The sequence below is a fragment of the Streptomyces sp. NPDC006012 genome (genome assembly GCF_042871185.1).
Lineage (GTDB): Bacteria > Actinomycetota > Actinomycetes > Streptomycetales > Streptomycetaceae > Streptomyces.
The window spans coordinates 1-57,671 of sequence record NZ_JBIAIE010000035.1 but is presented as its reverse complement, the minus strand read 5'-3'; the positions used below and the strand labels follow the sequence as shown (position 1 = coordinate 57,671).

Genomic DNA, 57,671 nt, shown 5'->3' with positions numbered 1-57,671 from the left:
GCGAGGAACTCCGGGCCTGTGAGAGCGGCGACGCCCCGCACACCGACGAGCACGGCATGTGGGGCGTCCTGCGCTACGTGGCGGCTCCGGCGGGTGACGATCCAGAGCAGTACGCCGCCGGGGAACCGGACCCTGAGGATCCACCGTTCGCGGACCCCGGGCAGTCAGCCGCAGCGTTCGGGGACCCCGCCCCCGTCGAGGCGCTCGCGGACCCCGAGCAGTCAGCCGCAGCGTTCGGGGCCCCGCCCAGCCCATTGGTCCGTTGAGGGACCCCGTCCAGTCGTCCGGAGGGCCTGCCTAGAAGGCCGGGCCCGCCACCACCGACACCGTCTTCGCCAGTGACACGCCCGAGCCGTCGCGGCGCGGGTCCAGCTCCGGCAGGTCGACCGGCCCGCCGTTCTTCTGCGACGCCCGCGCCGGGACCGGGCCCGCCCAGGCCAGGGACAGACAGTCCTCGCCCTTCAGGAACCGCTGGCAGCGTACTCCGCCGGTGGCCCGCCCCTTGCGCGGATACTGGTCGAACGGGGTCAGCTTGGCCGTCGTATGCACTGAGTCGTCCAGCGTGCCCCGCGAGCCCGCCACCGTGAAGACCACCGCCTCCACGGCCGGGTCCACCGCGGTGAAGGAGATCACCTTGGCACCCTCGGTGAGCTTGATACCGGCCATGCCGCCCGCCGGGCGGCCCTGCGGGCGGACCTGGGACGCCTGGTAGCGCAGCAGCTGCGCGTCGTCCGTGATGAACACCAGGTCCTCCTCACCGGTGCGCAGCTCCATCCCGCCGACGATCCGGTCGCCCTCCTTGAGCGCGATGACCTCCAACTCGTCCTTGTTGGACGGGTAGTCGGGCACCACGCGCTTCACCACGCCCTGCGCGGTGCCGAGCGCCAGGCCCGGGGACGACTCGTCGAGCGTGGTCAGGCAGACCACCGTCTCGTCGTCCTCCAGACTCACGAACTCCGCCAGCGGGGCGCCGCCCGCCAGGTTCGGCACCGCCGTGACCTCGGGCAGCTGCGGCAGGTCGACCACGTTGACCCGCAGCAGGCGGCCGGCGGACGTCACCACACCCACCTCGCCGCGTGCCGTCGCCGGGACCGCCGAGATGATCACGTCGTGCTTGACCCGCTTGGTCCCGGTGTCGGCCGGGAAGGGCTCGGCGTCCGCGGTCCGGGCCAGCAGCCCGGTCGAGGACAGCAGCACCCGGCACGGATCGTCGGCCACCTGGAGCGGCACGGGGGCGACCGGTGCGGCCCCCGCCTCCAGCAGCAGCGTACGGCGGGGGGTGGCGAACTTCTTGGCCACCGCGGCGAGTTCGGCGGAGACCAGCTTGCGCAGTTCGGCGTCCGACTCCAGGATCTGGGTCAGCTCCGCGATCTCCTCGTTCAGCCGCTCCTTCTCCGCCTCCAGTTCGATCCGGTCGTACTTGGTCAGGCGGCGCAGGGGGGTGTCCAGGATGTACTGGGTCTGGATCTCCGAGAGGGTGAAGTGCTCCATCAGACGGGCCTTCGCCTGCGCGCTGTTCTCGCTGGAGCGGATGAGCCGGATGACCTCGTCGATGTCGACCAGGGCGGTGAGCAGGCCCTCCACCAGGTGCAGCCGGTCGCGTCGCTTGGTGCGGCGGAACTCCGAGCGGCGGCGCACCACGTTGAAGCGGTGGTCGAGATAGACCTCCAGGAGTTCCTTCAGGCCCAGGGTGAGCGGCTGGCCGTCGACCAGGGCCACGTTGTTGATACCGAAGGACTCCTCCATCGGCGTCAGCTTGTAGAGCTGCTCCAGGACCGCCTCGGGCACGAAGCCGTTCTTGATCTCGATGACCAGGCGCAGGCCGTGCTCCCGGTCCGTGAGGTCCTTGACGTCGGCGATGCCCTGGATCTTCTTCGAGCCGACCAGGTCCTTGATCTTGGAGATCACCTTCTCCGGGCCGACCGCGAACGGCAGTTCCGTGACGATCAGACCCTTGCGGCGGGCCGTCACCGTCTCCACGGACACCGTGGCGCGGATCCGGAACGTGCCCCGGCCCGTCTCGTACGCGTCGCGGATCCCGGAGAGGCCGACGATCCGGCCGCCGGTGGGCAGGTCGGGGCCCGGCACGTGCTTGATCAGGGCGTCCAGATCGGCGTTCGGATGCCGGATCAGGTGGCGCGCGGCCGCGATCACTTCGCCGAGGTTGTGCGGCGGCATGTTGGTGGCCATGCCCACCGCGATGCCCGACGTGCCGTTCACCAGCAGGTTCGGGAAGGCGGCCGGCAGGGCCGACGGCTCCTGCTCCTGGCCGTCGTAGTTGGGCGCGAAGTCGACCGTGTCCTCGTCGATCGACTCGGTCATCAGGCTGGTGGCCTCGGCCATCCGGCACTCGGTGTACCGCATGGCGGCCGGCGGGTCGTCGTTGCCCAACGAGCCGAAGTTGCCGTGGCCGTCCACCAGCGGGACACGCATCGAGAAGGACTGGGCCATACGCACCAGGGCGTCGTAGATGGACGCGTCTCCGTGCGGGTGGAGCTTGCCCATGACGTCGCCGACGACACGCGCGCACTTCACGTAGCCGCGGTCGGGACGCAGGCCCATCTCGTTCATCTGGTAGACGATGCGGCGGTGCACCGGCTTGAGGCCGTCGCGCGCATCCGGCAGCGCGCGGGAGTAGATGACCGAGTACGCGTACTCAAGGTAGGAGCCCTGCATCTCGTCCACGACGTCGATGTCGAGGATTCTCTCCTCGAACGGTTCGTCGGGTGGCGGGGTCTTCGTGCTGCGGCGGGCCATCGCTGCCGGCTCCTCCTGTTTCCGGTCGCTCCCCTGCGGGGCGTTCGTACTGAAGCGTGAACGTGATCTGCTGCGGACCATTGTGGACCGCGACACTGACAACCCGGGCCAGGCCCCGGTGCCGGCGGCCGGCCCCGGCGCCGGAGCCGGCCGCGGGGCCGCCTCGTGGTATGACCCCCGCAGGCTACGCGATCCGCTGTGGGCGTACGTCCCGCGGGAACTTCGCCTGAGGTCCGCACGCTTGCATACAGTGGCAGGACTGGCAGGAAATCCGCGGTTTCGCAACCGCACCCGCGATCGAAGGGACGTACATGCCCATGGGTCACACGGCCACAGCCGAGGCAGGCTCCGGGGGCCTGACAGCGACCGAGCACCGCCTGGCCAACGGTCTGCGCGTGGTGCTCTCCGAGGACCACCTGACCCCGGTCGCCGCGGTCTGCCTCTGGTACGACGTCGGCTCGCGCCACGAAGTCAAGGGGCGCACCGGTCTGGCTCACCTTTTCGAGCACCTGATGTTCCAGGGGTCCGCGCAGGTGACGGGCAACGGGCACTTCGAGCTGGTGCAGGGCGCCGGCGGCTCGCTGAACGGCACCACCAGCTTCGAGCGCACCAATTACTTCGAGACCATGCCCGCCCACCAGCTGGAACTCGCCCTCTGGCTGGAGGCCGACCGCATGGGCTCCCTGCTGGCCGCGCTCGACGACGAGTCCATGGAGAACCAGCGGGACGTCGTCAAGAACGAGCGCCGCCAGCGGTACGACAACGTGCCCTACGGCACCGCGTTCGAGCGGCTGACCGCCCTCGCCTACCCGGAGGGCCACCCGTACCACCACACGCCCATCGGTTCGATGGCGGACCTGGACGCGGCCACGCTGGAGGACGCGCGCCAGTTCTTCCGCACCTACTACGCGCCCAACAACGCCGTACTCTCCGTAGTCGGCGACATCGACCCGGAGCAGACCCTCGCCTGGATCGAGAAGTACTTCGGCTCCATCGCGTCCCACGACGGCAAGCCCGAGCCCCGCGACGGCGCGCTCCCCCTGGTCATGGGCGAGCAACTGCGCGAGGTCGTCGTGGAGGAGGTCCCGGCCCGCGCCCTGATGGCGGCCTACCGGCTGCCGGAGGACGGCACGCGCGCGTCCGACGCGGCCGACCTCGCGCTCACCGTCCTCGGCGGCGGCGAGTCCTCCCGTCTGTACAACCGGCTCGTCCGGCGCGACCGTACGGCGGTGGCGGCCGGATTCGGCCTGCTGCGGCTGGCCGGCGCCCCCTCTCTGGGCTGGCTGGACGTGAAGACCTCCGGTGACGTCGAGGTGCCGGTCATCGAGGCCGCCATCGACGAGGAGCTGGCCCGGTTCGCCGCCGAGGGCCCCACGCCGGAGGAAATGGAGCGCGCGCAGGCGCAGTTGGAGCGCGAGTGGCTGGACCGGCTCGGCACCGTCGCGGGCCGCGCCGACGAACTGTGCCGGTTCGCCGTCCTGTTCGGTGACCCGCAGCTCGCCCTCACCGCCGTGCAGCGTGTCCTGGAGGTGACCGCCCAGGAGGTCCAGGAGGTCGCCCAGGCCAGGCTGCGCCCCGACAACCGCGCGGTGCTCGTCTACGAGCCGCTGTCCGCGGAGTCCGCGGCCCACACCGAGGACGTGGACGTACCCGAGGACCCCGAGTCCGAAGCCACCGTCGAAGCCGGCGACAACGAGGAGGCGGCCAAGTGACCGAGCTCGCCACGATGGAGTTCCATCCCCAGCCCCGCGCCGGCGAGGCGAAGCCGTGGGCCTTCCCGGCCCCCGAGCGCGGCACGCTGGACAACGGCCTGACCGTCCTGCGCTGCCACCGCCCCGGCCAGCGGATCGTCGCCGTGGAGGTGCTGCTGTCCGCACCCCTGGACGCCGAACCGGCCGGCCTGGACGGCGTGGCCACGATCATGGCGCGGGCCTTCTCCGAGGGCACCGACCGGCACTCCGCCGAGGAGTTCGCCGCCGAGCTGGAGCGGGCCGGCGCCACCCTGGACTCGCACGCCGACCACCCGGGCGTCCGGCTGAGCCTGGAGGTCCCGGCCTCCCGCCTGGCCAAGGGCCTCGGGCTGCTGTCCGACGCGCTGCGTGCGCCCGCGTTCGCCGACAGCGAGGTCGAGCGGCTGGTCCGCAACCGCCTCGACGAGATCCCGCACGAGCTGGCCAACCCGGCCCGCCGTGCCGCCAAGGAACTCTCCAAGGAGCTGTTCCCGGCGGCCTCGCGCATGTCGCGCCCGCGCCAGGGCACCGAGGAGACCGTCACCAAGATCGACGCTGCGGCGGTGCGCGGCTTCTACGAGCGGCACGTGCGGCCCGCCACGGCCACCGCCGTGGTCGTCGGCGACCTGACCGGCATCGACCTGGACGCGCTGCTCGACGAGTCCCTGGGCGCCTGGACCGGTGCCACGTCCGAGCCGCGGCCGGTGCCGTCGGTGGGCGCCGACGACCACGGCCGGGTCGTCATCGTGGACCGTCCGGGCGCCGTCCAGACGCAGCTGCTCATCGGCCGCGTCGGCTCCGACCGGCACGACCGGGTCTGGCCCGCCCAGGTGCTCGGCACGTACTGCCTCGGCGGCACCCTCACCTCCCGGCTGGACCGCGTCCTGCGCGAGGAGAAGGGCTACACCTACGGCGTGCGCGCGTTCGGCCAGGTCCTGCGGTCCGCCCCGGACGGCACGGGCGTCTCGCTGCTCGCGATCAGCGGTTCCGTGGACACCCCGAACACCGGTCCCGCGCTGGCGGACCTGTGGACGGTGCTGCGCACGCTGGCGGCGGAGGGGCTCACGGACGCGGAGCGCGATGTCGCCGTGCAGAACCTGGTCGGGGTGGCGCCGCTGAAGTACGAGACGGCCGCGGCGGTGGCGAGCACGCTCGCCGACCAGGTGGAGCAGTACCTGCCCGATGACTACCAGGCGACGCTCTACCAGCAGCTGGCCGCCACCGGCACCGTCGAGGCCACGGCCGCCGTGGTGAACGCCTTCCCGGTGGACGGCCTGGTGACGGTCCTGGTCGGCGACGCGGCACAGATCAAGGAACCGGTCGAGGCCCTTGGCATCGGCGAGGTCCGCGTGGTTCCCGCGGAGTAGCCCACGGCCCCGCGCGCGTGGCGAAGCCCCACGCGCGCGGGCGGCTCCGCCACGGCGCGACCGGTTCCGCGCGGGCCTGACGGGGTGCACCCGGACGGGGCCCACTGGCACCGGAGGCCGATCCGGGCACGTCGGGGAACCCGTCCGCTGGCGGTACGCGCTACGCGGCGGCTACGAGATCCTGATCAGAATGACCGATGGCATGTACACCCAGTAGGGCCGTCTGTCGTCCATCGGCGTCCCGGCGGGCGGGCAGGTCACTCCAGGACAGCAGATCGGGCTGTCCGGCGCGACGGGCTACCCGACCGGGGCGCACCTCCACTTCGAGGCGCCGGACGACGGCGGAGTACGGCTCCGACGTCGACCCCGTCGGACACCTCCGCGGCCACGGCGTGAATGTCTGACGACTGGCGGCGACCCCAACCGTGACCCCGGCCCCCGCGCCCGGGGTTTCGTCGTTTCGGATGTGTCGCTGTCAACGTGTCGCTGTCCAAAAAATATCCATGGATTCCGGCCCGCCATCGGAAATTCCGACTCATTGCAATAGAGTCGCGGAACACGCGTCAATCGTCGACGTTTCACGGGGATTAAGGCGGAGGTCGGGTATGCGTATTCCGGCGCACTCGGTGTGCACGGCGATCCGGGACGACATCGTCGCCGGTGTCTACGAACGCGGCAGCCGGCTCACTGAAGAACTCCTCGCGCGCCGTTACGGCGTTTCCCGCGTCCCCGTCCGCGAGGGCCTGCGGACCCTGGAGGCGGAGGGTTTCGTGGTGACGCGGCGGCACGCGGGCGCGTGCGTGGCCGAACCGACCGAGCAGGAGGCCGCCGACCTCCTGGAGATGCGCCTGCTCCTGGAGCCGCTGGGCGCCTCCCGGGCCGCCCAGCGGCGCACCGAGGCCCACGTCAAGGTGTTGCGCGGCCTGGTCCGGCTGGGCCAGGAGCGGGCCAGACGCGGCAACAGCGAAGAACTGCGTTCCCTGGGCGGCTGGTTCCACGCGACGCTCGCCCAGGCATCCGGGAGCCAGGCCCTGACCTCGACGCTCACCCAGCTCCGGTACAAGATCGCCTGGATGTACGCGGTGGAGGCGCCTGCCAGTCACGTCGAGTCCTGGGCGGAGCACGGCGTCATCGTGGACGCGGTGGTGCGCGGCGACGCGGAGCGCGCGCGGGCGGTGACGGCCCTGCACACCGAGCGCGCGACCGGCGCGCACCGACTGCGCTTCGAGCGCGGCGACCGTCCGGTATCCGTGAGGACTTCGCAACGTCCCGTAAACATGTCGGGTCTGCGAAATTAACAAGGGCGTCGTATACAAAGGAGAGATATTCGACGGCGGTGTATTTCCGCTGCCGTTTTTCCGTGCGCCCGGAATTTCCGTCGGGTGTCGCTCACGTGTGCCCGACGTGAATTCGATGCGGCTCGGTCGAAATCGGTCGGGGGGCGTGCGTATCCGCGCGGGGGCATGCGGATACGGGCGAGGACGCGTGGATACGCGCGGGGAAGCCGGGAGTACGGGCGGGGACGCGTGAATACCGGGGCTCGATACGGTGAAGCCGCGCCGCCCGGAACGGGCCGGCGCGGCTCCGGCCGCCGCCGCTGCGGCGACGCGCGCTCGGACGCGGCCTGCCTCAGGGCGCCAGTTCGTCGGGCCGCGAGGGCGTCAGGGCGCGACGGCGGGTGCTCAGACGGTCTCGGGCAGCTCCTCCAGCCCCTCGGCGACCAGCTTCGCCAGCCGGTCCAGGGCGACGTCGGCGCCCTCGGCGTCGGAGGCGAGGACGATCTCCTCGCCGCCCTGCGCACCCAGCCCGAGCACGGCCAGCATGGAGGCGGCGTTGACCGGGGCGCCCCCGGACTTGGCGATGGTCACCGGGATGCCCGCGGCCGTGGCGGCTCGGACGAAGATGGAGGCGGGACGGGCGTGAAGGCCCTCGGCCCAGCCGACGTTGATGCGGCGCTCAGCCATGTGTTGCTGCCCTTCCGAGTTCAGAGTTGTCTAGGTTGTCTAGACCAGTTTTCCATACGGTGAAGCGTGCCCGGAGCGGCGCCGCGTCCGGCCCCGCTGGGTCGTCGGAACGGGGCCTCGCTCCGGTGTCCGTCCTCCACAGACTGCCTCGCGCCGTTGTCATGGGCGAGCCGTACTCTGGGCCCCATGCGGACCATGGTGGACCGGCACGGCCGACACGAGTACCCCGCCCACTGGGAGGCGGACGTGGTACTGCGCGACGGCGGCACCGCACGCATCCGGCCCATCACCGCCGATGACGCCGACCGCCTGGTCAGCTTCTACGAGCAGGTCTCCGACGAGTCGAAGTACTACCGCTTCTTCGCACCGTACCCGCGCCTGTCCGCCAAGGACGTCCACCGCTTCACTCATCACGACTTCGTGGACCGGGTGGGACTCGCGGCCACCGTCGGCGACGAGTTCATCGCGACCGTACGCTACGACCGCATCGACGCCGACGGCGTGTCCGCACCCGCCGGCCGGCCGCCCGCCCCCACCCCCGCCGGAGGGCGTGCCGGGGCCGCTCCCGCCGTCTCCGACCAGGCCGAGGTCGCCTTCCTGGTGCAGGACGCGCACCAGGGCCGCGGGGTCGCCTCCGCCCTCCTGGAACACATCGCCGCCGTCGCGCGCGAGCGCGGAATCCGCCGCTTCACCGCCGAGGTGCTGCCCGCCAACACCAAGATGATCAAGGTGTTCACGGACGCCGGCTACACCCAGAAACGCAGCTTCGAGGACGGCGTCGTACGCCTGGAGTTCGACCTGGAGCCCACCGCGCGTTCGCTCGCCGTGCAGCGCGCCCGGGAACAGCGCGCCGAGGCGCGCTCCGTGCGCCGGCTGCTCGCGCCCCGCTCCGTCGCGGTCCTCGGCGTGGGCCGCGCGCCCGGCGGCGTGGGCCGCGGCGTGCTCGGCAACCTCCGGGACGCCGGGTTCACCGGGAGCCTGTACGCGGTCAACACGGCCTTCCCCGAGGAGTTGAAGGAGGTCGCCGGGGTGCCCGCCCACCGCTCGGTGCGGGACATCGAGGACCCTGTCGACCTCGCGGTCCTCGCCGTCCCGGCCGAGCAGATGACCGAGGCGGTCACCGACTGCGGCGAACACGGCGTGCAGGGTCTCGTGGTGATCTCCGCCGGATACGCGGAGAGCGGCCCCGAGGGACACGAGCGGCAGCGCGCACTCGTCCGGCACGCGCGCACGTACGGCATGCGGCTCGTCGGACCGAACGCCTTCGGGATCATCAACACCTCCGAGGAGGTGCGGCTCAACGCCTCGCTCGCGCCCGAACTGCCGCGCCCCGGGCGGATCGGCCTGTTCGCCCAGTCCGGGGCGATCGGCATCGCGCTGCTGTCCCGGCTGCACCGGCGCGGGGGAGGGGTCACCGGGGTCACGGGCGTCTCCACCTTCGTGTCGTCCGGCAACCGGGCGGACGTCTCCGGCAACGACCTCATCCAATACTGGTTCGACGACCCCGACACCGACGTCGTCCTCATGTATCTGGAGACTTTGGGCAACCCGCGCAAGTTCACCCGGCTGGCACGCCGGACGGCCGCGGCGAAGCCGCTGGTCGTGGTGCAGGGATCCGGATCCGCGCCACTGGGCCACGCGGTGCGGGCCACCCGGCTGCCGCACGCCACGGTGTCCGCGCTGCTGCGGCAGGCGGGAGTCATCCGGGTCGACACGATCACCGAACTCGTCGACGCGGGACTGCTGCTCGCACGCCAGCCGCTGCCCGCCGGGCCCCGGGTGGCGATCCTCGGCAACTCCGAGTCACTGGGGCTGCTCACCTACGACCGGTGCCTGGCCGAGGGGCTGCGCCCGGGACGCCCGCTGGACCTGACGACGCAGGCCACGGCAGAGGACTTCCACCGGGCGCTGTCCCGGGCGCTCGCGGACGACACCTGCGACGCGGTGGTCGTCACAGCCATCCCGGCGATCGGGGACGGCCCGCCCCGGGACGCGGAACTGGCGCAGGCGCTGCGCTCCGCCGCCGCGGCGGCGCCGGCGAAGCCCGTGCTCGTCGTGCACGTGGAACTGGGCGGGCTCGCGGAGGCGCTGTCCGCGGCGGCCGGCACGGCTCCCCAGGTCGGCACGGCTCCCCAGGTCGGAGCCGGCACAAGTACGTCGGGGGACGACTCCGGGGCCCGGCCTGAGCCGCCCCCGCCCGGCGCACCACGGACGCAGCCGCAGAAGGGCGCCGCACCGGGAGCGGCCCGCGAGGGCACCCGCCTCATCCCCGCCTATCCGGCGGCCGAGCGCGCCGTGCGGGCGCTCGCCGAAGCCGTCAGATACGCGCAGTGGCGGCGCGAGGCGGCCGATCCCGGGAAAGTGCCCGAGTACGGGGACATCGACGAGAAGGGGGCCGCCGACCTGATCGCCGACCTGCTCACCCGCGGGCAGGACCTCACGATCGGGACCGAGGAGACCTGCGAGCTGCTCGGAAAGTACGGCATCCACGTACGCCGCGCACTGCCCGCCCCCGGCCCGGACGCCGCCGCCGAGGCCGCCCGCACCCTCGGCTACCCGGTCGCCCTCAAGGCGACCGCCCCGCACCTGCGACACCGCGCCGACCTGGGCGGAGTGCGGCTCGACCTGGCCGACGAGGAGCAACTGCGCCGCACCTACGCCGAGTTGACCAAACTTTTCGGCAGACCGGAGGAACTGCGGCCGGTGGTGCAGGCGATGGCACCCCGAGGCGTGGACACCGTGGTACGAGCCGTCATCGACCCGGCGGCCGGCGCCGTGCTCTCCTTCGGGCTGGCCGGAGCCGCTTCGCAACTGCTCGGCGACGTCGCGCACCGGCTGATCCCGGTGACCGACCGGGAGGCGGCCTCGCTGGTGCGGTCCATCCGGACGGCACCGGTGCTGTTCGGCTGGCGCGGCTCCGCGCCGGTCGACACGCCCGCCCTTGAGGAGGTGCTGCTGCGGGTGTCCCGGCTGGTCCATGACCACCCCGAGGTGGTGGCCGTCACCCTGGAACCGGTGGTCGTGGCCCCGCACGGCCTGAGCGTGCTCGGCGCCACGGTACGGCTCGCGCCCCCGCCGGCCCGCGACGACCTGGGACCCCGGATGCTTCCGCTGTACTGACGCGGATCCACCGAGCCCGCTCCTGAACTGCCACCCGTTACTGCTACCCGTCGCCGCCACCTGTCCCTGCTGCCCGTCACTGCCACCCGTCCGCCCCGGTACTGCTCTGCCGAGGTCTCGCTTGTCGCCGCACCAGCCGCCGAGGGTTCGGATGCCGCCGTACCGCCGCCGAGGTCTCGCGTGCCGCCGCACCGCCGCCGAGCCGCCCAGCGCACTGACGCGGACCCGACATGCACACCCCGGCCGGGACCCACGTACCGGACCGGCCTTCCCGCGCCGGGACCCACGCCTCGGACCGGCATTGCCGCCCGCCGGGACTGAGCCACCGGACCGGCGTTCCCGCTCTCCCGGACCCGCTCTCCCGGACCCGTCCGCCGGCCCGGCGTTCCCGACTGGCCCGGAGCCCGCGGGCCACGGACTAGGATGGACGCCATGGCCAAGACCAGTACGACGACCCAGGGGCTGCGTGCGGCAATCGAACGCAGCGGCTACTACCCGGCCCTCGTGGCCGAGGCGGTGGAGGCCGCCGTGGGCGGCGAGCCCATGCGGTCGTACCTGGTCCACCAGGAGACGACCTTCGACCAGAACGAGGTGCGGCGGCACGTGACCGTGCTGGTCCTCACCGGCAACCGGTTCATCGTCAGCCACACCGACGAACAGGCCGCCGACAGCGACTCCCCGACGCCGTTCGCCACCACTTCCACGGAGTCCGTGAAGCTCGACCGGATCTCGTCCGTGGTGGTCAGCCGCGTGGTCGCCAACCCGGAGCAGTACAAGCCCGGTACGCCGCCCCGTGAGGTCGTGCTGACCATCGGCTGGGGCGCCGTCTCCCGTATCGACCTGGAACCCGCCGCCTGCGGTGACCCGAACTGCGAGGCCGACCACGGCTACACGGGCAGTTCCACGGCGGACGATCTCAGTCTGCGGGTCAGCGAGGCGGGGGACGGCCCGGAGTCGGTGCGCGAGGCACTCGCCTTCGCGCAGGCGCTCTCCGAGGCGACCGCGGATCTCACGCGCTGATGGCGCAGACCGCAGCCTGGGACTCGCATCCGGAGCCGCTCGCCCTCGGCAGCGCGCCGCTGCCCGAGTACGGCAGCGGCTCGCTGGCCGACCTGCTGCCCACCCTGGCGGCCGGAATGTCCGTCCCCGGTATGACGGCGACGATCCCGGAACTGACCGCAGCCGACCGTAACTGCGTCTTCTTGATCGACGGTCTCGGCTGGGAGCAACTCACCGCCCACCCGGACGAGGCCCCCTTCCTGACCTCGCTGCTCGGCAGCTCGCGCGGCGGTACCGGCCGCCCGATCACCGCCTGCTACCCGGCGACCACCGCGACCTCCCTCGCCTCCGTCGGCACCGGCCTGCCGCCGGGCGCGCACGGCCTGCCGGGGTACACGGTGCGCGACCCCGGGACCGGCGGCCTGATGAACCAGCTGCGCTGGCAGCCGTGGACCGAGCCGCGGGTCTGGCAGCCGTACCCCACCGTCTTCCAGCTGGCCCAGGACGCGGGGGTGCACGCCGCCCAGGTTTCCTCCCCGGCCTTCGCGAACACCCCGCTGACCAAGGTCGCGCTCAGTGGCGGCACGTTCCACGGGCGGCTCAGCGGCGAGGAGCGCATGGACCTCGCGGCCGAGCAACTGGCCGCTGCCGACCGGGCCCTGGTGTACACGTACTACGCCGAACTGGACGGGGCGGGACACCGCTACGGCGTCGCCTCCGACACCTGGCGCGGCCAGCTCATGTACGTCGACCGGCTCGTCCAGCGCCTCGCCGAGCAGTTGCCCCCGCGCAGCGCGCTCTACGTCACCGCCGACCACGGCATGGTCGACGTGCCCTTCGACGAGGTGCACCGCATCGACTTCGACGAGGACTGGGAGCTGCGGGCGGGCGTTGCCCTGCTGGGCGGCGAGGGCCGCGCGCGCCATGTCTACGCGCTGCCGGGCGCCGCGGACGATGTTCTTACCTGCTGGCGCGAGGTGCTGGGCGAGCAGTTCTGGGTTGCCTCGCGCGACGAGGCGATCGCCTCGGGCTGGTTCGGTCCGCGGGTCGACGACCGCGTGTACGCACGCATCGGCGACGTGGTCGCCGCCGCCCACGACGACGTGCTGATCATCGCCTCCGAGCGGGAGCCGAAGGAGTCGGCGATGGTCGGCAACCACGGCTCGATGACCCCCGCCGAGCAATTGGTGCCCCTGCTCGAATCACGTTCCTGAAAGCCGACCCGCTGTCACACTTTCGCCGAAAGGTGCTCAACCTGTCATGCCCGAGCTGGTGTTCTTCTCCGGAACGATGGACTGCGGGAAATCCACCGATTTTCTTGGGTATTCGCTATTCGAATGTTGTGGTGTGGGTGGTGTGGTGGGGGCTGGTGGTGGGGTGGTGTGTGTCGGTGGGGTCTCTTGTCTTCGTTTGGTTGGAAAGGTTCTTCTGGCCTGATGTCCGAATTGGTGTTCTTCTCGGGGACGATGGACTGTGGAAAGTCAACTTTGGCGCTACAAATCGAACATAACCGGACCGCGCGTGGTCTACAGGGGCTGATATTCACACGTGACGACCGTGCGGGTGAGGGCAAGCTGTCGTCGCGTCTGGGATTGGTGACCGATGCGGTGGAGGCTGGGCCGGGGCTGGATCTGTACGGGTATGTGGTGGATCAGTTGTCCCGTGGCGGCCGGGTGGACTATGTGATTGTGGACGAGGCGCAGTTCCTGTTGCCCGGGCAGATCGACCAGTTGGCCCGGATTGTGGATGACTTGGAGCTGGATGTTTTCTCGTTCGGTATCACCACGGATTTCCGGACGAGGCTTTTTCCTGGGTCCCAGCGTTTGATCGAGCTGGCGGATCGTCTGGAGACGTTGCAGGTCGAGGCGATGTGCTGGTGTGGTGCGCGGGCTACGCACAATGCTCGGACTGTGGGTGGAGAGATGGTTGTAGAGGGGGAGCAGGTTGTTGTGGGTGACGTGGCGGGGTCGGTGGCGGAGGTGGGGTATGAGGTGTTGTGCCGGCGTCATCACCGTAAGCGGATGACGAGTGCGGCGGCGCGGGCGGCGGCGCTGTCGCCGGATGTGCTGCCTGTTACCGGCACTTGACCGCCGGTCGGTGAGAAGCGCGTCGACTTGTTTTCCGGCCGCACTGGCCATGGAGTGGCGGAAGGCTCTGGGCGGTGACCGTGGTTGGAGGTTCGAGTTCCAAGCAGGACTCGCGGTCAACGGCTGCTCATGTCCGAATCCGTGTGGCCTGCGGAGATTCGCTTGCAGTGACCGCGTCGGGGCATCTGTAGAAGGTGCGGGTCGGGTGACGTCGTGGAGTTCCGGTTCAATGTATGGGGCATGCAATAGGCGTGGATGCGGCGATTTAGCAAAACGACAGGTCAGGTGGGGTCGGCTCGATTCGGGTCGGCCCCGTTGGCGTGTGCCGTGGCTGGATGGTGGCTGGATGACCTGACGTCTCGTCACCTGTCGTCATCTGTCGTTCTCTGTACGGCGGCTGGATTTTGGCTGGATGGAGCTGGGTGGGGAGTCGGGGTGGGGGCGGCGGGTATGCCGGTGTGGGGCGAGGGTTTCGGGCGGGCCGCCATACGGGCGGGGCGCGGGGTGAATGGCCGTGTCGGGGCCCGCGTGGCCGCTCAGCTGGACGTCATGGTGCCGTCGCCGCGCTTGGTCGCAGGTTCGAGTCGCCGGGGCGGCGCCACGGCGCCAACGCAGCCGGTGTCGCCCGGTCCAGGCTGGTCTTTCGATCGGACTCGACCAGCAGCACACCGCCGGACTGGGAGACCGCGTCCCCAACCTCCTTCATCGACGCGGACTGGAGGGTAGGACCTGCTACACTTCATCACCCGAGAAGTGCTTCTTCCCTCGTGGCGTGCCGGTCTCTCGACAAGCCCTATCGTTGCAGTTCAGGAGCGCTTCCCGCGTTTCTGATCAGCTTTCTGGCGGACCACTCCGCGAAGGCGCGAGGCTAGCGGTCAGGGCTGTCGGCCAAGTGCCCGATGCAGTGGCGCGAAGATCACGGGGCAATTCTAGGGAAGCGCCGACTCTGCCCACCTGGACGTTGTGTATCGTCGGCTAGCTGCCGAACGGAACCTCGGCAGGGGTGTGGCCACGGAGGGGAAGCTCACAGGCTCTACTCGCCTGGGGCTGTCGGCGCATGGTGCCTCCGCTCGTGGGACACACTCCGACAAGCACGCCCTAGGCAAGGAACGAGTTGACCACTTTCACGGACGACCAGAAGGTCTACACGACACCCCACGGCACCCAGTTGCATGGGGACTCCCTGAGGCTGCTCCAGGGCCTCGACGACGAGAGTGTGGACCTGATCGTCACGAGCCCGCCCTTCGCCCTGCAGCGGAAGAAGGCATACGGCAACGAAGGTCAGGAGGCGTATGTCGACTGGCTCGTCCAGTTCGGTGAGGCCGCAAAGCGCGTCCTGAAGTCAACCGGGAGCTTCGTCGTCGACATCGGCAACGCTTACCGCAAAGGCAGTCCGACTCGATCCCTCTACCCTTATCGTGTCCTGCTGAAGTTCGTTGACGATGTGAAGTATCACCTTGCGGAGGAGTTCTTCTGGTACAATCCGGCCAAGCTTCCCAGCCCGCTGGAATGGGTAAATAAGCGCCGGATCCGGGTCAAAGATGCCGTAAATACGGTCTGGTGGTTCTCGAAGACTGAATGGCCACAGGCGGACGTCAATCAGGTACTGCTGCCGTACTCGGAGAACATGAAGCGTCTCCTCAAAGACCCGGAAAAATACTACAAGGTGACCCTCCGTCCCAGCGAGCATTCGATCTCAAAGCATTTCGGCAATGATAACGGTGGTTCCATCCCATCAAACCTGCTGCAGATTTCCAACACGGAGTCGAACTCGAACTACCTGCGGCTATGTCGGGCGCTTGATATCAAATCGCATCCTGCCCGGTTCCCGAGCGAGCTGCCGCGATTTTTCATCGAATTCCTCACCAAACCTGGTGACGTCGTTGTCGACATCTTCTCGGGCTCGAACACCACGGGGATGGTCGCGGAACAACTTGGCCGCAAGTGGTACTCGTTCGAACTGAGCCGGGATTACGCGGCACTCTCCATCATGCGGTTCTTGCCGGGGATGAGCCCTCAGGACGCCGAGGCCCTCTATGAGAAGGCACGGACAGGGTCTGTGTCCTTGCCGGACGATGGCCAGCCGCTCCTTACCGCTGCCTCGCAGTCCGCGGTCGCAGAGGCAGCACTTTCCAAAGAGGCTGCGGAAGCGGCTCTGGATGCCACCGAGGCAGATTTCCTGCGTGCGAGCGAGAACCTTGCGGAAGCCAGGTCGGCAGCTGAGAGGGGCCTTGCTGTGACTCTCGATGCGGACGCTGAGAAGGCTGTGGCTGCTGCGCTGGAGCGTGCCCAAGCGTGGGTCGACGACGCTGCCACAGCACGCCGTGCCGCGAAGCGCCGGCTCAACAATGCGAGGAAGCTCGCGGATCAGGCCCACTCCGCGCTCACAGAGTTCGAGGCGTTCTACAGAACGACCTTTGCGGCAGAAGACGTCACGGCGGAGTAGGCCGTGACAGCGCACCCTGAGGATGACTTCACTCTGTTCCCCGAGTCGTTTGGCACACTGGTGCCCATGGTGAGGCGGTCCAGAGCTGGTGCGAGCACTCGCCTCGCAAACCGGCTTTTCGCTGCTTCCCTCGCAAACTGCTGCAGCCCTGACGACACCCTGGATCTTGACAAGAAGCCGTTCGACCTACACACAGCAGCTCCGTTGCCTCCTCTCATGCGCGTCTACTTGTACACGATGACGACCCATCCGTCGGAGCGGCAAGAGGGTGCTTACCGCATCCAGATCATCCTGCCTAACAAGGGTCGGCACTTTGACACCACCGACGACGCGTACCTAGTCCTCGCAGGTTACGAACCGAACTTGGAGGTCTTTGCACTGTGGGACGCGGACGCCCACGACGTTGGGAAAGGCATCCCTCATTCAAAGGGGGTCCAAATTCTCGAGGACACTTTGTTCGAGGCGATGTCTGCGGGAGTGGCTCGTCAGGCAAGGAAGCTCCGCGGCACTGACGAGTCAGAGACTGTAATCGCGTCGCGTCCAGACACCCTGCCGGAGGCGTTAGAGCTGCGTTGGCAACTGTCAATCGAGAGGCTCATCTCGTGAGTGATGACGGCTGGGGTAAGTCAGGATGGACTCCCGAACCGGAGTATGCGAGCGATAGGGAGGATATCCTCAGCGAGTTCTACCTGCGCGCTCTCAGAGAAGCCGTCACCTACGACCGGATTACCGGCTTCTTCGCCAGCAGCGCTCTGGCGCTGTACTGGGAAGCACTACCTGACTTCGTGGACCGCGGCGGAAGGATGCGCATTCTCTGCTCGCCCCGCGTCACCGAGAAGGACGCACAGGGCATCGAACGCGGCTATGAAGCTCGAGACGACGGCTCTCTCGCTGCCGTGCTGCAAGCCGAGTTCAATGCGCTGCTTGCGACCGACCAGCTTCGCAAGCCAGCGCTCGCTCTCGCCGCATTGATCTCCGAAAGACTCCTTGACATCCGCCTCGCTCGGGTCGCCAACGCCTCACTCGACGATCGGCGTATGTTTCACGACAAGGTGGGACTTTTCGCTGATGCGGATGGGCAGCGCATCGGCTTCCGTGGATCTTTGAACGAGACCCACTTCGGCATCGCCTCGGACGGTAACGTCGAGTCGTTCGACGCGTGGACGAGCTGGACGGGCCGCAACGACAGCATCAGGGTCCAGCGATCCACCGAACGTTTTGAGGAGCTCTGGGTCGGCAAGAGTGAAGGGGTTGAAGTCCTTGCCCTCCCCGCGCCCTTTCGGCACTGGCTACAGACTCAGGCAGACGGCGTTGATTGGCGTGAGTTCGCGACTGAGATCACTGTGGGGATCGAGCCGGACCTTGTCATCCGTACTACGCCAGACGGGCGGCCCCTCCGAGAGCAGCAGATTGCAGGACTCGACGAGTGGGAGCGCCACGGTAAGCGAGGGATCCTCGCCCACGCGACTGGGTCAGGCAAGACGGTTACGGGCATCACCGCGATCGTCGGCCACGAAGGGCCCGCACTCGTAGTTGCCCCTTCGCGGTTGGTCGCACGCCAGTGGAAGGAACAGATCGAGGACACGGGTCGCCGGGTGCATCTGTGCGGCGACGGTGAATTCGCCTGGAAGACGAGACTTCATACCTGGCTGACACAGCCTGCCTCGGAGCGCGTGGTGGTCGCCCTCGCTCCCACAGCAGCTCAAAAGCCTTTCGTGAACCAGGCTTCGCGCGCCAAGGGCCTCCTGCTCGTTGGCGATGAGGTTCATCGCCTGGGTGCTGTGTCGTACCGGAACGTTCTGGAGATTAATGCCGCAGCACGCCTAGGGCTATCGGCGACGCCAGAGCGTGCGGGAGATCAGCAAGGTACCTCGGCAATCCTCGACTACTTCGGTGGGGTCATCCACCGCTACACGCTCAGGGACGCCTTGAAGGCCGGCTCCCTCTGTAACTACCTTTACTATCCGCAGCTTGTCCGGCTCAGCCCGCAGGAGCAGGATGACTGGGACGAATTGAGCAAGAAGATCGGACGGCTCGTCGCCCAATCCCACAACTCGTTTGGTGGTGCCACCAATAGCCAGTTGGAACGCATCAGAACACTGACGATGCAGCGAGCTCGGATCGCTAAGAAAGCTTCGGGCAAGACGCCCCTAGCTCGCTCGGTCGTGACCAACAATTATAAGCTCGGGCAGCGTTGGCTCATCTACTGCGACGATAAAGACCAGATGCAGGACATCGCTGACACCCTGCGTTCTGCAGGGATCGACGCATACGAATACTACTCGGACATGCCGGGAGACAAGGCTGCAACGCTGCGGCACTTTGATGAAAACGGTGGCGTGATCGTCTCGATCAAGTGCTTGGACGAAGGCGTCGATATCCCCAACGCGGACCACGCTTTGATCCTGGCATCGTCCAGGAACCCCCGAGAGTTCATCCAGCGCCGAGGGCGCGTGTTGCGCAAGGTCGAAGGGAAGAGCCTCGCCACCATCTACGACGCGATCCTGCAGCCCGAGACCCTCGATGAAACGTCAGGGATGTCGCTGCTGCGGGGTGAGCTAGCCCGTGCGGGCAACTTCGCCCGAGATGCCCTGAATAGTGATGCTCGTGACCCGCTAGAACGGCTAGTTGTGGGGCTCGGCGGGGATCTTGAGACACTATATGAGTATCTCGGTTCCGGCGAGGAGGCGGACAACTAACCTGTGGCTTCACCTACTTCGTTCGGCACTGTGAACGCAAGCACCCCTGTAGTAGGAGTAGAGCTCATGCGAGACAACCTTGCCCAAGTGGTCGAGTCGGTGCGTTCACGGTTCTTTGACGACAGGGTCGATCCAGCGCTGGTTCAACAAATCGTGGAAATCGAGAAGCAGTACGTTGATGATCGGCCCCGCGCGCAGGAAGCCGTGGCCCGCGCCATCCAGGAGCACCTGGACAGGAGTATTGAGGTTTGAGGTACCAGAAGCTCACCGTCGAGAACTTCCTCGTCTTCAAGGGCGAGCAGGTGATCAACATCCCTGACAAGGACGGCGTGGTCGTCCTCTACGGTCGGAACGGAAAGGGCAAGACGTCCCTGCTCAACGCCTTCCGTTGGGCCTGGACCGGTGAAGTTCGCAAGCGGAGCACCCGCCCGCTGCCGCCCGAGGACATCACCAACAAAGTCGCCCTCGGGGAGGCGTCCGGCGTGTCAGTCCGCTGCCGTGTCCGCCTCGAGTTCGAAGCGGAGGGCGCGCAGTGGGATCTTACTCGTTCCCTCACCCGCAAGGGGGAGGAGTACTCCACTGAGCTCACGCTGCGCCGTGATGCGGTCGCCCTGAGCACCGCCGATGCTGGACGCAAGGTGACTGAGCTGATGCCCAGGGAGATTGAGCAGTTCTTCCTGTTCGACGGAGAGCTCCTCGACCAGTACGAAATGCTCCTCGATGACGACAGCACCGCGGGCACCACGCTCCGCGATGCCATTGAACGCATCCTCGGGCTTCCAATTCTGGAGAACGCGGCACGAGACAGTGCTCGGGTGGCTGAGCGCGCCGGCGAGCTGGTCGCTGCTGCTGCGAAGCGGGACTCGAAGACGAAGAAGCTCGGCCAGGCTCTTGATGTTGAGCAGACTCGTCTCCGTGCGTTTCGCCAGAACTACGAGTCGGAGGACCAGAAGGCTAAGGACCTGGAGGCTGAGTCGGGCCAGCTTGACCAGCAGATGGCGGAGCAGTCAGGCAAGCTCGAGATAAAGACTAGGCGTGACGAGACTCTTAAGCGCCTCCAGCGGGCAGAGGTTCAGCGCGACTCGGCCAAGGAAAAGTTCGAGAACCTTCTTGCCGAGTCGTGGAGGGCGGTGCTCGTGGAGCCGATCGAGGCCCGCATCGAACAGGACACCAAGGCGCTTGAGTCTCTCGAAGAGCAGCTGGATGAACTGCGCTTCGCCGCCATCCTCACCCGTCACTTCAAGGCCAGAGGGGAGGATTCCTGCCCGGTGTGTGAGTCCAGCCTGGATGCCAACAACCGTGCTGCCCTCGAGCGACACCTCCAGAGCGCTGGTTCAAGCGAACTGAGCGCCACGGAGGATCAGACGGCAGCGCTGAAGACGAGCCTCAAGCGGCTGCGCGAGTCCGGCCGAGGACACGAGCTTCGGGCCAACCTGAAGTCCGTCGAGGATGACTACCTGAGCCTGCAGCAGCAAATTGAGGACTACCAGGAGGATCTCGACGACTTCGAGGACAAGCTGAAGGGGCAGGACACCGGGCTCACCGAGCTCGTCCAGCGCTCCAAGAACGTCAGCATTCTCCTGCAACAGGCAAAGTCTGCGTGGAAGGCCGAGCGGGAGAAGTACGAGCAGGCCAAAAAGAATGTCGCGAAGCTCGAAGAGCAGATTCGCAAGACAGGCGCGGGTCAGGCTGACCCGGGTGTCTACAAGCGGCAGCGGACTGCTGAGGCCCTCGCGGAGCTCTACCAGAAGGCGATCGTGATCTATCGCGACCAACTCAAGGAAAGCATCCAGGAGAAGGCCACCGAGCTCTTCCAGAGTATGCGATCCGAAAGTGACTACGTGAAGCTTGCGATAAACGAGTCCTACGGCTTGCGCATCCTTGACCGATCCGGAACCCCCGTAAAGCACCGGAGCGCTGGCTACGAGCACCTAGTCGCGCTGTCACTCCTGGGTGGCCTGCAGGCCAGCTCCCCCATCAGCGGGCCACTCGTTATGGACTCTCCGTTCGGACGCCTCGACGACCACCACGTTGACGGCGTCGTCGCCAACCTCGACAAGCTCAGCTCTCAGGTGTTCCTTCTGGTTCACGAGCGTGAGCTCCCCCGAGAGACTGCCCGAGAACTGCTCCGGGGCCGAATGCTGGCCGAGTTTGAGCTGTCTCGCGGAGCGTCCGCGCACGAGACCAACATCCAGGAGCTTCGGAGTGTCTGACACCACCACGCGCGGACGCGTGAACATCGCCCTCACTGGCCGCGCTGAGATTGCTCGAGACGAGATCAGCGCCCGATACCCATTCCGAGAGAAGCAGCAGTTGGTCCGCCTGGGTCTCGCCTACGCCCTTCGGCTCAATCTCGAACCGGTACGCGGAAGCGATTTCGGCCGCGCCGGCGACGGGCAGAACATGAACGTCGGCTCCTTCGACCCAAGTGGGGAGCTCTTTGGCCTAGTGCGTGCATTCCACCCGACATGCGATGACCCAGCCGAGGTTGCCGAGACCCTCATGAGTCTCGGCCTGGTCAAGCTCGCAGAGGATGTTCGGAACAGCGAAGTCACCCGCATTGCCGACATCCTGTATGCGAATGACGGCACCGACTGACGAGGTGCTTCCGAGGCGGGAGCTGCTGTGCATCCTCGCCAATCCGCCCTTGGGGAGCGGCGAGCGCACCAGAGCGAGGGTTGGGCTGGCCCGTGGCCTTCTCGGCTTCGAGACGTTGACGATCAGGAATCTCTTCGCCGTGCCCTCAGGCGCCGTCACGGACATCTCGACACTCGGTGCAACCCCAGCCGGATGGGCCCAGGCTAGACAGCAGTTGGAACCAGCTTTCTCTGTCTGTGATGGAGTGCTGCTGGCTTACGGCATCTCCGAACCGACCGGTGCGGCACGGAAGTACCATCGCGAACAAGTGGAGTGGGTGGCTGAAAGGCTCGTCGCCTCGGGCTGTCAGGCGTTTCAGGTTGGCGATGGGCCGAGGCACCCGTCCCGCTGGCAGCGGTGGACCTCTCGGCATCACAGAGAACTGGAGTTCTCCGCCGCCCTGGAGGCGTCCCTCGAAGCCGTCAGCTTCGGCCGGGCCGCAACTCGCGTAGCCGGAACTGCCCAATGACCTGGCGACCCATGTGCTGCCAAGGTTGCTTCGGGGCGAAGTAGCCCCTCTATTAGAGTGCGTTCCATGGTGCGTCTTGAAAGCTCCATCAGACCTGCGGGTGCGAGTCCCGGTCGGGTAGGCGCCGGAGCGTCCGGTAGCAGGCCCCAGCTTGTCGGAGAGATCCGGCGGGCCGAGCGTGGTGTCAAGAGCCTCTTCGGAGGGAGCAAGAACGCGGGCCGCAGCATCAAGCGAATCCTGCAGCCTCGACAAACCAACGGTGGGGAAGCCGAGCCGCTCATATCACGGCGAAGGCCATGTTCGGCGGGCCCTGTGGGTCTGCTGCAGGTTTGGGTGACAGGTTCGGTCATGCGGCCTGGAGGGCCGGTGTGGTCATGACGGTCTCGAATTCGATAGGACCAGCAGGCCGAGCGAGGTCTGTCTGCGGCGCCGGTGATAGGTCCTCTCGATCCAGGTCACGATCGCGATCCGCAGTTCCTCGCGGGTGGCCCACGCCCGACGGTCGAGGACGTTCTTCTGCAGCAGGCTGAAGAAGGACTTCATGGCCGCGTTGTCGCCTGCCGCCCCAGCCCTCCCTGTCGAGCCGACGATCCGGTGCCGGTCGAGGGCCCGGACGAACTTCCGTGACCGGAACTGCGATCCGCGATCGCTGTGCAGAATGCGCCCGGCGACGCCTTCACGCCGGGCAACAGCGTTGTTCAGGGCTGTGACGGCCAAGCGGGAGTTCATCCGCGTTTCGATCGAGTAGCCGACGATCCTCTTGCTGAAGACGTCCTTGATCGCGCACAGATACACCTTGCCTCCGCTGGTGGCGTGTCCGGTGATGCCGGCGAGCCACAGGCGGTTGGGGCCATCCGCGGTGAAGTCACGGCGGACCAGGTCGTCGTGCACCGGCGGGCCGGCCTTCCTGGTCCTGCTGCGCTTCTTGCCGGACACACTCCACCAGCGGTTGTCCCGGCAGATCCGCCACGCGGTCCGGTCGGCCAGGCCGGACCCCGCGCTGCGGGCCTCGTCGGCCAGGAACCGGTAGCCGAACTCCGGGTCCTCGCGGTGAGCGTCGAACAACGCGTTCGCGCGAGTGGTCTGCTCGAACTCGGCGTCGGTCACCGGCTGGTCCAGCCGGCGGTAGTAAGGCTGGCGGGCCCGCTTCAGGACCCTACACGTGACCGCGACGGGTACCCCGCCCGTGGCCAGCTCCTTCACGAGCGGGTAGATCTTTTTCCCGGCAGATGCGCCTGCGACAAGTAGGCCGCGGCCCGGCGCAGGACCTCGTTCTCCTGCTCCAGCAGCTTGATCCGCCGACGCGCTTCCCGTAGTTCCGCGTTGTCCTGGCTGGTCGTTCCGGGTTTCACGCCTCGTCGATGTCCGCGCGACGCATCCATTTCCACAGCGTCATCGCGTGCACTCCGAAGTCGGCGGCCACCTGCTCGACCGTCACACCCGGACCGCGGTTCCTCGCTACCCGCACGACGTCCTCGCGGAACTCTTCCGGATAAGGCTTGGGCACAGCGACATCCTTCCCACCCGCCCCACAGGGCAAGCCAGTTCAGATGTCACGCGATCGTGCATCAGACCCTGTTCCGGGGCCAGCCAGCCGGGTTCTCCCGGGGTATGGGGAGTGGCATGCGTTCACGGCCTGGTGGTGAACAGGAGAGACCCGTCTGTGCAAGCCCGTCGTCAGGGCAGAGAGCGGAGATATAAGCCGACGGTGAAGTCCTCAGGAGCGCAGCGGAAGTCCGAGGGGGCGTAGTACCACTGATTGGCGTGCAACATTACGCGCCGGGAAGGAAGGGCCCTCACCTTGCTCACGCTGGCGAAGAAGGTAAGCGCAAGGACATGACAGGGACAGCCCGGTCCAATCACCCCGACGGCGGGCACCCGCATCGTGCACGAGGACCGTCCGGGATAACGTGCGAGAACTTCAACACAAGCTATGGGCTGCGGCCAAGCAGTCGCCGGGCAGGCGCTTCCATGCCTTGTATGACCGTATCGTGTCCCGTTGCGCGCGGTGCGAACCGGGATGTCGTGCCGATTGAGGTTCTGGGTCATGCCGTGCGTCGAGATCGGCTTGCCCGGGACCATGCGTGGGAAGAGCCACTGGGGACCTGCCACCACGGCAACCACCCCGGTTCCTTCCTGACGTCCCAACCCTCCTACTAAACACAGCGTTCGCCGATGGGCCCGCGGGCGATCCTGATGACCAAGGCGCGCATTGCCGCCTTCGAGAACAGCAACGGACGACGGTCCCTGTCCTTGGAGTCGCGCACTGCAGTGTGTTTGTCCAGCTCCGCGATCTCCACGCAGTCGTTGGCGCCCCCGCTGTACGAGCTCTTCCGCCAATGCACGTGCGTGAGATCGACGTCATGCCGTGCTGCCGTGACGTCGTGCGGGACGGCCATGCGGGTCGTGCTCACTCTTCGAGCTCCTTGCTGATGCGTGCGATGTGGGTACGGGTCTCCGACGGGTCCAGAGCGGATGACCTCAACTGGTCGAAGATCTCCGTGTAGTTGTCCACGTCCTCCGGGGACTCGAGGTACACGGAGTTCTTGGGGTTCTCCAGCCACACCAGGTCCGGCGCGGTGTCCGGGAGAGTCAGGATGACGAACGGACCGTACAGTCCGGGATGTGCTCCGAGGGAGAACGGCAGTAGCTGCACGGTGACGTTCGGCTGCTCGCTCGCCTCCACCAGCTTACGCATCTGGTCGCGCATCACTTCGACGGAGCCGACAGTTCTGCGCAGCACCGCTTCGTCGAGGATCGCCCAGAGCCGGGCTGGGGATTCAGCGCCCAGGCGGCTGTTCTGCCTCTCCATGCGGACCTTGACCAGGGACTCGACCTGCGGCGGGGACAGGTCCTTCCTCATCTGGGAGATCACGGCACGGGCATAGTCCTCGGTCTGGAGCAGCCCCGGAACCAGCATCGGCTGGTAGCTGGCGAGGTGTGTCGCGCCGGCCTCCAGCGCGAGATAGCCGTCGTAGCGGGTCGGGGTGAGCACGGTCGAGTACTTCCGCCACCAGGGCTTCTGCTGTTCCTTGTCCGCCCGTACGAGGTCAAGTACGTCGGCACGCCGGTCCTCGTCATCGACGCCGTACAGATCCAGCAGCGCCCGGACGAGGACCGGTGTCGTACCGCGTTCGCCGTTCTCGATGCGGCTCAGTGACCCCTGGTTGACCTCCAGCCGATCGGCGACATCGGTGAGGGTCAGGCCGGTTACGTCGCGCAGCTCCTTCAGCCGTGCCGCGAGCTGCCGCCGGTACACGGACTGCGGGACCAGGCTTCTTTTCAAGGCCATGCCGGAAGTCTCCCCGTACCGGCGACGCTTCTACAACCCATACGAGTCAACTTCTGCAGACATATTGCCTAGTTGGTTGTTGCGTCGGCATGCTGTCAGGTAGTCACAGTGCGCGTTCACATGATGTGGGCCGCAGTCGGCCGAGGGATGACGCCTTGCAACAGTCCGCCACCGGGACGCGCCTCGGCGTCGGTCCCGCACGCCGAACCGGGAGGATGAGCCATGCCACGGACAACGCTGTTCCGGCAGCTACTCCAGCAACGGCATCTGACTACGCACGAGGCATTCGCTGCCCAGTACGAACGGGCCTCCGCCCGGCTGGCGGAGCTCGACCGTGACCCCCGTCTGGCGTCCCTCCAGGTCTCTCCACGGCAGTTCGACCGCTGGTTCGGTGGGGAGTTGCTGACTTTGCCCCGCCCTGACGCCTGCCGGGTGCTGGAGCACATGCTGGGTAGACCCGTGTCCGAGCTGTTCTCCAGGGCGTACGAAGGAGAGTCCGTCCACGGCCGTGGTGCGGAGCCGGGCGCACACCAGCAGGTGCCGAGCCCTCCTTCTCTCTGCGAGGGCGATGAGAACCCGCTGGACATCGTCACTCGGACCCGGCAGCTCACGGCCAGCAACGCCGACAGCGCGACGCTCGCCTTCCTCGCCTCCTCTTTGGAGGGCATCACTCACCAGTACGAACAGGACGGGCCGTACGTCCTCCGTCCCCAGGCTCGCCGGATGCGGCAGCTCGCCCACACCCTCCTCGACGGACGCTAGCCTCCTCGCGTGCGCCGGGAGCTCTTCCGTCTCGCCGCCCAGGCCTCCGGGCTGCTCGGGTACATGGCGGTGAATATGGGCGACTTCGCGCTCTCGGAGGCGTACTGCATCGAAGCCCGGGAGCTCAGCTGTGAGATCGGTGACCTGGAAACAGAGCTTTGGGCGTGCGGCACTCTCTCGTTCAGCCTCTACTACGCCGGCCGGTACGACGAGGCGGACGTCTGTGCCGCCGCGGCTGTCGAGCGCGCCCCACGTCATGCCCAGTCCATCCGCCTGCTCGTCAACGGCCGGGCCCGGGCGCTCGGCAAGACCGGTGACCGGCGTGCCGCCGGGCGGGCCATCGGACAGGCCCTTGGCCTCTCCGATCTCCACGACGTACCTGTCGGCCTGACCGCCTGTATCTCCTTCGAGCCGTATGGACGGGCCCGGACACTGGCCAATGCGGTCACGTCACATGTGGCACTGCGCAACACGGTGCAGGTACTGCGCGATGTCGAGCACATCGACGATCTGGTGGAGCACTCAGCCTCCTGCTGGAGCCGTTCGCTCGTGCGCCTCGACGTCGCCGCAGCCCTGCTGCAGCAGCGCACGCCCGACATCGACCACGCGATGGCGCTGGGCCGTGAAGCTCTGCGGCTGTGTGGACTCACACCGATCAGCTCCGTCTACCAGCGGTCCCGTGACCTGCATGAGCAGGTCGGGCCGTGGCGTGATCACCCCGCGGTACGTGATTATGGTGACGAGTTCCGGACCTGGAGCTCGCAGCCAGCGGCTCTGGCCATGGCGTCATCCGCGTCGTAGACGCTGCCGGTGTCGTCGTGCTCCGGGGCAGTGCGAAGCCGAAGGAGTACGCCGGGTGCCCCTGCTCAGCGCCGATCCCGCCGCGTTTCCTGCCGAGCCCCCCGCCGACACGAATGATCAGGCAGTCACCGCGGCCCACGACTGGGCGGCGTTCAGCACTATCGACGAGATGACCGACCACTGGGCACGCCCCGGCTGGTCGGACGGCAGCCGGGCGTACTACTGGATGCTGGCCTTCCTCAATGATCAGCCGCTTGCGACTCTCGCCCGGCAGTGCCAGGAGGAGCTTGCGCCCCTCGGCCTCGACCCCGTGCCGACGGAAGGACTGCACATCACCCTCGCCCGAGTGGGTTCGCCGGACGTCGTCACCCCCGACCAACTGGACGGGCTGGCGCGGGACGCCGAGGCACTGCTGCCCTCTGCGTTCTCCGTACGCGCCATACCGCTGGCCGGCTCCCGAGGCGCCGTCCGGCTGTCCCTCGGCCCTTGGGATCCCCTGCTCCAACTGCACCACGTGCTGGCCGAGGCAGGGAGCAACGTCGGCCTGGCCCCGAAGATGCCGACGTCCGCCTTCCGGCCGCACCTGAGTCTCGCGTACAACAACCGCCGACGCCCCGCAGCCCCCGTCGTAGAGGCGGTCTCAGAGCTCCGTGCTCTCCCGGCCGTCGAACTCTCCGTGCCTGCGGTCCAGCTGGTGGAGCTCCGCCGCGAGGGCCGGACGTACCGCTGGGATGTACGGAAGGACGTCCCGCTCGGGTAGCCCACCGGCGTCCAGGGGGACTACCGCGACCACCTCCTTGCCGATCGCGGTCGGCCGGGCCCACCAGCGGTCGGCCAACTTCCCTACCAGCAACAGGCCGAGGCCACTGTCCGTCGGCTCATCCAGCGTAGCTTCCGTGAACGATGCCCGGACCCTGGAGACATCCCGTCCCGCGTCGTGGACACGCAGTACCGCCACGTTCCGGTAGACCTCGACACTCATGCAGTCCGGTCCGCCGACTGTGTGCCTGACCGCGTTGCTCACCAGCTCGGAGGCGACCAGAACGGCGTCGTCGACCCGCTCCGGCGCTGCGAGGTCCTCGATGGTCTCGCGTACGTGCCTGCGCGCAAGGCCCGAAGGCTCGGCGCAGTCGGCCAGCTTCACCCAATGGCACCGTACTGGTGTCCGCCTACAGAGGCGATCTTCGTCCACCGCGTCCATCGCCGCTTCTCATTTCCGTGAGGCACTGGACCGACAAGTCTCACCACGCCTGAGCCGCGGCGGTACGTCGCACCTCCGCCTCTTCGCGTGCCGCCGGACGGCGGACGAACGGCGTGCCGACGGCGTACCGCCGCCGACCGCCCCCGGCGAAGCTCTTCTTCGAGGCGCCAGCCGTTGGCGTCTGGGCCCAACCGGCTGGAGGTAACGCGGAATGAGCAGCAGTGCGAGGCAGACCACGCCACACGAGGTGCCTCCAGGCACACGCCTGGTGCTGTATGCCTGCCTGCCCGCGTCGCTCGGTGAAGCCGCCGACCACAGCGTGGCCAGCACACGGCGGTACGTCGCGGATTCCGGCTGGGAGGCGGTCGAGACGTATGTCGACCCGGAAGATTTCAAGTCCAGTGAGACGGTCGTGACGCTATGAGGTTTGTGGTGCGGGTTCCCTGCGTTTGGCCGGGTCGTTGATCCATGCCTGCTGGGGTATCTGGGGTGGTCGGGGGCGGCGGCCGAAGCGTTCGGGGTGGCGGGCGTATGCCTCGGCGAGGGTGACGGCCCGCTGGTCGCGGACCTCCTCGGCGGTGCCGAAGTGCACGCTGGCCGGTGTGTGCCAGCCGATGCCCGAGTGCCGGTGTTCGTGGTTGTAGTAGGCGATGAACGCGTCGAACCAGTCGCGGGCGTGGGCGAGCGAGTCGAACCGTTCGGGGTAGTCGGACATGTACTTCGTGGTCTTGAAGTGGGCCTCGCTGTAGGGGTTGTCGTTGGAGGTCTTCGGCCGCGAGTGCGACCGGGTGACGCCGAGGTCGATCAGCAGCTGCGAGACCTTCTTGGAGGTCATCGACGTGCCGCGGTCGGCGTGGACGGTCTCGGGCACGATGCCGTTGCGGGCGGTGGTCTCGCGGATCAGCTCCTCGGCCCGCACCGCTGATTCGGCCCGCTCGACGGTATGGCCGACGACGTAGCGGCTGAAGATGTCGATGATGACGTAGGCGTGATACCAGACGCCCTTGACCGGTCCGGCCGCCTTGGTGATGTCCCTTGTGTCCTGAACGCGAAAGGAAGTGTCGATAGGCAACTTCAAGGAGCGGTGCTGTACGGATGATGAAGGTTTTGGCCCTTCGGAGCCGCCCTGCGGGGGGAGGCTTCAAACCACCTCATGCTGCGTTAGTTAATGACTGTCGTGGTGAGCGATGAGGAAAAGGCGTCGTGAGAGGCGTCAGGTGGGGATCGGGAAGACGAACGCAAGTGAATCGCTGCTGACGTGTCGTAACACAATCAGACGACGTCGAAACCGGGGTATGGGATAGATCCCGGGATGAGCCTGGCGGGAGCCCGTCTATTGGTCAGGTGGCGTCCGGCATATAGGCGACGTGAGCCCGGTCTGCGGCATCCGTACGGAACAGGAGAAGGCAGGGCCCGGTACTGCCCGCCGGATGGTGGGCGAGAGGGAGGACTCCGAGCAGCAGAAACTGCCAGGAGCTGAGTACCGACCCGTGGCCCTGCTGGCGGACCGTCCCGTAGTAGTGCTGAAACCCCTGTAATCGGGGTGGAGCGAAGGGGGCGGGTCGCTCGTAACTGAGTTGATCGCATCAACCGGGGCTATCCCGGGAGGAGTTCGGTGAGCCAGTTGAAGTCGAAGACCAAGTCGTTTGAAATCTCCAAGTGGGAAATCAAGGAAGCATGGGAGGAAGTCAAGGCGAACAAAGGGGCGCCCGGAGTGGACGGGCAGAGCATCGAGGACTTCGAGAAGGACCTGAGAGGGAATCTCTATAAGGTCTGGAACCGGATGTCGTCGGGCTCCTACTTTCCCCCTCAGGTGCGTGCGGTGCAGATTCCTAAGGCGCACGGAAGTGGCATGAGAATGCTCGGCATTCCCGCTGTCGCGGACCGTGTGGCGCAGACCGTTGTGGCGCGGCATCTCATGCGGCGGGTGGAACCAGTATTCCATCCGGACAGCTACGGATATCGTCCCGGCCGGTCGGCCTTGGACGCCGTGGAGAAATGCCAGGAACGCAGCTGGAAACGAGACTGGGTAGTCGAGTTCGACATCGCTCGGTTTTTCGACAGCGTGCCCTGGGACCTCCTGGTCAAGGCCGTGGAAGCACACGCCGACGCCGTCTGGGTGAAGTTGTACGTGCGCAGGTGGCTTGCCGCCCCGCTCGTCATGCCCGACGGAGCCCTGCGGCAACGGGAGCGCGGAACCCCGCAAGGGGCGCCGGTATCTCCCGTTTTGGCGAACTTGTTCCTGCACTACGCGTTCGACACCTGGGTGGACCGGGAGTTCCCCACCATCCAGTTCGAGCGGTATGCCGACGACGCGGTCATGCACTGCGTCACGGAGCGTCAGGCCCGCGAGGTCCTCGACGCGCTCCGGAACAGGATGGTCGAGGTCGGGCTGGAACTGCACCCGGACAAGACCCGGATCGTGTACTGCAAGGACGACAAGCGCCGCGGCTCGCATGAGCACGAGGCGTTCACGTTCCTGGGCTACACCTTCCGCGCCAGGATGGGCCGTGACCGACGGGGCGCTCAGTTCCTGTCGTTCACGCCGGCCGTCAGCAAGGAAGCCCTGAAAAGGATGGGGCAGGAGGTGCGGTCCTGGCGACTGCACACCCGCTCCGACCTGTCCTTCGTGCAGCTCGCCCGCAGGATCAATCCTGTGGTGGCGGGCTGGGTCAACTACTACGGCCGCTTCCGGCCGTGGGAGATGAACCCGGTCTTGAGGCGCATCAACGCCTATCTGGTGCGCTGGATCCGACAGAAGTACAAGCGGCTGGCGCCGAAGCGCAAGGCCATCGCGAAGTTCCAGGAGATCGCGAAGCGATACCCCGGCATGTTCGCGCACTGGCGCGTGACGATGGCGCTCTGGATGGTCTGATGATCAGGGCGACAAGAGCCGTGTAACGGGAGACTGTTACGCACGGTTCTGTGAGGGCCGGGAGGTGAGATTCCTCCCGGCTACTCGGCAGGTGAACACCTGCGAGGGCCCGGTGGCGACCAGCTCGGGCACCGTCTTCGCCGGGTGGGTGGCCTGGCGGCGGCGCTCGCCGGACTGCCCCTTGGCGCGCAGGATCCGGTACATCGTGGAGACGGAACAGTGGTAGCGCCCGGCATCCAGCTCACGGGCCCAGATCTGCGCGGGCGGCAGCTCGGCGTACTCGTCGCTGTTCATCAGCTCCAGGACCGCCGCCCGCTCCTCGGGTGTGAGGGATGAGGGCTGGACCTGCGGTTTTCTGGGATTTCGCTCGGGTGGGGGCCGCAGTCGGCGGTAGTGGGTGGCCCGGGAGCGGCCGGTCAGCCGGCACGCGGCCGTGATGCCCAGTTCGCCCTGGACGCCGGTGAATGCGTCGTCGGCCACCGGGCCGATGGCAGCGTTCAGTCCGCGCCCTCGGAGATCATTTCCAAGAGCGCGGAAGCTTTTCCCATGACTTCCAACGCGGCCTTGTTCCGGGCCAGTTCCTTCTCCAGCCGTTCCACCTGGCGGCGCAGCTTCTCGTTCTCCGCCTCGGCAGCCGGCTTCTTCGGCCGGGCCGGACTGGTGCGCTTGTCGATCAGCTTCTCCAGGGCTCCGGCATCCCGCGCGGCCCGCCATTCCTTGACGTGCGAGTGGTACAGCCGCTCGCGGCGCAGGATTGCGCCCTTCTCGTTCTTCGGGGCGGCGTCGTACTCGGCCACGATCCGCAGTTTGTACTCCGGGCTGAAGGTGCGGCGCTTCGGCCGGGGAGCCGGATCGGACTCGGCGGGGGTGGTGCTGGTCATGAGGGGGTGGTTCTCCTGTCGTGCCCTCTCAGGCTAACCCGACGAAGCAGGGCGTCTCACCCAAGGCTGACAGAGAGGGACCGGGCGGCACCGTTCGAGAGCCGCGCCCAGTGCGAGGGCTGGCGCAACGCTCTTGACGCGGTCGAGCAGGGGAGGGCGGCCGGGATCGTCGCCCCGCTGTTCGTGATGCTGGGCTATCTGGAGGCGGACAGGGCGAACCTCGCTGCCTGGCAGGCTCGGAACGGTGCGGTGATCACGACGTCGTGGGCGGTCGTCGACGCCGCCGATTCCGCGGTCTTGCGGAGGTCGGCGGCGTGATGACCACCAGGCGGCAACGGTCTTTCCGGCCCCTGCTGGGTCAGATCGGACGGGCGCTGCGGCATCTGGCGAAGTACATCGGCCGGTTCGGCTTTGACGCGTTTCAGGTGCTGTTCCTGCCTGTTCTGGTGACCGGCGCGACTTTGGCCACGTTCTACGCGGGCTGTATCCGGTAGTGCTGGTCCGCGTTCTTGGCTCCCCTCTTCGGATGCTCCGGATCTACGTCCCCCGCGGACTCTGATCAGCCGGAGAGGGGCGCACCGCAGGGTGCGAACGCAAGACCCCGGCCGCGCGGCGAATCCGCACACCGGCCGGGCAGCACGACGAACAGTTCGGATCCTTCCGAAGAGAGGAAATGCGATGACCGCAACCGCACTCAGCCCGATCACGACGGCCACCACCGAGGCGTCCGTTGCGACGGCCGTCCCCGAGGCGCCCGCCGATCCGTTCGACATCGACCTGGCCATCGTCACGGAGGTCGGCGCCGATCTGCTTCCCAGGGCGTGCGGCACCGGTGACGGATGCAAGCCGTCCTGTGCCTCGTCCTGCGCGAGCGCCGTCTGACAGCAGCTCGTACACGGGGTCGGGGGTGCTGTCGCTCCCGGCCCCGTCCGGTCACAGAACTGATGGGGAGGCACTGAATGGGAAGCGACGGAAAGCTCTACCAGCACACGGGCACGGTCCTGCTCCGGGCTGCCGCGACCGCGCTCACGAGTCTGCCGGGATGGTGGCCGGAGCCGACCGATACAGACGCGTGCGGCAGGTGGCTGAAGCAGGTGTGGGCCGATACGCGCTTCGCCGACGCCGTCCGGCAGGCGAGCGGCGATCTCGCCACGCGGGTCGACGCGATCTGCTCCGGGCAGCAGGTACGCCCCAAGCAGGTCCGGCGCGTTGCCATGGCCACCGTCCGCTATGTACTGCGCGCAGCTGGGCGACCGACCCCGTTCGGCCTCTTCGCCGGGGTGGCACCGGTCAGCGTGGGTTCCACGCCTAACGCGAGGTGGGGAGACGCGCACCGGGCCGTGGCGCGGGTGGACACCGAGTGGCTGGACGACGTCATCGTCCGCCTGGAAGCATGCCCAGACCTGCTGGAACGCCTGGACGTGGTCCTGAACAACCTTGCGGCGCACCGCGGCGGACGCCTGCACGTCCCGCACGGCGGACCGATGGGTGCCACCGTCCGGCGTACGAGCGCGGTGCGCGTGGTCGAGGACCTCGCTCGCGGACCGGTCCGCTTCGCCGCCCTTGCGGAGCAATTGGCAGTCTCGTTTCCCCGAACCGAGCCGCAGAACATCGGCACACTGCTCGGCTCGCTGGTCCGCGAGAAGTTCCTGATCACCAGTTTGCGCGCGCCGATGACCGACACCGATCCCCTTTCCCGCCTGATCGAGCGGCTGCACGGCGTGGACGCGCGCACGGTGCCCCAGGCCGCTCAGGTCATGAACGAGTTGGAAGCGGTGCAACGCGCTGTGCACGAGCACAACCGGCGCTCGGCCAGCACGCAGGGGACGGCCCGGGAGGAACTCACGGGTCGGCTGCGTCGGCTCTCCGACGCGGGCCGCAGCCCGCTGGCCGTCGACCTGCTGTTGGACGCCGAGGTGCGGATCCCCGAGAGCGTGGCGCGCGACATGGAGAGGGCTGCCGACGTGTTGCTGCGGCTCACGCGCCTACCGACGGGCCAGGGCGTGTGGAAGGAGTACCAGGTCGCTTTCTGGGAGCGGTACGGCACCGGCACGCTCGTGCCGGTGAAGGAGGTCGTCGACCCGGTGTCCGGGCTCGGCTACCCGGCCGAGTACCCCGGCAGCCGCATGACGGCGCCCCCGCCGGCGGTCTCCGAGCGTGACGAGCGGCTGCTGGCCTTGGCTTGGCAGGCACTGGCCGACGGCAGCAGGGAGATCATCCTCACCGATGACCTAATCGACCGCCTGGCCGACGAGGCGCCGACCGGCCAGGAGGCACCGCCCCACGTGGAGATGTGCGCGCGCCTACACGCCGATAGCCTGTCCGCCCTGGAGCGCGGGGACTTCACGCTCACCGTGGCACCGGCCCGCGCTGCAGGAACGGACGACCGGACACGGCGGCTGCAACTCGATGTTCCCGCACACGCCGCTGTCCTGCGCGCCCACCTGGACCGAGACAGCCACGCCGTGCTCACCGAGGCGCCGACCGAGGAGAGCTACGGCTGGATCGGCGGCCACGTCCACGAGATCGCCCTGCCGATGACCAGCACCCGCCCGCCGGCCCGTGACCCGCTCTCCGGATTTCTCCCCGTGCTTACCAACAGCACCCTCGGGCCCGTACCGGGTGCGGTGCACGCACCTTGGCTGAATGCGAAGATCTATACCCACCCCGGCCAGTTTGAGGAGCTGATCGGCACCCACCTCGCGCGGCTCGTTGCCCAACTCGAGGACTCACCCGAGTGGTGGTTCGTTCGATACCGGACTCCGCATGACCTCGACCATCTGCGCCTGCGCATTCGCACCTGCGGCCCCAGACAGTACGCCGCCCACACCGAGTCGGTCGCGCGATGGGCCGCCGGGCTGCGCCGCGAGGGGCTCAGCAGCAGGCTCGTGTTCGACACGTACACCCCGGAGATCGGCCGCTACGGCCCTGGCGCCGCCCTGCGCAGTGCCGAGGCGGTGTTCACGGCAGACTCGGCCTACGCCGTCGCCGCCCTGCGGGGCCCGGGAGCTCACGGCATCGACGGACGTGCGCTGGCCGCGACCGGCATGGTGGACATCGCTTGCGGAATGCTTGGCGCTGAAGAGGGCATGCGGTGGATGGCCGACCACCCCGCGAGCCCGGTCGGCGTCGAGCGAGATGTCAGCGACCAAGCCGTTGAGCTCGTTCGCCGCAGTACGCCTCGGGACCGCGGCTGGGGCGACGTGCTCACCCGCGCGTGGCACCGCCGCGCCGCGGCCTTGGCGCGTTATCGCGAGTGCTTCGCCGAGAGCATGGACCTCGACGCTGTCCTTGAGTCCCTGCTCCACATGCACCACAACCGCCTGCGCGGCCTGGACCGGGAGGACGAGAGGATCTGCTGTCGCCTGGCCCGTCAGTCCACCGTGGCGTGGTCCGCCTGGCCGGGGGAGAACCGCTGATGAACCACGACGCGCCGCCCACACCCACCAGGCCCGGCTGGGGCCAGTCGCTGTACTCCGGCGCGGCGGGAGTCGCCCTGCTGCACGCCATCAGGGCCCATATCGACGAAGAGAACCGGGACGCACTCCGGCCGTGGGCCGCCGCTATGGTCAAGGGCCCGATCCAGGCCGCCCCCAAAGCATGCGGCCTGTACGAGGGCGCCCCAGCCGTCGCCTACGCCCTCAGCTTCACGCACACGAACACCGCCGCCCGCGCCCTCGCGACCCTGGACCGTCACCTCGTCGGCGTCACACGCGAACGAGTCAGACAGGCACACGCCCGCATCGACCGCGGCGCGCTGCCCTCGCTGGGCGAGTATGACCTCATCAGCGGATTGACCGGGCTGGGCGCGTACCATCTGCACCGCGGCCACCAGGCGGAACTGCGCGACACTCTTGTCTACCTGGTGCGATTGACCGAACCGATCACCGCCGACGCGCAACGCCTGCCCGGCTGGTGGACAGGCGACAGCCCCGAACTGCGGCCGTCGCCGCGATGGCCCGGCGGACACGGCAACTTCGGCCTCGCCCACGGTATCGCCGGACCACTGGCGCTGCTGGCCACTGCACTGCGCCACGGCCACACGGTTCCTGGACAGACGGAAGCGATCACCCGGATCTGCGACTGGCTTGACCGCTGGCGTACCGGTACCGGCTCACGCGCCTGGTGGCCGGCCCTGATCAACAGAGCCGAATATCGATGCGGTGAGCTCCGGCTTCCAGGTCCGACACGGCCGTCTTGGTGCTACGGCACCCCTGGCATCGCCCGCGCCCAACAACTCGCCGGCATCGCCCTCGACGACCGCGACCGTCAGCGCCAGGCCGAACAGGCTCTGGCTGGTTGCCTGTCCGACGACCAGCAATTGGCCCAGCTCACCAGTGCATCCGTCTGCCACGGTTGGGCGGGTCTGATACAGACCGTCTCCCGTGCCGCCGCCGACGCCGTCGACGATGAACTCACGGCGTACCTGCCCCACCTGCATGTCCGACTCTACGAGTACTTGGACCACCAAGGATTGCCGGAAGGCACGGGCCTCATGGAAGGCACGGCAGGCATTCACTTGGTCCGCCTCACCGACCCCGTGAACTCGGCGATCACCGCCCCCTGGGACCGCTGCCTGCTTCTGTCGGGATGATGCTGCGAACCACACCCGCTCACCAGAGCAAATGAGTGCGATCTGCCCCTGCCGTACGTATGGCCGGGCTCCTTCCGGAAGGACGCGATGAACACCACCCCTGGCGCTTCGCCCAAGGACCTGCGCAATCGTCTGGTCGACGCCATCTTGGAGGAGGACAACTCCGGCCTCCGCGATGCACGCGTAGAAACCGCAATGCGGGCCGTACCCCGCCATGCCTTTCTCCCTGACGCGCCCGTTGAGGAGGCGTACGCCAACAAGAGCGTGACGATCAAGGAGAACCCCGACGAGGACGCACTCCCGTTGAGTTGCGCCTCCCAGCCCGACGTCGTGCACTTCATGCTGGTCCAGCTTGCTGTCCGTGAAGGCGACAACGTCTTCGAGATCGGGGCCGGCACCGGCTACAACGCTGCCTTGCTCAAGCACCTCACCGGACCGTCGGGACAGGTCACGACGTGTGACATCGACCCGGACGTGACCGCCTATGCCCGCCGGATGCTGGACGCGAACGGATACGGAGACGTTCGCGTGGTTACGAGGGACGGCGCCCTCGGATCCCCGGAGTTCAGCCCCTATGACCGAATGATCGCCGCCGTCGGCATGTGGGACCTTCCCGGGGCCTGGTGGGACCAGCTCGCCGTCGGCGGACGCCTCGTGGTTCCGCTGCGATGGCGCGGGCTGTCCAGGTCCGTGGCGTTCCGACGCGAGAAAGACCGGATGCGGTCCGACTCCGTCAAGATGTGCGGCTTCCTCCCCGTGATCGGCCAGGACGGAGAGCGGAACGGTTACATCGACGACGACCGGCTCGTCAGGCTCTACTGGGACGAGGACCAGTCCGTCGCCCCGGAACTCCTGCGCGACGCTCTCACCCAAGCGAAGTCGGTCGTGTGGACTGACGAGACTGTCGGCCCCGTCGAGTCGTTCGACGGCGTTTGGCTGCGCCTGAGCGCCACCGAGCGAGCGACCTGCCGCATCACCGCGAGGCCCGCAGCGATGGAGGCGGGCCTTCATCATCCCGCCTCGCCCGCCCTGAGTCCCGCCCTTGTAGAGGGTGACTCCATTGCGTACCTCACCCTGGAGCGCGCCGCCGAAAATTCAGGCGCTGAACCTCGGTTCCGGCTGGGAGCTGTCGGCTACGGACCGGCAGGTGCCGATCTCGCCGAGCGGATCTGCGTGCAGATCCGTGCCTGGAGCCCGGCCAGGGCAGTCGAACCCGTGGTCACCGCCTTCCCCGCGGACACGCCGGACAGCGACCTCGTCGACGGAGCCGTGATCGACCGGCCTTCCGTGCGGCTTGTCATCACCTACTGACACAGGTGGCGCGGCCGTTGGCGGGTACGGCCGCGCTTACCGAAGCGAGACAGAGAGGCGTTGCGGCTGTCAGCCCTGCGCGAGGTTCGCCTCACAGTCGGTGCACCGCCGCAGGGCCCGTTTCCTCGCGTTGCCCGCGGTGGCGGTCGCCGGAGCGGCACTGCTCAACCGTTCCCAGAGCTCGGGCGGAGGATTCGGGATCCACCCCCACCGCGGCGGCCGGACATCGTCCTCGGTCATGTGGCCGCACCAGCCGGGCCTGTGCGCGCACTGCGCCGGGGAGATCAAGATCGTGTCATCCGGGTGAATACGCCACTCCCGCTTCATGAACGTGCCCACCGAACGCGGGGGCGCCGACGCGGACGAGTCCGGCGGGCATTCGCATCCGAGTCCGATGACGATTTTGCTGGCGCACTCGTCGCAGCGTTTTTCTGCCACTGGCCTCCCTCCCCCTCACGCGGTGCCGGAGTCGGCCCGGTAGACGATCTTCCCGTCGAACTCGGCGAACCCGAGTGACTTGTAGAAGGCCCGTGCTCCCGGGTTGTCGCTGTCGGTCATCCATTCCACGCGGCTGCACCCGTGGCGCGCCGCGGCGATGGCTCGGAGTTCGTCCATGAGGCGGGCACCGATGCCCTGCCGTCGGAGGGTGTCACGGACGTACAGCTCCTTGAGGAAGAGGGAGTGCGAGGAGCCGGCGGCCGGCCAGAGGAACGAGTAGGCGGCGAGACCGGCGATGTCCCCGGTCTCGTCCTCGACGAGGAGCGCGGAGGCCAGCGGCGGTGAGCCGAACAGCGCTTCCTCGACCTGGGTGTGGCGTTCCTCCAGCGGTTGGATGCCGGTGTCGGTCGTGCCGTAGAACCGCTCGATCTCCTCGATCAGCTCGGCCAGGGCCGGTACGTCCCGCTTCTCCGCAGGGCGGATCGTCACGGTCATCGGCGTCTCCTGTCGTTCCTCGGTAGCTTTGGTCGCTGCTGTACTCGTCTGTTCCAACGCGTGATCCCCTTGTGGCGGTACGGCGTACGCGCCTACGGCGACGAGTCGGCCTGCGCATACGGGTTCCAGCCGTGCTGCCGCAGGGAATCCTGGACGTGCCGGATGAGGTATTCCAGGTCCGCGCAGTAGACGGACGGGTTCCGGTAGTCGCGGGCGGCGCTGAAGCGGTGGGGGAGGTAGCCTCCGCCGCACACGTCCACAAGCGGGCAGACACGGCACTTCGCGGCGAGCGAGTCCCTGCCGTGCTGCCGATGGAGCAGCTTCGGATGCGACAGCGCCTCGTCAAAGGAGTGGCGGCGGACGTCGAGCCCGAGCCAGGAGGCACCTTCCTCGACGGACCGCAGGGTGTCCACGGCTTCGATCGAGCCGTCGGACTCGATCACGACGCTCGTCGGCGGGGCCAGACCGAGCGTCTCCACCGAGCCGCGCACGCCGGAGCTGAGTGCCACGATGTCCTCCAGCATCCGGACGCTGTGCCGGTGCTCCGGCCTGGCGAGCCACGCGTCGTGCACGCTGCTCAACCACATCCCGTACTCGGGCACGCTCGCGTCGGCGCGGAACGGTGGGTCGTCATGGGTTGCGTGCGGAAGGCCGAAGTCGATCACGGGAGGCCCGAACGCCGCCAGGTAGTCGTGTACCTCGGCAGGGTCGTTGGCCAGGTCCACGACGGCGAGCAGTCCTGCGAACAGGTGTGGCCGCGACCGCAGGAGTTCGATACCGCGCACGGCGGAGGCGGCGCTCGACCGCCCGCCGTGGGTCACCCGGTGCCGGTCGTTCGCGCTCGGCGGTCCGTCGAGGCTGACACCCACTGTCACCTCGTACCGCTCGAAGAGGTCCAGCCACGTACCGGACAGCAGCGTTCCGTTGGTCTGGACCTCAAATAAGACCCGGATCCTGGCCGGCACACCGTCCCGGACGGTCTCCAGCAGGTCGGCCATGCGTCCGACACCGACGAGCAGTGGCTCCCCGCCGTGCAGGACGACGTGGATGGTCCCAAGGCCGTGTGCGGTGGCGTGCTCACCGATCCGCCGGGCCGCAGCTCGGGCCACAGTGAGGTCCATTTGGGCGGGCAGGCGCCGCGCGGTCTGGTCTCTGGAGTTGAAAACGAAGCAATAGTCGCAGTCGATGTTGCAGCGGTTGGCGACCTTGAGGATGAACGTCCGAAAAGGAACAGGAACTTCGGGCTCTGGCATCGAGCGGATGTGCTTACAGAGGCCAGGGCCAGATGAGCGAGGCCGCGTGGGTACCGCCACCGACCCGGTTCGTCGCGCCCTCTTCGGCCTCCAGCCGCTGCCGGACACGGGCCGCCACGCGGTCCAGGACGGCGGTGCCGGCCACCGTCGATTCAACGGACGCCGGGCCGGCGGGCGTGATGGTGTGTGGCTCGGTGGCTGACATGGGTGACGGCATTCAACGCTCCTCGTGAGGTACGTGCCTGAGGGACGGTACGGTGCGATGGGGTTGAAGCGACAGATCAGCCGGGAACCTAGCATCCTCAACGACGTTCCCAGAACCGGGAATTCGGCCACATGGTGGGTGTCAGTCAGGCGGCGAGACCAGCAACCGTTCGATGTCGTTCACGGATGTACTCACTCCCAGCCGCCGGTACAGGGTCACGGCGGCTTGGAGCGAGCCCACGCCGTGACCAGGTCCGTCAACCGTCCAGTCGCAGCGGCCGAGGCCTTCCAGCGACCGCGCTTCCTCCCGGGGGCAGCGGATGTCCCGGGCGAGCGTGAGCGCCTGGTCGAAGTGCGGACGGGCGGCTGCCGGTTCACCGGAGGTGTACAGCAGCATTCCCCAGTGGTTCAGTACCTCTGCCTCGCCGCACCGGTCGCCCAGGCCCCGCAGGATCCCCAAACCGCGCTGGAACGCCTCGATCGCGCCGTCGCGGTCACCGATGATGCCGCGCGCCACGCCCAGCTCGCTCAGCGCGGCGGCCTCACCCCCGCGGCTGCCGAGCTCGTGGTAGGCGTCCAGGGCCTCCTCCAGGAGGCGGATCGCCTCCGTCGTATTCCCGGACATACGGTCCACGACGCCGAGGTGGCGGATGCTGTTCGTGCGGCCGAACCGTTCACCGAGCTCCGTGAAGTGCGTCAGGGCGTGGCTGTGTGCCCTCCGCGCTCCCTCGATGTCTCCGGTCAGCCGTCGGACGACGCCCAGTTCGTTCAGCGCGTAGGCCTGGTGCACACGGTCGTCCAGCTCCAGGTAGATGTCGAATGCTTCCTGGTGCTGCCTTGAGGCCAGGTCGTACGCGCCCATGAGGCAGTGCGCCACGCCCAGGTCCCGCAGGGAGTTCGCTTCCCCGTAGCGGTCGCCGAGTTCTCGGTAGATCGTCAGGGCCTCGCTCTGGGCCTCCACCGCGGCGTCGAACCGGCTCGTCTGCCGGTGCGTCATCCCGAGATCCGCGAGCGCATTCGCCTGTCCGAGCTGGTAGTCCAGCTCACGGTAGAGGGCGAGGGCCTCGGTCTGGGCGCGTGCCGCATCCTCGTTGTCCGCGGTCAGGTACCAGACGATGCCGAGCTGGTTCAGGGTATCTGCCTTCCCGCGCCGGTCGTCGACCGCTTCGTACGCTGTCACGGCGTCGTTCAGGGCCGCGATCGCCTGCGGGTAGGCAGCCATGAAGCGGCGTACGACACCGAGTTCGGCGAGGGCGTCGCCCCGGGCACGTTGGTCGCCGGTGTGGCGGGCTGCCTCGGCGGCGGTCCGGTGGAGCCCGACGGCCTGGTCCCATGGGCCGGCCTGACGCAGGAAGGGCGCCATGGCCGCGGCGAGCTGGACCACCAGGTCGTACAGGGCGAGGCTGTTCGCCCGGCGGACGCAGGCCAGGATGTTGGCCCGCTCGGTCTCCAGCCAGCTCAGGGCATCCGCCCGCGACTCCAGGACCGGGGTCTCCACCTGAGAGATGTCGTCCGGCGCTGGTGGCACAGTGGCACCGCTGCGCACGATGTGTCCGTTCGCTACGGCGAGAGAGGCCAGGTAGTAAGTGCACACACGCTGAACGGCCTGAACATGGTCCATGTTGTCTCCCTCGGCGGCGAGGCCGCGGGCGTAGTCACGTAACAGATCGTGGAGTCGGTAGCGGCTCCCCGGGTGTTCGTCGATCAGGTGGTCGTCGTAGAGCGCTTCAAGGTGCAGTCGGGCCATCACGACTGAGACCTCACCAAGAGCCGCACCGACGTACGAGTCAAGATCGGTGCCCGGGAAGAAGCCGAGATGCCTGAAGAAGCGCTGCCGCTCCGGCGCGAGATCCCGGTAGGAGAGATCGAATGTCGCGGTGACGGCGCGTTCCCCGGCGCGCAGCTCTCCCAGCCGGTCCTGCGCCGCCACCAACCGCCCGTGCAGGCTCTCGGCGGTCCAGGACGGATGGTGCCGCAGCCGTGCCGCGAGCAGCGATACCCCAAGCGGCAGACACCCGCACAGCCGCACCAACTCCTCCACCACACCCCGGCCGGGAGCGTCGGCCGGGCGCCCGCTGAGCCGTACGAAGAGGTCGACGGCGTGATCCGGCGGCAGGGCGTCCACCGACATGACCACCTCCTCGTCCGACACCAGCCGCTTACGGCTGGTCACCAGCACCAGGCACCCGCTGCCGCCGGGGAGAAGTGGCTCCAGCTGCCGGTAGCTGGCCGCGTTGTCGAGGATAAGCAGCGCTTTCTTGCCCGCGAGCCTGGTCCGCCACATCGCGGCCCGGGCTTCTGTGATCGCTCCGACGTCGTCACCGACGGGGATCTGCTGCGTCGGCACGCCGGCGGCAGCGAGAAGCGAGGCCAGCGCCTCGCCGGCCTGCACCGGAGTGCGCCCCGGCGTATGACCGTTGAGGTTCACGAAGAGCTGTCCGTCGGGGAACCGTTCGGAGAGCAGATGCCCAGCGTGCACGGCGAAGGCCGTCTTCCCGGCGCCGGGCATCCCGTCGATCACGTGAACCGGCAGCGGCCGGCCACGCTCCTGCGAGGCTCGAACCGCACCTGTCAGCACCTCGAGCTCGGCACTCCGGTCGGTGAATGCGGCGGTGTCGCGCGGCAGGGAGCGCAGTACCAGTGCGGCCCCAGGCGGCCCTGCCCCATCCTCCGGTCTCCCCGACGGCGCGGGAGGCCGCGTCTCGGAGAGCCCGGCGAGGAGAGCCGTCAGCCCTGCCATCATCAGGCCCAACACGACGAAGGAGAACCAGGCGTGCTCCTGTAACCACCCCAGCCAGCCGGGCCACCGCGACTCATTGGACACGGCGTTCGTGGCGAGCCCGACCAACAGGGTGGTCACAGCTCCGCCTCCGGCGACAACGCCGATCGTGAGTCCGCGCCGGAGCCTCATACAGGATCCCCAGCGGTCAGGAGAGCGACCGATGCCGCCCCGGTGCCGCTGACGAGAAGGCGACACCACGCACCGCCAACCGACCTGGTCACGAAGGCCCCCCCCGAGTCCGATGCCCCGACTTCCCTAACGGAACAGCTCCCACGGACCTTGGTCAAGAGCGCCTCAGCGCCATGGAAGCAGGCTTGAAGCATCTTGTGGAAGCCGCGTCCCGCCAAGTGGTGAAGCCGGTGAGCTGTCGTGGGTTCGCAGGTCGTAGCGATGATCGGCTCGACATGGGGGTGTCGGGCCCGCACGCTGCCCCGGCCTGGTGACGCCGATGGCCGACCACTCAGTTGCGCCGACCGACCACGAGCTGTCCGGACCGGCTGCGTCAACGTGGCGCCCCGGCCCGTCAGCCCGCCATTGCCACGATGGGACCGGGCATCCTACATGGCAGGGCTGATGCGTTCTCAGCTGGCGAGATGAGCTGATCGCTCGTGTTGTGCCACTGCTTGCGGTTTGCCCGGTTCGGCAACGAGAGACGCGACCCCTGATGATCAAGGTTGTCGAAGCCTTTGATCACGAACAGGGGTCGCGTTCGCGTGCCATCTTCCCTGATCGGTGTCCTGCAACGCCACTGCGAGGACATCGACTCCGCCTGCCCGGATCCGCGGCAGTTCACCTCCCTTGCGGAGGTGCTGGGAGGGATACCCGATCCCCGTCGGGTCCGGGGCCGCCGCTACCGCCTGGGCGCCCTGCTCGCGCTGTGCCTGGTCGCCGTCCTCGGCGGAGCCACGTCCCTGGCAGCCATCGCCCGCTTCGCCGCCGATACCCACTACGACCTGCGCGAACAACTCGGGCTGACCTCCAGCATGCCGAACGCCTCCACCCTGGGACTGCTCCTCGCCCGCCTGAACGGCGACGCGCTCGACGACGCCGTGGGCGCCTGGCTCGCCCGGTACGCCACCGACCCGGTCGACGAACCCGGCGACACGCTCGTCGGCCTGGCCGTAGACGGCAAGACCGTGCGCGGATCCCGCACCGACGGCGCAGCCGTCCACCTGCTCGCCGCCGCGCTCCACGCCTGCCAGACCGTGATCGCCCAGCGCCAGGTCGCCACGAAGAGCAATGAAATACCCGCCTTCGCCCCACTGCTGGACCAGATCGACCTGCGCAAAGTCGTTGTCACCGCCGACGCGATGCACACCCAGCGCGCCCACGCCGAACACGTCATCACCGCCGGCGGCCACTACCTTCTGGTCGTCAAGGGGAACCAGAAGAAGCTCCGCAAGCAACTGCGGCACCTGCCCTGGCGCCAGATCCCGCTGCAGCCCGCACCACCGGGGCCGGGCACGGCCGCCGCGAGGTCCGCCGTCTGAAGGTCTGCACCGTCCGTCCCGGCCTGCTCTTCCCGCACGCTGTCCAGGCGATGGAGATCAAGCGCCGCCGCACCAACCGCAAGACCGGCAAGGTCGAGACAACGACCGTCTACGCGGTCACCAGCCTCCCGCCCGAACAAGCCAGCCCGGCACAACTTGCCGAACTCGTCCAGAACCACTGGTCAGTCGAGGCCCTACACCACGTGCGAGACGTGACCTTCGCCGAGGATGCCTCCAAGATCCGCACTGGCAGTGCGCCCCGCGCCATGGCCACCCTGCGCAACCTCGCCATCGGGCTGATGCGCCAGGCCAGCTGGGCCAACATCGCCGCCGCAGCCGATTACTACAGGTCACAACCCCAGCACGCCACCGCCCTCCTCAAGATCACCTGCTGAGAACGCATCGGCCTTGGGATACGGGGCCGGACGATTGCGCTGACGCGTATGACGCCGCCGGACGGCACTGGTCTTGCGCGCTGGTACTACAACCTCAAGATCTGAGGCTGTAGTACTGGGCTCCCCCGGCCGCGGTGTGAGGTGAGGGGAGCCCCGGGAAGTAGACCGTCTGCCGGATCAGCTCCTGGCCTCGTCGTCCTCGTCCCTTGCGTGAGGTGCGGCGGGCCGGTGCGGGCTGTGTGAGGTGTCCCAGGGGCGCGGTGGTGTCATGTCGTCCTCGCTTGAGTCCCACCAGCCCTGGTCTTGTTCGCCCGCGCTGCTCTCCGCCGCCCCCGGCCTGTACTTGCCCGCGCCCGCGTCGGCATCCGGGTCCGCGGCCGCGTCGCTGAACGGCGAGCCCTCGGGGGCTGGGAAGTCGGTCGACCAGGGCCCCGTGGTGCTCCCCTCATCTGAAGGGCCCTCCTCCGCCCCCTCGCCCCCGCTCTCGTCGGGTGTCGGCAGAAGGTTCCGCTTGATCTCCTCGGCGGCCTCGTCCAGCCCGGCCGTTTCCAGACTCCGCACCACACGGTGCACGAACACCGTGTACTCGTCCATGTCCGGCTTCAGACCCAGCGCCGCCAGCAGCAGGAGCAGCCGGTCCGAAACCCCTACCTCCTCCTCGCGTTCGAACGTCCCTCCTTCCTGGCTGTGCCCGTTCCACAGCGGGCTCTCGATCGTCGCTTCGCTCCGCGCGCCCACAGGCGGTACGAGCAGGTGGCGGAAGAGCTCGGGGACTTCCTCGTCGTTGGCCGCCGCCGCGATCTGGGCGAGCGGGCCGATCATGTCGACCGCCTTCTCGATCTCGTTCTCGTGACGGGACAGCCACCACACCACCGCGCTGCCCGCGCTCTTGAGTACGTCGTCACCGAGGTAGTGCCGCTTGTTGCGCTCGTGCTGACGCTCGTACTCCCAGATCTCCTCGTCTTTGCGGAGGTCGTTCAACTTCCGCAGGCGCTCGCGGTCGGCAGGGGCGAGGGTCAGCGTCACATCGGCTGCCAGGGCCTTCACTCGTCCGCTCCGGTCCGGGAGCGGGACGCCTAGTTCCCCCTCCAGGAGATACCGTGCGAAGCTCGCCCGTCCGGGCTCTTCACGGCGGACGATCTCCAGGGCCCGGTTGACGATGGAGGACACGGCAAGGGCCGGGGAGGCTCCGTTGGACCGTTCGGCGTGGTCGAGGGCCGGCCTCCACCACACGGTGGCGGAGAAGAGGAAGTCGTAGCCGTCCGCAGCGCTCGGCAGTGCCGCGTCGACCACTCGCGTCTCCTGGTACGGCTGCTCCGTCGGCGCCGCGGGTGGCTCGGGCTCCCCGGGTTCGTATGGGTCGGCTGACGTGCGGCCGCCGCTGAGGACGGTCATCACGAGCAGCAGGGAGCCAGAGGTCGTGACCAGGGACATGAAGCCCCACAGCCACGCCGACCAGTGCAGGAGGTTTCCGAGAACAGCCGGTGAGAGAGCGCAGAGAGCGGCGAACAGCAGGCTGCGAAAGCGGTGTTTCATCAGGCATCTTCCGTGGTCCGTGGTCCGGTGCCCGCACACTTCGTACTCTCCATGCGGGCGTACTGTGCGTGGTCGATGTGCTGCCAGAGGAGGGCGGCGACGGCCGCCGCCCGCGAGGGGTGGCGTGCGTTTCCCGCCCAGTCGCAGGCGATGGCGTAGAGGCGGTTGAGAGCGACCGCACGGCCGTTAGCCGCACCGACCATCACGCCCAGCGCCGTCTCCCGAGTGCTGTCGCCTGCCGCGGCGGTCAGCCAACTGATCACCAGCGGCTTCCAGAGATCCGTCGATGGCTGGGAGAAAACCGTCTCCCACCCCAGGTACAGGTCCGGCCACGGTGCCGGGTCCGGTGCTCGGTCGCTCCTCAACAGCTCCATGAGCAGTCGGAGATGGGGCTCTGCCCTGCGCGGCTCCTGACGCGTCCGGTCCCGCAGGCGGTCGATCAGCAGCCGGTAGAGCCGACGGTTGCGACTGCCGAGGTCGAGAAGGGCCGCCCGGGCTTCGGGCGCCGCCTTCCCCTTCCGTACCGCGAGGTAGTGGAGCCGCACCATCGCCTGATTTGGGTGTGTCGCGCCGAGGCTCTGACGGCACGCGACGGTCAGGACGCGGGCGAGGCCGTCCGACAAGGGGCCGGACCTCGCGCACTCGTACATGCGTCTGCGGAACCATCCCCCGAACCTCTCGTGGCTCAGACCGAGTTCGAGGGCCGCCATGGCTCGCGGGTCGCAGGACGCACCGGTCGCGCTGTCAGCCCAGCGGACCACAAGGTCGAAGAGGTGGTCGGGCCGCCCGACGTCCAGGGACCGCTCGCCGAAGCGGACGACGACGTTCACTCGGTCGTCGGCGGTCAGACCGCGGAGCCCCGCGACACGGCCGATCCAGTCCCTGAGGTCCTCGCGCGTCCCGGGGAAATTCGCCCAGAAGTACGTCCGTACCGCGTCGGCGTAGGCCAGCTGCCCGAAGCGGAGTCGTCCGTCCGGGTCTCGCTCGATCCCGAGCGCCGCCAATCGCTCCCCGAAATCCGTCCGCGCGAGCTCGGTCGTCGTCTCTTCCTCGTGCCTCACGGTCCACATCAGGCCGTGCCACGCCTCGTAAATCGTGTCGGCGTGGGCCTCCTCGAACACCGCCGTCGCGAGCAGCAGGGCCCGCTCGGGCGCGGTGCGGACCGTGGCCACCTGCCGGCCCACCTCACCTGCACGGTCGGTCACCGCGTGCAGCGCCTGGTCGAGCCATCCCGCGAAGTCGGCACCCAACCGGCCGCTGTCGCGAGCGGCCCTCACCAGCCCCGCGAGCCGCGCCAGTTCCCGCATGGGGGAGTTGTCGTACAGGCGCTGGAGGTCGGCTCTCCCCAGGTCCGCGGGGCGGAAGGTCATCCGGTCCATGCGGAGGTACCGGGTGACGACGGCGACACCCCGCGGGCGCCCCAGCGTCACCGTGTGCGGCTGGAGGTCCGGCGCGTGGGCGTGCTCCATGCCCGACGGCAGGACGACGACCATGTGGGCCCCCGCCTCCTGGACCTGCGACCGGCGTACGGCCAGGTGGCGCTGGGCCTTGGCGTACGCTTCCTCGTCGGCGATCCCGGAGAGGTCGAGGAGGAAGCGGTCCCCCTCACCGGGGGCGAGAGGGGCCTCGTCCTCGTCCGTGGCGGGAAACTCCTCGAACCGGCCCCCCTCATCGTTGGCGCCCCCGTCCTCACCGAGTTCGTGCAGCAGCATGATCGCCGCGGCGCGTCGGCCGCTGCCGGGCGGAGCCTCCAGCAGCACCACCGATCCGGGCTTCTCCAGGCAGTCGGCGGCGACGCGGTAGCCCACCGGCGGAACGAACCGGTCGGCCAGGCGCATCCGGTCCTCGCGGACGATCCGGAGAGACTCGACTCCTTTCCGGATCATCCAATCCGCGCCGGCGCCGTAAAAGACGTACTGGGGCCCCGCGCCGTTGTTCACCGGGCCACGCGGATCGTTGACGGTGACGCGGTCCTGCTCGGTCATCGTTCGTCGTCCGAGCAACGGGGCTCGCGCTCGAAGCGCTGGTGGACCGTACCGCTGTTGTCACCCGCGGTGAATTGGACCCCGGTGTTGTCGCCCTGGAAGTGGGGGGCGTTGTACTGGTGGCCCTGACCGGTGTTCACGGGCCCCTGCGGCTCGTTGACGAAGGTGCCGGACAGGTCTCCATTGAGGTTTCCGATGCCGCCGCGCACGTGCTGCTTGACGTCGCGCGTCCGCATCCTGGTGTGTTCGACATCCTGGGTCGACGTCTTGCGGGACTTCGCCTCCGCTGGCTCTCGCGCCGCACGGGCGTCGCGGTCCACCGCGCCCAGGTCGGGCAGCAGCCGGGCGAGGGCGTCGCCGAGCGCCGTCAGATCCGATTCCGCGTTGCGGTGGTCGAACCGCCTGTACTGGCAGTCCGCCAGCTCCCGCAGGTCGTCCGGGAGGGCGGTGCGGTCGATCCGCGTGGCCTTTCCGACAAGCACGGGGATCACCAGGATCCCGCGGTCGAGCGCGGTCTGGATCTCACGTCGGGTCCAGTCCTGTTCGGCTTCGAGGGCGGGGCGGCCGTCGGCCCCCCGCACCTCCGCCCAGCGCGGGCCGATCACGGCGAGGAGCGCCCCGCACTCCTCAACCGCCCTGACCAGTTCCACCGGGAAGCGGTGGCCGGCCTCGATCGAATTGCTGGCGAAGAAGATCCGCTTGGTGCCGAACCGCTGGATGAGCTCCCGAGCGATCATGGTCGCGGCGGATTCCTCGTCACCCGTACGGTAGTTGACGAAGACGTCGGGCATGAAGGTTCCCTTCGTGAGAGGAAGACGGAAGACGGGGGTGAATGGGTACGAGCGCGGGGGATGCGGACCTGGGCTCCGAGGCTCCGGTCCGACTGAGCCATGAGGTCCCGACCGTGTGACGGCATGACGCGTCCACGGGAGGGCGTACGGATGGAGGTGCGCCGCCCGGCGCGTCACTGGTCGCGGGCAGCCCGAAGAAGCCGGGCGCGCGGTGCGAGGCAGCGGACGGAAATCAGAGGGTTCCGCCGGGGGATCGTGGGATCCTGAAGGCTGGAGGGACCGGGTAGCCCGGCGCGCCGGGTGGCTCGAACCGGTGCCGGTCGTGGAGCCGGTGTCAGTCGTGAGCGGGGGCGAGAACCGCTGCCAACGCCGGCTGCAGATCGCGTACGGCCCGGCTGCTCCGGAACCGGGAGAGCTCCCGTGCGAGCCGCCGGACGTCGCTGTTCACCGTCGCCGAGGGCACGGCCGGCATCACGGCCAGGAGCTCCCCAGCGATCGTGCACGCGTGCTCGACCTCTCCGGAGGCGGCGTGCGCCAAGGACCTGCGGAAGCCGTACCGGGCACGGGTGCGCAGCGCGTGCGGCGGGAGGCGACGGTACTCCTGGTCGAGGACCTCGGCAGCGGCCTTGGGGCGACCGAGGTCGTGCAGGCACCAGCCGGTCGTCATGGCCGCCGGATCGCTCACGTGGGTGGTGCCGATCACGGGCTCGGCGCCGCTGCCGGCGTCATCCCTGTCGAGCAGTTCCCGCGCCCTGTCGAGGCTGCGGAGGCAGTCGCGTTCGTCGCCGACGAGCGCGTGTCCCTGCGCCTCCCGCTGGGCTGCGAGTCCCCGGATGCGCGGCGGGAGTTCGTCGCTCTGGGCCCGGCGGGCCAGGGCGACGGTGCCTGCGGCGTCCCCGCCGTAGAGCGTGACCAGGGCGCGTCGCACGAGTGCGTAGGAACCGAGGTGCGGATCGCCCCCGGCGCGCGCCAGTTCGGCGGCCTCACCGGTCCAGCTGAGCGCCGCGCCGCTGTCCCCGGCCTCCTGAGCCATCCAGCCGGTGAACTCCGCGAACCGCGAGGCGAGCAGGAGCATGGGGGCCCGGGTGGCGGACGGGGTGTCGGCGGCCAGCCCGGCGACCGTGCGCGTTTGCGTCTCCAGCAGGGGAAGCAGGATCTTCGGCGCGGTGGACTGGCCGAGCTGTCGTAGCTGGTCGAACTGCATGCGGAAGGAGGGAAGAAGGGGACTGGCGGCAGAGTGCGCCTGACCGCCGAGTTTCAGGCCGAAGTCGATCAGCGACCCCGTACCCGCCGCGAGGACCGCCCGACGCCCGACGAGCCCGAGGCTCGGGGCGGCGGGGGGCTCGGTGGTGTCCGAGTCGGTCTTGGGGCGGACGACCAGGCGCTGCAGCTCACCGTTCGCGCCGAGGAAGGCGTCGCACCGCCGGGCCAGTTCGGGGGACGCGGAACGCTCCCCGCGCTCGACCTTGCTGAGGTGCCCCTTGTCGTAATTGAGCGCTACGGAGAACTCGGTCAGAGTAAGCCCCGTTTCCTGTCGCAGACGCCGCAGTTCCGGGCCGAAACGTAAAGTTGCATTCATCATTGTCCTCCCCTGAAACAGCGACCGTGAGAGCCGTGCGCCCCCACGGGGAACTTTCGTTCGACGTTCACTGGCCGACACGAAGACCGACGGCGAACACTTGCCGTGACGGAGTTGTTTCACTTCGTATCCGAGGGTGAGTCTGGCACGAGGTGTGCCTCAAGAATCGGGGTTCGACGAGGTTGCCCGTTGCCTCTTCTGTTCTTCGTTGTCCTCTGTACCTGGCGCAAGGGTGCATTGGAGTTGCTCAAGGACGTCGTGGACCCATTCGGGTTTCACAATGCCCTGGAGGCGCCCAGAACGAGCGGAGGTATCTGCCCTCCTGGGAACCGCGTCTGAGGACGAGTCCCGAGAGCTGGACTGAGGATGAGGACCGGGCCTGTCGCGCACCTCGCACGGCGGCCCCGGTGTTCGTGGTCACGATCGGGCTGCCGTTCGAGGGCGGCGATCTGGTGGTGTGGAACGAGGATCTCCGCGTCCCTCTCGCGGTCGCTCACAGGCAGTAGCCGCATGGCAGCGAAGGCATGGGTGACAGCCAAGTAGGTGAGTCGAAGAAACACGAGTGATCATCCTGCCGCAGCCGCCTGCAATCCCCCCTGAACTGCGTGGATGCGCTTCTCGGCAGGCGCAACCGCGATCCAGGGCCCAGGAGCCTTTCGCCGCTTCAAGGACATGTTGGTCACCTCACCGGAGTAGCTGCAGCGGTACTGGTTGTTCTCCGCAGAGCGGTAGTACGGCTGGGCCCGGGCCTGGCTCGCGGATGAGGGCTACCGGCCAGCGCTGCCGGGCGGCCACTGACCCGGGTGCCTTCATGGTCCCCAGTGCCGGTAGGCCTCGATCCACTCGGCTCCCTCGGGCGCCGGATGCGGCAACGGAAGGTCGAGGATGCCGATCGCCTGCCGGTGCCCGTCTCGCGTACAGACCGCCACGATCTGGCTGCCGAGTAGCCGGTCCACCTTCTTCACGGTGACCTCGACCCCGAGAACGACCGTCTTGAACGGGACGGCCAGATGCTCCGTGAGCATCGTGTACAGACCTGTGAGCTGATCTTCGTCGTCGTAGGCGTCCACGGTGGCCTGTTCGACCAGTTCGTCGAGTTCCGCGTCACTCAGCTTTCCGTCCACAGGGGACACGGTACCGGCGGTGCCCGCGGGTCCCCTCTCTCGGGTTAACGGCCAGCCGATCTTCCCTCAGCCACCACGGTCGCTCCTCCCGCCCCGAGCGACAGGGCGCTGCCTGGTAGTGCGTTCCGACTTCCCAGCACCTATCGCGAGTTGGCGGCGCCGAGACAACTGTTCAACGGGTGCGCTCTTGTCGTCGGCGTGACCGGGGCCGAGTGATCGTGTGGGGGCGTTGTCCTTACATGGTGGATACCCGAGTAAAAGGACTTTGGCGCTACAAATCGAACATAACCGGACCGCGCGTGGTCTACAGGGGCTGATATTCACACGTGACGACCGTGCGGGTGAAGGCAAGTTGTCGTCGCGTCTGGGGCTGGTGACCGATGCGGTGGAGGCTGGGCCGGGGCTGGATCTGTACGGGTATGTGGTGGATCAGTTGTCCCGTGGCGGCCGGGTGGACTATGTGATTGTGGACGAGGCGCAGTTCCCGTTGCCCGGGCAGATCGACCAGTTGGCCCGGATTGTGGATGACTTGGAGCTGGACGTTTTCTCGTTCGGTATCACCACGGATTTCCGGACGAGGCTTTTTCCTGGGTCCCAGCGTTTGATCGAGCTGGCGGATCGTCTGGAGACGTTGCAGGTCGAGGCGATGTGCTGGTGTGGTGCGCGGGCTACGCACAATGCTCGGACTTTGGGTGGAGAGATGGTTGTAGAGGGGGAGCAGGTTGTTGTGGGTGATGTGGCGGGGTCGGTGGCGGAGGTGGGGTATGAGGTGTTGTGCCGGCGTCATCACCGTAAGCGGATGACGAGTGCGGGGGCGCGGGCGGCGGCGCGGGCGGCGGCGCTGTCGCCGGATGTGCTGCCGGTCACCGGCATGTGACCGGCGGTCGGTGAGAAACGCGTCGACTTGCTTGCCGGCTGCACTGGCCATGGGGGAGTGGGAGGCGCTGGGCCGTGACCGTGGTCGGAGCTTCGAGTTCCAGGCAGGACTCGCAGTCAACGGTTGGTCATGCCCGAATCCGTATGACCTGCGAAGATTCGCTTGCAGTGACTGTGCCGGGGCATCTACAGAAGACGCAGGCCGGGTGACGTCGTGGAGTTCCGGTTCAATGTATAGGGCATGCAATAGCGTGGATTCGGTGATTTAGCAAAACGGCAGGTCAGGTGGGGGTGTGTCAATTTAACGGCCCTGTCTCACATCGGGTGGTGACGGAGTGTGGTGCTATCCGAGAAGGATGCGGTGGCGGAGCAGGGTGAAGCCTGCTCGTCCGTGCATCTGGCGCGCGATCCGTTTGGTCTTGGTGTTGACGCCCTCCGTGGGGCCGTTGCTGTATGGAAGCGTGAGTGCTGCGTTTACGGCGTCCCGGTCTCGTTCCAGACCCCGGGCGAAGGCATGCAGGTGGGGCAGGTCGTCGTCGCGGACCTGGGTGGCCCAGCGCGTGAGCGCGTCGGCATTGTCGGCGTGAGGCGAAAGGAGCGGGGCGAAGTCCCTGATGTCTGAGGCCAATTGGGTCATCTCGGAGCAGGCGGCGGTTATTTTGGCCAGGAGCTCGTGGTGCTCAGCCTTGAGGTTGTCGGGCCTGGACAGCAGCATCCGGGCGAGTCTGCGTGGGGAGATGTGGCTGCGGTCGGCGTCCGCGCGGCCTTGGTTGATGTACTTGTGCAGGAGGTTGAGGCAGCCCTCATAGCCAAGGGCCTTGATCTCCTCGAAAAGGTGCTGGACGGGGACGGCGGGGTCATCGGCCCGGCGTTTGCGCAGGTGCTCGCGGTAGGGGTCGACGAGGCTGGCGCGGTATTTGGGGAAGCGGAGCATCCGCTCGGGCCGGTCGGCTCTCGCGTAGCGTTTGACGGTGTTCAGGGCCAGCTGCAGACGGCGGGCGCATTCGAGCAGGCCCCACGCCCTTCTCGAGCAGGTCATGGACCTGGTACCAGCGTTCCAGAGTGGTACGGGCGCGGGGCCCGTCGTAGATGGGTGCGTCCAGTACGGTGGCCCAGCAGCTGCTGTGCGCCTTCACCTCGCTCAGGGCGGCTTCGCACAGGTTGTGCCACAGATGCCACCTGTCCGCGACCTGTACCGCGTCGGGCAGGGCGCGGCGGATGGCCTCGGCGTAGGTGGCCGAGCCGTCGCGGCACACGACCTCGACGCCGGGATGCTCGCGGAGCCACGCCTCCAGAGTGTCGGCGGTGCGGTCGGGCAGCACGTCGATCCGCTCATGGGTCTCGGCATTGATGATCACGGTGGCGTAGCGGTGCCGCCGGCGCAGAGCGAAATCGTCGACGCCGATCACGCGAGGAACCCGCCCGGTGGGCAACGGGACGCACAACAGGACGCGCAGGGCTGTGTGACGAGACAGACCCATGGCGAGTATCGCCAGCAAACGGGCCCCTGCCCGGCCCGCTAACTCCTTGACCACATCTGTGACCTGCCTGTTCAGACGGGCCGTGCGGCGCTGGTATCGCTCCAGCACCCCGGGCACCTGTTCGCGGAAGGTGTGGCGGCAGCCGCGCGTGGGGCACACCAGACGCCGCACCCGCACACGGATCACCACCCGGCGCCCATCGACCGGAACGTCGGCCACCGTCCGCCAGTGATAGCCGTGCACCCGTCCCGACGAGGCCCCGCACATCGGGCAGACCGCGGTGCTCTGCGGCGTCCGTGCCCGCACCACGATCCGCTCGCCTTCGTCGACCATATCCTCGATGACCAGCGGGGACAGCCCCGAGAACACCGTCTGTACAAGCTCGTTGACATCTTTCACATGGGAGGCAACGACACCTCACCACACTCCGTCACCACCCGATGTGAGACAGGGCCGTTGATTAGACACTCCCCCACCAGGCCGTCCGCGCCGACGACGGCAGCTTCTCCTTCACCCTCGCCGACCACCACGGCACCGGCCTGCTGGCCGTCGCCGCCACCGACCTGGCCCTCACCCAGCGCCGGGCCACGCCCTTCGGCGAGACCCGCGGCACGGCACCGGCCGCCTGGCCCGGAACCAAGGGCTTCGTCGGCGGCATCGACGAGACCAAGGACACCGGCTTCACCCATCTGGGCGCCCGCGAGTACGACCCCCAGACCGGCCGGTTCCTGTCCGTCGACCCGGTGATGGACCTGGCCGACCCCCAGCAGATGAACGGCTACACCTACGGCAACAACAACCCGCTGGTGTACGCCGACCCGGAGGGTAAGTTCTTCGGCTTGCTCGATCTGTTCAAGCTGGTGAAGAAAACCATCGCGTACATCCTGAACAAGGTTCCCAACAAGAACCCGGGCTTTATGCAACGACGGGCGCACGCACCGGCGGTGAGCAACGGAAAACTGCGCGGAGCGCTCCAGCAGATCTATCCCAAGGCGAGGGCCAAGGAGGTCTTCGGCAACGGCAAGATGTCGACGGGCATCATCTACGAATTCAACAGAGGCGAACCCCTTGATGGTCATGATGAGTTGCATGTCCAGAAGGGCTGGTCGACTCTGAAGTCACTCTCGGATACGCTGGAGAAGGACCGCAAGGCCAGGGAAACAGGTAAGAACCCCAAGGGCATCTTGTCCGACAGTGATCTGAAGGTTGCCAAGACAGAGGCACGGGAACTGTGGGATGCGCTTAACTCACGTGACGTCACAGGCAATATCAGGAAGGAGATGAATGGCGACGCCAGCATGAAGACGTCCATCAAGAAGAACTTCGACGCCGTGGCAAAGACACCCGCCGTGAAGGACCTCACCGGTACAGAGTTCAAGCCTACCCAGTACAAGGGCCCGCAGCCGGTCGGCCAACCCACGAGGCTACGCGGATTCTCCAGAACCCTCGGCGTCGTCGGCGGCATCACGATGGCTGCCCAGGCTCCCTCCTACGTGCACCAGTACGGCTGGGAGAAGGGCGCGGTCGAGATGTTCAAGGACGTCGTAGACCCGTTCGGGTTCCATGATGCCCTGGAGCCGCCCGCAGCGAGTGGAGGCATTTGCCCTCCCGAGAGCTGCGCCTGACACAGCCTGCTTCGTCAAGGAACAATTACTGGGACACCGGGGCCTGCCGCGTACGGCGTGCGGCAGGCCCCCGTCCCGGATTCATCGCGCTCGCACGGCGGCCCCACATCCACCCAGCCCAAACTTGACAGGAAGACATGAGCGACTCCCACCCTGAGGAGAACCCGGCCGAGGATATTCCGGCCGCCGAGATCCCCCCTCTCCTGCTGCGCATGATCCCGGAATCCGCCGACCTCATTGCCGAGATGTTTCACCAACCGGCGGAAGCGGCTGTCCTGACCGAGGATGCGGCCGTGATGTTGTACGAACTGCTGACCCAATGTTTCACGACACCGGTGCTGATGCCGCAGCTCGAGAGCGACAGCCCTGACACCGAGCTGCTCACCCGGTGCTGGGATTTCGTGGAACGCATCGTGGCCCACTCCTCGCAGCACGTCAGCGGGGCCGTGTACTTCGAGGTCCTCGAACAGCTCCTGAACGCCGATGGCCTGGTGGAGGCTGCCTGGCCTTACATGAAGGAACGGACGCGGGCGCGCACCCTCTCGATGCTGGACTTCTACGACGTCCGCCTGCCCGGTATCAATCGGCGATGAAGGATGTCCTATAAGCAACCGAGTGGTTCTCACCGCACTGGCTCAACGGCCTTCTCCACGGTGTGCTTCGACAGAGCGGATCCATACCGGCCCGTGGCCCCGGCGTGAAAACGGCGCCACGAACCCGACGGGCTCGCCGTTTCCGGTGGCTGGATCCCGGCTGGATCCACCCCGATTCTCCGGAATATACGCAGGTCAAAAAGCTGTCCCCGATGTTCCGGTTCAATGTATAGGGCATGCAATAGCGTGGATTCGGTGATTTAGCAAAACGGCAGGTCAGGTGAGGTCGGTCCGATTTCGGGTCGGCCCCGTTCAAGTATCCGTGGCTGGATGGTGGCTGGATGACCTGACGTCTCGTCACCTGTCGTTATCTGTCGTTCTCTATACGGCGGCTGGATTTTGGCTGGATGGGCTGAGCGGGGAGTCGGTGGGGGGCAGCGGGTATGCCGGTGTGGGGCGAGGGTTTCGGGTGGGCGGCCATACGGGCGGGGCGCGGGGTGAAGCTTCTCCTTGATCGTGGACACCTGGAGACTGGGATCTTGAGGTTCCAGAGGAAGTAGCACCAGGTGGGAAGCAAGTACACGAAGCGGTACACCGAGGAGTTCAAGCGCGACGCGATCGCGCTCGTCGATTCCTCGGGCAAGACGGTCACCGTCGTCGCCCGGGAGCTCGGGATCAGCTCGGAGTCCCTGCGCGGCTGGTACCGCCGGGCGAAGGCGGACCGGAGTGAGGGCGAGTCCGGTGAGCTGACCAGCGCCGAGCGCGAGGAGCTCAAGCGGCTGCGCAAGGGGGTCCGCGAACAGCAGCAGACGATCGAGATCCTGAAGAAAGGTGTGCCACGGACGCGGGAGGCTGCTTGCGGTAGTTGAGTAGCTGAACGCGGTGCTGCACGAGAGATGAAGGATTTTCGGCCCTTCGGAGTCGCCCTGCGGTGCCCGGGGGGGTGCCTCTATGTCCTTCGTCAAGGCACCCCTGTCGGGTTTGGGGTGATTCGGTCTTGCTGGGGTCATGCGGCGAGCTCGACGTCCGTGG

The 57,671-nt window shown here is 67.8% G+C and carries 47 protein-coding genes and 4 pseudogenes (1 of these 51 running past the window's edge); 32 read left to right on the top strand and 19 right to left on the bottom strand.

The window, feature by feature from the left end:
- A protein-coding gene (locus ACFYPJ_RS35815) for a CobW family GTP-binding protein (protein WP_389025796.1) crosses the window boundary here: on the top strand, positions 1-266 show its 3' end. It extends 958 nt beyond the left edge of the window; the window shows 266 of its 1,224 coding nt (coding positions 959-1,224); its start codon lies off the left edge, out of view; its stop codon occupies positions 264-266.
- A 31-nt stretch (positions 267-297) separates the two neighbouring features.
- Here the strand turns inward: ACFYPJ_RS35815 and ACFYPJ_RS35810 are convergent, their stop codons facing one another.
- Entirely contained in the window at positions 298-2,757 is a 2,460-nt protein-coding gene (locus ACFYPJ_RS35810) for a DNA topoisomerase (ATP-hydrolyzing) subunit A (protein WP_389025795.1), read from the bottom strand.
- Between the two features lie 311 nt (positions 2,758-3,068).
- Here ACFYPJ_RS35810 and ACFYPJ_RS35805 point away from each other — a divergent pair, with 311 nt between their 5' ends.
- The 4 genes and pseudogenes from ACFYPJ_RS35805 (at position 3,069) to ACFYPJ_RS35790 (ending at position 7,152) form a co-directional block, all read left to right on the top strand.
- Positions 3,069-4,469, top strand: a complete 1,401-nt coding sequence (locus tag ACFYPJ_RS35805; protein WP_389025794.1) for a M16 family metallopeptidase — start codon at positions 3,069-3,071, stop codon at positions 4,467-4,469.
- Positions 4,466-5,854: a M16 family metallopeptidase gene (locus tag ACFYPJ_RS35800; RefSeq protein WP_389025793.1), complete on the top strand. Its 1,389-nt coding sequence runs from the start codon at positions 4,466-4,468 to the stop codon at positions 5,852-5,854. Before ACFYPJ_RS35805 ends, ACFYPJ_RS35800 begins: the two co-directional genes overlap by 4 nt.
- 175 nt (positions 5,855-6,029) lie before the next feature.
- Positions 6,030-6,258, top strand: a pseudogene (locus ACFYPJ_RS35795) (M23 family metallopeptidase); the annotation flags it as partial.
- Between the two features lie 201 nt (positions 6,259-6,459).
- Positions 6,460-7,152 carry a GntR family transcriptional regulator gene (locus ACFYPJ_RS35790; protein ID WP_389025792.1) on the top strand — a complete coding sequence of 231 codons (693 nt, stop codon included), beginning with the start codon at positions 6,460-6,462 and terminating at the stop codon, positions 7,150-7,152.
- Between the two features lie 384 nt (positions 7,153-7,536).
- On the opposite strand, the gene ACFYPJ_RS35785 is transcribed toward ACFYPJ_RS35790, so the two are convergent.
- Complete coding sequence (locus ACFYPJ_RS35785) at positions 7,537-7,818, bottom strand: HPr family phosphocarrier protein (RefSeq protein WP_389025791.1); 282 nt, start codon at positions 7,816-7,818, stop codon at positions 7,537-7,539.
- A gap of 186 nt (positions 7,819-8,004) precedes the next feature.
- Here ACFYPJ_RS35785 and ACFYPJ_RS35780 point away from each other — a divergent pair, with 186 nt between their 5' ends.
- From ACFYPJ_RS35780 to ACFYPJ_RS35730, 11 genes are all read left to right on the top strand, one after another.
- Positions 8,005-10,938: a GNAT family N-acetyltransferase gene (locus ACFYPJ_RS35780; RefSeq protein ID WP_389025790.1), complete on the top strand. Its 2,934-nt coding sequence runs from the start codon at positions 8,005-8,007 to the stop codon at positions 10,936-10,938.
- Positions 10,939-11,361: 423 nt separating this feature from the next.
- Positions 11,362-11,958 (top strand): DUF5998 family protein, encoded by a 597-nt coding sequence (locus ACFYPJ_RS35775; protein WP_389025789.1) that lies wholly within the window; start codon positions 11,362-11,364, stop codon positions 11,956-11,958.
- On the top strand, positions 11,958-13,151 hold the full coding sequence (locus tag ACFYPJ_RS35770; RefSeq protein WP_389025788.1) for an alkaline phosphatase family protein: 1,194 nt from the start codon (positions 11,958-11,960) through the stop codon (positions 13,149-13,151). Before ACFYPJ_RS35775 ends, ACFYPJ_RS35770 begins: the two co-directional genes overlap by 1 nt.
- 46 nt (positions 13,152-13,197) lie before the next feature.
- Positions 13,198-13,374, top strand: a complete 177-nt coding sequence (locus tag ACFYPJ_RS35765) for a hypothetical protein (RefSeq protein WP_389025787.1) — start codon at positions 13,198-13,200, stop codon at positions 13,372-13,374.
- Entirely contained in the window at positions 13,374-14,024 is a 651-nt protein-coding gene (locus ACFYPJ_RS35760; protein ID WP_389025786.1) for a thymidine kinase, read from the top strand. Before ACFYPJ_RS35765 ends, ACFYPJ_RS35760 begins: the two co-directional genes overlap by 1 nt.
- A gap of 1,114 nt (positions 14,025-15,138) precedes the next feature.
- Positions 15,139-16,470, top strand: a complete 1,332-nt coding sequence (locus tag ACFYPJ_RS35755; RefSeq protein WP_389025785.1) for a DNA-methyltransferase — start codon at positions 15,139-15,141, stop codon at positions 16,468-16,470.
- A 3-nt stretch (positions 16,471-16,473) separates the two neighbouring features.
- Entirely contained in the window at positions 16,474-17,076 is a 603-nt protein-coding gene (locus ACFYPJ_RS35750) for a hypothetical protein (RefSeq protein ID WP_389025784.1), read from the top strand.
- On the top strand, positions 17,073-19,169 hold the full coding sequence (locus ACFYPJ_RS35745) for a DEAD/DEAH box helicase family protein (protein ID WP_389025783.1): 2,097 nt from the start codon (positions 17,073-17,075) through the stop codon (positions 19,167-19,169). The genes ACFYPJ_RS35750 and ACFYPJ_RS35745 overlap by 4 nt, the downstream gene beginning before the upstream one ends.
- 66 nt (positions 19,170-19,235) lie before the next feature.
- The gene (locus ACFYPJ_RS35740) at positions 19,236-19,421 is read left to right on the top strand and encodes a hypothetical protein (RefSeq protein ID WP_389025782.1); all 186 of its coding nucleotides are present in this window, start codon (positions 19,236-19,238) and stop codon (positions 19,419-19,421) included.
- Positions 19,418-21,382 (top strand): AAA family ATPase, encoded by a 1,965-nt coding sequence (locus tag ACFYPJ_RS35735; protein ID WP_389025781.1) that lies wholly within the window; start codon positions 19,418-19,420, stop codon positions 21,380-21,382. Before ACFYPJ_RS35740 ends, ACFYPJ_RS35735 begins: the two co-directional genes overlap by 4 nt.
- A complete protein-coding gene (locus ACFYPJ_RS35730) occupies positions 21,375-21,767 on the top strand; it encodes a hypothetical protein (RefSeq protein ID WP_389025780.1) in 393 nt (130 codons plus the stop codon). Before ACFYPJ_RS35735 ends, ACFYPJ_RS35730 begins: the two co-directional genes overlap by 8 nt.
- A gap of 854 nt (positions 21,768-22,621) precedes the next feature.
- Here the strand turns inward: ACFYPJ_RS35730 and ACFYPJ_RS35725 are convergent.
- The 3 genes and pseudogenes from ACFYPJ_RS35725 to ACFYPJ_RS35715 all read right to left on the bottom strand — a co-directional run bounded on the left by ACFYPJ_RS35725 (position 22,622) and on the right by ACFYPJ_RS35715 (position 25,567).
- A pseudogene (locus ACFYPJ_RS35725) lies at positions 22,622-23,782 on the bottom strand (IS3 family transposase).
- 649 nt (positions 23,783-24,431) lie between these two features.
- Complete coding sequence (locus ACFYPJ_RS35720) at positions 24,432-24,689, bottom strand: DUF397 domain-containing protein (protein WP_389025779.1); 258 nt, start codon at positions 24,687-24,689, stop codon at positions 24,432-24,434.
- Positions 24,686-25,567 carry a Scr1 family TA system antitoxin-like transcriptional regulator gene (locus tag ACFYPJ_RS35715; RefSeq protein ID WP_389025778.1) on the bottom strand — a complete coding sequence of 294 codons (882 nt, stop codon included), beginning with the start codon at positions 25,565-25,567 and terminating at the stop codon, positions 24,686-24,688. The genes ACFYPJ_RS35720 and ACFYPJ_RS35715 overlap by 4 nt, the downstream gene beginning before the upstream one ends.
- A 222-nt stretch (positions 25,568-25,789) precedes the next feature.
- On the opposite strand from ACFYPJ_RS35715, the gene ACFYPJ_RS35710 reads away from it, so the two are divergent.
- From ACFYPJ_RS35710 to ACFYPJ_RS35700, 3 genes are read left to right on the top strand one after another with little or no spacing between them, the layout of a single operon-like run.
- Positions 25,790-26,329 carry a hypothetical protein gene (locus ACFYPJ_RS35710; protein ID WP_389025777.1) on the top strand — a complete coding sequence of 180 codons (540 nt, stop codon included), beginning with the start codon at positions 25,790-25,792 and terminating at the stop codon, positions 26,327-26,329.
- Between the two features lie 9 nt (positions 26,330-26,338).
- Positions 26,339-27,130, top strand: coding sequence for a tetratricopeptide repeat protein (locus tag ACFYPJ_RS35705; RefSeq protein WP_389025776.1), 792 nt, complete (start codon positions 26,339-26,341; stop codon positions 27,128-27,130).
- Between the two features lie 55 nt (positions 27,131-27,185).
- On the top strand, positions 27,186-27,890 hold the full coding sequence (locus tag ACFYPJ_RS35700; protein WP_389025775.1) for a 2'-5' RNA ligase family protein: 705 nt from the start codon (positions 27,186-27,188) through the stop codon (positions 27,888-27,890).
- Here the strand turns inward: ACFYPJ_RS35700 and ACFYPJ_RS35695 are convergent.
- Entirely contained in the window at positions 27,771-28,274 is a 504-nt protein-coding gene (locus tag ACFYPJ_RS35695; protein ID WP_389025774.1) for an ATP-binding protein, read from the bottom strand. The two genes, ACFYPJ_RS35700 and ACFYPJ_RS35695, sit on opposite strands and share 120 nt — an antisense overlap.
- A gap of 268 nt (positions 28,275-28,542) precedes the next feature.
- On the opposite strand from ACFYPJ_RS35695, the gene ACFYPJ_RS35690 reads away from it, so the two are divergent.
- Positions 28,543-28,755 carry a hypothetical protein gene (locus tag ACFYPJ_RS35690; protein ID WP_389025773.1) on the top strand — a complete coding sequence of 71 codons (213 nt, stop codon included), beginning with the start codon at positions 28,543-28,545 and terminating at the stop codon, positions 28,753-28,755.
- On the opposite strand, the gene ACFYPJ_RS35685 is transcribed toward ACFYPJ_RS35690, so the two are convergent.
- The gene (locus ACFYPJ_RS35685) at positions 28,750-29,409 is read right to left on the bottom strand and encodes a transposase (protein WP_389025772.1); all 660 of its coding nucleotides are present in this window, start codon (positions 29,407-29,409) and stop codon (positions 28,750-28,752) included. The two genes, ACFYPJ_RS35690 and ACFYPJ_RS35685, sit on opposite strands and share 6 nt — an antisense overlap.
- 537 nt (positions 29,410-29,946) lie before the next feature.
- Between ACFYPJ_RS35685 and ltrA the strand changes: the two genes are divergently transcribed.
- A complete protein-coding gene (gene ltrA, locus ACFYPJ_RS35680; RefSeq protein ID WP_389025771.1) occupies positions 29,947-31,206 on the top strand; it encodes a group II intron reverse transcriptase/maturase in 1,260 nt (419 codons plus the stop codon).
- Between the two features lie 36 nt (positions 31,207-31,242).
- Here ltrA and ACFYPJ_RS35675 read toward each other — a convergent pair whose 3' ends face one another.
- On the bottom strand, positions 31,243-31,686 hold the full coding sequence (locus ACFYPJ_RS35675) for a hypothetical protein (RefSeq protein ID WP_389025770.1): 444 nt from the start codon (positions 31,684-31,686) through the stop codon (positions 31,243-31,245).
- Positions 31,687-31,703: 17 nt separating this feature from the next.
- Positions 31,704-32,087, bottom strand: a complete 384-nt coding sequence (locus ACFYPJ_RS35670) for a hypothetical protein (RefSeq protein ID WP_389025769.1) — start codon at positions 32,085-32,087, stop codon at positions 31,704-31,706.
- A gap of 314 nt (positions 32,088-32,401) precedes the next feature.
- Between ACFYPJ_RS35670 and ACFYPJ_RS35665 the strand changes: the two genes are divergently transcribed.
- The 5 genes from ACFYPJ_RS35665 (at position 32,402) to fxlM (ending at position 37,992) form a co-directional block, all read left to right on the top strand.
- Positions 32,402-32,581 carry a hypothetical protein gene (locus ACFYPJ_RS35665; protein WP_389025768.1) on the top strand — a complete coding sequence of 60 codons (180 nt, stop codon included), beginning with the start codon at positions 32,402-32,404 and terminating at the stop codon, positions 32,579-32,581.
- Positions 32,582-32,765: 184 nt separating this feature from the next.
- The gene (locus ACFYPJ_RS35660; RefSeq protein ID WP_389025767.1) at positions 32,766-32,969 is read left to right on the top strand and encodes an FxLD family lanthipeptide; all 204 of its coding nucleotides are present in this window, start codon (positions 32,766-32,768) and stop codon (positions 32,967-32,969) included.
- 77 nt (positions 32,970-33,046) lie between these two features.
- Positions 33,047-35,506: a lantibiotic dehydratase gene (locus tag ACFYPJ_RS35655; protein WP_389025766.1), complete on the top strand. Its 2,460-nt coding sequence runs from the start codon at positions 33,047-33,049 to the stop codon at positions 35,504-35,506.
- Complete coding sequence (locus ACFYPJ_RS35650; protein WP_389025765.1) at positions 35,476-36,681, top strand: lanthionine synthetase C family protein; 1,206 nt, start codon at positions 35,476-35,478, stop codon at positions 36,679-36,681. Before ACFYPJ_RS35655 ends, ACFYPJ_RS35650 begins: the two co-directional genes overlap by 31 nt.
- Positions 36,682-36,768: 87 nt before the next feature.
- The gene (fxlM, locus tag ACFYPJ_RS35645) at positions 36,769-37,992 is read left to right on the top strand and encodes a methyltransferase, FxLD system (protein ID WP_389025764.1); all 1,224 of its coding nucleotides are present in this window, start codon (positions 36,769-36,771) and stop codon (positions 37,990-37,992) included.
- 453 nt (positions 37,993-38,445) lie between these two features.
- On the opposite strand, the gene haaN is transcribed toward fxlM, so the two are convergent.
- The 4 genes from haaN to haaT all read right to left on the bottom strand — a co-directional run bounded on the left by haaN (position 38,446) and on the right by haaT (position 43,293).
- Positions 38,446-38,925: a cyclophane-containing RiPP N-acetyltransferase HaaN gene (haaN, locus tag ACFYPJ_RS35640; protein WP_389025763.1), complete on the bottom strand. Its 480-nt coding sequence runs from the start codon at positions 38,923-38,925 to the stop codon at positions 38,446-38,448.
- Positions 38,926-39,017: 92 nt separating this feature from the next.
- Positions 39,018-40,178 carry an FxsB family cyclophane-forming radical SAM/SPASM peptide maturase gene (locus ACFYPJ_RS35635; RefSeq protein ID WP_389025762.1) on the bottom strand — a complete coding sequence of 387 codons (1,161 nt, stop codon included), beginning with the start codon at positions 40,176-40,178 and terminating at the stop codon, positions 39,018-39,020.
- 13 nt (positions 40,179-40,191) lie between these two features.
- Positions 40,192-40,383: a HaaA family cyclophane-containing RiPP peptide gene (gene haaA, locus ACFYPJ_RS35630; RefSeq protein WP_389025761.1), complete on the bottom strand. Its 192-nt coding sequence runs from the start codon at positions 40,381-40,383 to the stop codon at positions 40,192-40,194.
- Positions 40,384-40,524: 141 nt separating this feature from the next.
- Entirely contained in the window at positions 40,525-43,293 is a 2,769-nt protein-coding gene (gene haaT / locus ACFYPJ_RS35625; RefSeq protein WP_389025760.1) for a cyclophane-containing RiPP biosynthesis TPR protein HaaT, read from the bottom strand.
- A 584-nt stretch (positions 43,294-43,877) separates the two neighbouring features.
- Here haaT and ACFYPJ_RS35620 point away from each other — a divergent pair.
- Together ACFYPJ_RS35620 and ACFYPJ_RS35615 are read left to right on the top strand one after the other, a co-directional pair.
- Entirely contained in the window at positions 43,878-44,654 is a 777-nt protein-coding gene (locus tag ACFYPJ_RS35620) for an ISAs1 family transposase (RefSeq protein WP_389025759.1), read from the top strand.
- Positions 44,585-45,049 carry an ISAs1 family transposase gene (locus tag ACFYPJ_RS35615; protein ID WP_389025807.1) on the top strand — a complete coding sequence of 155 codons (465 nt, stop codon included), beginning with the start codon at positions 44,585-44,587 and terminating at the stop codon, positions 45,047-45,049. The genes ACFYPJ_RS35620 and ACFYPJ_RS35615 overlap by 70 nt, the downstream gene beginning before the upstream one ends.
- Before the next feature lie 177 nt (positions 45,050-45,226).
- Here the strand turns inward: ACFYPJ_RS35615 and ACFYPJ_RS35610 are convergent, their stop codons facing one another.
- The 5 genes from ACFYPJ_RS35610 to ACFYPJ_RS35590 all read right to left on the bottom strand — a co-directional run bounded on the left by ACFYPJ_RS35610 (position 45,227) and on the right by ACFYPJ_RS35590 (position 52,064).
- Entirely contained in the window at positions 45,227-46,585 is a 1,359-nt protein-coding gene (locus ACFYPJ_RS35610; protein ID WP_389025758.1) for a hypothetical protein, read from the bottom strand.
- Positions 46,585-48,570: a hypothetical protein gene (locus tag ACFYPJ_RS35605; protein ID WP_389025757.1), complete on the bottom strand. Its 1,986-nt coding sequence runs from the start codon at positions 48,568-48,570 to the stop codon at positions 46,585-46,587. The genes ACFYPJ_RS35610 and ACFYPJ_RS35605 overlap by 1 nt, the downstream gene beginning before the upstream one ends.
- Entirely contained in the window at positions 48,567-49,361 is a 795-nt protein-coding gene (locus ACFYPJ_RS35600; protein ID WP_389025756.1) for a toll/interleukin-1 receptor domain-containing protein, read from the bottom strand. Before ACFYPJ_RS35600 ends, ACFYPJ_RS35605 begins: the two co-directional genes overlap by 4 nt.
- Positions 49,362-49,695: 334 nt before the next feature.
- A complete protein-coding gene (locus ACFYPJ_RS35595) occupies positions 49,696-50,940 on the bottom strand; it encodes a helix-turn-helix domain-containing protein (protein WP_389025806.1) in 1,245 nt (414 codons plus the stop codon).
- An 809-nt stretch (positions 50,941-51,749) separates the two neighbouring features.
- Complete coding sequence (locus tag ACFYPJ_RS35590; protein ID WP_389025755.1) at positions 51,750-52,064, bottom strand: calcium-binding protein; 315 nt, start codon at positions 52,062-52,064, stop codon at positions 51,750-51,752.
- 220 nt (positions 52,065-52,284) lie between these two features.
- On the opposite strand from ACFYPJ_RS35590, the gene ACFYPJ_RS35585 reads away from it, so the two are divergent.
- Entirely contained in the window at positions 52,285-52,941 is a 657-nt protein-coding gene (locus ACFYPJ_RS35585) for a thymidine kinase (RefSeq protein WP_389025754.1), read from the top strand.
- Between the two features lie 342 nt (positions 52,942-53,283).
- Here ACFYPJ_RS35585 and ACFYPJ_RS35580 read toward each other — a convergent pair.
- Positions 53,284-54,790: pseudogene (locus tag ACFYPJ_RS35580) on the bottom strand (ISL3 family transposase).
- Between the two features lie 110 nt (positions 54,791-54,900).
- Here ACFYPJ_RS35580 and ACFYPJ_RS35575 point away from each other — a divergent pair.
- The 3 genes and pseudogenes from ACFYPJ_RS35575 to ACFYPJ_RS35565 all read left to right on the top strand — a co-directional run.
- A pseudogene (locus tag ACFYPJ_RS35575) lies at positions 54,901-56,046 on the top strand (RHS repeat domain-containing protein); the annotation flags it as partial.
- 137 nt (positions 56,047-56,183) lie between these two features.
- Complete coding sequence (locus ACFYPJ_RS35570) at positions 56,184-56,639, top strand: hypothetical protein (protein ID WP_389025753.1); 456 nt, start codon at positions 56,184-56,186, stop codon at positions 56,637-56,639.
- Positions 56,640-57,205: 566 nt separating this feature from the next.
- Positions 57,206-57,508, top strand: a complete 303-nt coding sequence (locus tag ACFYPJ_RS35565; protein ID WP_389025752.1) for a transposase — start codon at positions 57,206-57,208, stop codon at positions 57,506-57,508.
- Positions 57,509-57,671: the final 163 nt, after the last annotated feature.

Coding starts and splice junctions, on each gene's coding strand:
- ACFYPJ_RS35715 (WP_389025778.1), bottom strand. CDS start 25,567: ATGGCCTTGAAAAGAAGCCTGGTCCCGCAGTCCGTGTACCGGCGGCAG.
- ACFYPJ_RS35810 (WP_389025795.1), bottom strand. CDS start 2,757: ATGGCCCGCCGCAGCACGAAGACCCCGCCACCCGACGAACCGTTCGAG.
- ACFYPJ_RS35610 (WP_389025758.1), bottom strand. CDS start 46,585: ATGAAACACCGCTTTCGCAGCCTGCTGTTCGCCGCTCTCTGCGCTCTC.
- ACFYPJ_RS35600 (WP_389025756.1), bottom strand. CDS start 49,361: ATGCCCGACGTCTTCGTCAACTACCGTACGGGTGACGAGGAATCCGCC.
- haaA (WP_389025761.1), bottom strand. CDS start 40,383: ATGTCAGCCACCGAGCCACACACCATCACGCCCGCCGGCCCGGCGTCC.
- ACFYPJ_RS35775 (WP_389025789.1), top strand. CDS start 11,362: ATGGACGCCATGGCCAAGACCAGTACGACGACCCAGGGGCTGCGTGCG.
- ACFYPJ_RS35770 (WP_389025788.1), top strand. CDS start 11,958: ATGGCGCAGACCGCAGCCTGGGACTCGCATCCGGAGCCGCTCGCCCTC.
- ACFYPJ_RS35785 (WP_389025791.1), bottom strand. CDS start 7,818: ATGGCTGAGCGCCGCATCAACGTCGGCTGGGCCGAGGGCCTTCACGCC.
- ACFYPJ_RS35655 (WP_389025766.1), top strand. CDS start 33,047: ATGGGAAGCGACGGAAAGCTCTACCAGCACACGGGCACGGTCCTGCTC.
- ACFYPJ_RS35570 (WP_389025753.1), top strand. CDS start 56,184: ATGAGCGACTCCCACCCTGAGGAGAACCCGGCCGAGGATATTCCGGCC.
- ACFYPJ_RS35660 (WP_389025767.1), top strand. CDS start 32,766: ATGACCGCAACCGCACTCAGCCCGATCACGACGGCCACCACCGAGGCG.
- haaT (WP_389025760.1), bottom strand. CDS start 43,293: ATGAGGCTCCGGCGCGGACTCACGATCGGCGTTGTCGCCGGAGGCGGA.
- ACFYPJ_RS35605 (WP_389025757.1), bottom strand. CDS start 48,570: ATGACCGAGCAGGACCGCGTCACCGTCAACGATCCGCGTGGCCCGGTG.
- ACFYPJ_RS35760 (WP_389025786.1), top strand. CDS start 13,374: ATGTCCGAATTGGTGTTCTTCTCGGGGACGATGGACTGTGGAAAGTCA.
- haaN (WP_389025763.1), bottom strand. CDS start 38,925: ATGACCGTGACGATCCGCCCTGCGGAGAAGCGGGACGTACCGGCCCTG.
- ACFYPJ_RS35805 (WP_389025794.1), top strand. CDS start 3,069: ATGCCCATGGGTCACACGGCCACAGCCGAGGCAGGCTCCGGGGGCCTG.
- fxlM (WP_389025764.1), top strand. CDS start 36,769: ATGAACACCACCCCTGGCGCTTCGCCCAAGGACCTGCGCAATCGTCTG.
- ACFYPJ_RS35710 (WP_389025777.1), top strand. CDS start 25,790: ATGCCACGGACAACGCTGTTCCGGCAGCTACTCCAGCAACGGCATCTG.
- ACFYPJ_RS35780 (WP_389025790.1), top strand. CDS start 8,005: ATGCGGACCATGGTGGACCGGCACGGCCGACACGAGTACCCCGCCCAC.
- ACFYPJ_RS35690 (WP_389025773.1), top strand. CDS start 28,543: ATGAGCAGCAGTGCGAGGCAGACCACGCCACACGAGGTGCCTCCAGGC.
- ACFYPJ_RS35670 (WP_389025769.1), bottom strand. CDS start 32,087: ATGACCAGCACCACCCCCGCCGAGTCCGATCCGGCTCCCCGGCCGAAG.
- ACFYPJ_RS35740 (WP_389025782.1), top strand. CDS start 19,236: ATGCGAGACAACCTTGCCCAAGTGGTCGAGTCGGTGCGTTCACGGTTC.
- ACFYPJ_RS35790 (WP_389025792.1), top strand. CDS start 6,460: ATGCGTATTCCGGCGCACTCGGTGTGCACGGCGATCCGGGACGACATC.
- ACFYPJ_RS35765 (WP_389025787.1), top strand. CDS start 13,198: ATGCCCGAGCTGGTGTTCTTCTCCGGAACGATGGACTGCGGGAAATCC.
- ACFYPJ_RS35595 (WP_389025806.1), bottom strand. CDS start 50,940: ATGAATGCAACTTTACGTTTCGGCCCGGAACTGCGGCGTCTGCGACAG.
- ACFYPJ_RS35635 (WP_389025762.1), bottom strand. CDS start 40,178: ATGCCAGAGCCCGAAGTTCCTGTTCCTTTTCGGACGTTCATCCTCAAG.